The sequence below is a fragment of the Microcoleus sp. FACHB-68 genome (genome assembly GCF_014695715.1).
In the GTDB taxonomy this organism is placed as follows: domain Bacteria; phylum Cyanobacteriota; class Cyanobacteriia; order Cyanobacteriales; family Oscillatoriaceae; genus FACHB-68.
Genome location: NZ_JACJOT010000016.1, coordinates 1 through 57671, shown reverse-complemented (window position 1 = coordinate 57671; position 57671 = coordinate 1). Strand labels below are relative to the sequence as shown.

Here is a 57671-nt window from a genome sequence, read left to right as displayed (position 1 = left end):
CTTGAGTAATTTCCTGCTATGGCAGGTAGCTTACTCAGAACTTTACATTACAGAGACGCTGTGGCCAGATTTTGATCGGGCGGAGTTTCATCGGGCGCTGAGTGCTTACCAAAAGCGGGATCGCCGGTTTGGAAAAGTGTAAGTTTTGAATGCGTGAATTGTGCAGTTACAGGACAGTTCACGCATTCAAAAGTTTTATGGGCCTGAGAAAACCGCCGCTTCAATGTCACTGCGGCTCAGGGAGTATTTAAAGGATCGTTGAAGATCTTGCCCCTCCTCACCGAAATTGAAATAGCGCACAGTCAGCTGGTCAATATCAAGAGTGAGTTCAGCTTCCCAGCTCGCTTGCTGCAGGTGCCAGCAGTGGAGTTGGTTGTGGTCTTGCTGGCATCCTTGTGAGCGCAGCCAGTCCTCAATGTCTGGCAGGGGGTGGTTGTACAGCGGAGTCTCGGCGGGTGGAATGGCCATAAGGTTAAAGGGTTGAGTTAGAGAATTGCAGTAATTCCAGATGTATAGAGTGAGAAGTGAGGAAGCAGTTGTCACTTTTCACGCTTAGCTGTTAAGGAATTAAAAGGTGGGGACACCGGCACATCGTATGTGATTTCTTGAGCCGGCATTTTTTGTCTGAGATCGCTGTTAAAACTTACAGGTTGCAAGGCTGCATCGCCCCGCGTTAAGCCGACAGCAATCGCTAACAACAGACAGCCAATAAACGTAATCCCCAGAATGAACAGGGCAAACACTTCACCGGCAGAAAGCGGGCGATCAGTGGGGTCGAGATACGCCGAAGAGTATTGCCGATTCCCAGAGTGACTGGTTGGGTGGTTCAGGTTAGCCGGTGACTGAATAACAGAGATGTTGGAGTAGCGAATCTTTTGATCGTAAGCCATCCGCCGTTCTACGTTGCTGAGGGTGGCGTAGGCTTCGTTCAGTTTTTGGAATTTTTCCTTTGCCGTAGCCGGCGGCAAGTCCGTTGTATCCGGATGATAGCGCTTGCTTAATTCCCGATACGATCGCCGGATTTCTATGGCTGACGCCGAAGGATGCAACCCTAGCAGGGTGTAGTAGCTATTCGCTAGGGCGGTGCGATCGTACACCACTCGATACTCATCTTTTCGCTTTGCCCTGTTCTGAGTCACCGAAGCTCCACCATGCTTAGTGTTGAATGCTTTTCAACTATTTTAACGACCTTGGGCATTCTGCGCTGTTCCTAAAATTTTTAGTGGCAGTGAAGTAACGATTCAACCACCGGCACCCGTTGCAGTGGAATTGACCCAGTTAGGTGCCAATCCTAAATTTATTATTGGAATTCGTGAGAATTGCTTTTCTCTGATAAACGATCCCACCAATTGCTGAGAGCAATAACCACCCCAGAATATTCACCCGTAAATCAAATAAAGTGACATCAAACAGGTGAAATAAGGTGCAGGCAAAGAAAGCAAGCAGATACGTGAAAAAAATTAACCGATCAGGAGAGGAACTGGGGGCAGTTGTCTCTGTAGAATAAACAGCCGGCCAATCACGCAGCAGCAAGATGCCTTGAGCCAAAACCCACCCAACGACACCACATAATAGGAGCGTTGCGGGAATACCGGCTTCAGAACTGAGCATCAAAATCAAATTGTGGGGATGACCTAGCCATTCGTGCATCTGTGCTTGGTAAAGTGAGGTAAAATTCCGCAATCCCCAACCCGTCCAGGGACGCGCTAAGGTGAGATCCCAAGCAAATTGCCACTGAGTCGTGCGGATCAGTGCTTCTGGGCGGTGTGGATACATCTGGTCATTGATTCGCGCCCAGAAATAAGGAGGAACGGCAATTCTCAGCCAATAGCGGAGTGGATCAGGCCCAAAAGCCGCTCCAAGCAGACAGCCGGCCACCCCAACAACCACACCCACCAGCCACCGCCAGCCTAAATACACGGCGAAGGCCAAACAGGCCAAACCGGCAATTCCCCAAGCATTGCGAGAATTCGTTAAAATCAGCGCTGCTGCATTGCCGGCAACCGCCACAGTCAAAAATGCCCAGCGCCTGAAGCCGGCATCTCTTGTCAAACCGGCATTCCAGTAACGATTTGCGATTTTTAAACCGCCGTAGTCAGGCTTTGTGCGGGTTTCCTGTGGCTGCCATTTAAGCAGCAATGACCGATAAGTTTCTAGCCATAGCCCTAGGGCGAGAATAAAAGTCGCGACAAGATAGCTGGCTAAAACATTCGTATATTCAAAAACAGAAGACATCCGACCGGGGGGATTGCCGGTGGGTGCCAGCAGCCAATCTACAATAATCCATAAAAATTTTATTGGGCCGGCCCAGCCCCAAAACAGTTGTCCCAAGCCAATAATCACCACCGGCACCGAACCAATGACCAAAATCCACGCAATTCGCCGCAGTTGAGCCGGTGTTTGGATCAGAACGCTGAACGCCGGAAAAAAAACAAAAAATGGTAAAAAATTAAACAGACCAAGAAACGCGGTAGGCCGGTCATTAGCAAAGCCGGCAGTAATTACCAACCAGACAAATAAAACAATCAAGCCTTGATTGGCCGGACGCCGAATGATCGTGTGGAAGTGCTGTTTCCACGCCACCAACATCGCCCACGCGAGGCCCAAGACTGCCAGTAGTGGAGCCAAAGGGAGGAAAAAAAGCGCCACTTGGGCACAATTCCAAGGAGCCTGTAAACGGGGTTCAGGAGCCAATTTTCGATGTTCGATGTTCGATTTTGGATATATTATCAATCAAAAATCTAACCCCTAAAATCTAAAATTTATGCGAGTTCCCAGCATTCAGAGCGGGTGAGGCGAATTTGAGCCAAAGCAACGATGGTGGGAATAATTCGAGCATAGTTGGTGGAAATGGCCCGCCAACCTAAATCTGCCAAAAACCAAGTCCACAATACCGGCCCAACAAACGCAAATACGCTGCGGGCTGCGCCATAACGGGCTGCACTCACGGCCATGCCCCGACGGGCTGTTTGGAGTGCAACATATTGCTCAAACCCTTTAGCGGCTGCTGTCCCGCCTATGGCGAGCGTCTGCTTTGCCATCTGGTAGGTGGCGAAGTGAATGGCAAACTGACGGGCAATTTGTTGTAGCAACACCGGCTGGATGACAGAACTGACAGCCAAAGCGCTACCGCCTTTAAAGAGCAAGCCTAAAGGGTCTTTTTGGACTGAAAGCGGCAGGGGTTTGGATAGCTTGGTTTGGGCGAGGGAATGCTGTACGCGCCTGGTTAAGGCTTCTTGTTCCGAAGCCGGCAGTTTTTTCCAGGTTCGACCGAGTAAGTTGAGAAAAACTTCCGCTTCTAAATCGGTTGTGGAGAGCTGATTTGAATAAGAAATTTTTAGATAGCGGCAGACTTGAATTAAGACTTGCCGGTAGCTCACTTGTTCGCTACGCCCCCGCAAAATGGTTATTCCATCTGCTGCTAAATAGCGAAATCGCTGCTCAATCGCATCCAACCAGGCGTGCCGGTCTCGGCTTTTTACATCGATTGGCGCAGGGGTTTGAACATAATCGAGGGGGTTAAACCGGCGGCAAAATAGAATGTCCGTCAGTTGTTGCAATTCTTCTTCTGTTGCCAGTTCCAGTGCTGCTCTTAGCTCGTCCAATGTCGGCTTCCTCCCTTTATTTACCTGCGGATACGCTTGCCGAACGCTCTTGGCCTGCGCCAGGATCGCATACACAGATTCTCGCTCTTACTTATTCTACTATTGTGGCTTAGAGCGATTTTGAATTTTGCCGGCCAGGATTTTCGATTACTCTAAAACTTAATATTTAAACTGATTCGCTAATGACTGATAGCTCACTGACTTTTGATGTGGCGGTGATTGGTGCCGGCATGGCGGGTTTGACTTGTGCTCAATTGCTGCAACAGGCCGGTTATTCTACGATTGTTTTGGAAAAATCTCGTGGGTTGGGCGGACGAGTCGCCACACGCCGAGAGAAGGAAATTCGTGCGGATCACGGGGCGCGGTATTTAGAACCGAAGGGCCGGCACTTACGGCGTTTGGTTCATATTTTGTCGGCTCACAAGATTGTAGAGCCGTGGACGGATAAGACTTATATAGGTAACGACGCAAATAATAGCTTGACACCGGCAGCTTCTTCAAGTTGGTGTCCTTATTATGTCGCGCCGGCAGGAATGAATGCTGTGGGCAAATTTTTGGCCACGGGTTTAGAGATTTGGTTAAGCCGGCGCGTGTTGGCCATGACGCCCACGGATCAGGAGACATGGCAGTTGCTGCTAGAATCTCCCGCTGAATCGGGCAAGATGCCTGGGCCACAAGAGGTAAACGCGAGGGCGGTTGTTGTGGCTATTCCGGCACCCCAAGCTTTGACGATTCTTGAGCCGGTTCACACACAACTGCCGGCAGATTTTATGGCAAATCTGCGATCTGTGGAGTTTGAGCCATGCCTCAGCGTGATTGCCGGCTACTCACCCAATCGGCAGCGAGATTTAGCACAACGAGAGATTGCTTGGAAAACAGTGGTTTTCCCCCACGACGAGCAACTGGCTTGGATCGGATGGGATAGCAGTAAGCGAAGCAACGCTCAGATGCCGGTATTTGTCGCCAACAGCAATCCTACCTTTGCTCAAGATTATTTAGAGGCGGAAGATTTACAACCCGCCGGTCAGATGTTGCTAAATCGTGCCGGCGAGTATTTAAATTCTTGGCTGAATAGCCCCGATTGGTTGCAGGTTCACCGTTGGCGCTATGCCTTTGTCAGCCGGCCAATTCCTGAACCTTGCCTTGCTGCCACAGTGCCGGTGCCGGTGGTTTGTTGTGGCGACTGGTGTGGAGGCAACCAAATTGAAGGGGCATTAGAATCTGGCAAAGCCGCCGCAGAAGAGATTAACCGACAATTGCGACGTCTGCCGATGCCGGGAGAAGGGGTTTGGGATGTGATCGCACGAGAATAATTCTCAGTTTTAACCGCACCCCGCACCCTGACTTATTTACCCTTTTATAATTTCTTCTCCCTGCTAACTTAGGGCAAAACTAACTTTCGTGGATTTGCCCTGGCTGGTAATTCCTTACTCCTCTTTATGGCTTTGCTGGCCGCCCTTTTTGCCAATTTCCGACATATGCTTGCGGTTTTTGCTGACAGCCTCGCCACCCTTTCTGCCAATTTCAGCCATGTGCTGCCGATCTTTGCTCACAATCTCACCGCCCTTGCGACCGGCCTCTTTAGCCTCTTCAGGCGAAAATTTGTGAGCGGTTCCCTTTTCATGGGCGGCTTGACCGCCCTTGCTTGCGATCTCACGCTGTTTTGCTTCGTCCATTGACGCAAATCCGCGCTTACTTTTGTCTGCCATAACAAAAATTTTTAGGGTTTAGACTTCTTTGACTTGTGGCCTTATCCTAAAAATGTTTTAGGGACTGTTTCATCTTTCTATAGACTTATCTAGTTTATAGACTTTTTATACCCTAAGACGTATAAATATCATTCTTTTTAGTCTTTCGCAAATATCCTGTTCAACGTATTATTGAAACCCTTAACTCCGACTTTAAAAAAATAATAAATACTCTTAAATTGTGAAATTTAATATACAATCAAGGGGGAATGTTAGTAGATTAATACTTAATAAAATAAAAAAAGCGATTCTGCGTCTTGAAAGACAACATAACTTTATCGCAGCCTAAAAGCATGGCAAAATTTATAGCTGTACAGACTAAAAAATTAAAATTTTAAATTGGCGGTTTTTTTCCTAACCTTTAACAATCAAAAACAAAAGACTGTCTCACAAAAATAAACCCAGCATTTCTTGTATCAGAACACAAAATTTACCAGAGTTTGTTTGTGTACATTTAGCGGGTTTTTAAATAAAAAATTAATTTTTTTTAGCGAAAGGTCTAATTTGAGAAGTTTCAGAAATGAAGGGCAAAGACTCAAATAACAAATTGAAAACTAGCTGCCAAGTCTAGAAATTCTTTTTTTACTTTCGCCTTTCCCTCCCACTTCTTTTCAATCTCTCCATCCTCTAATCCTGGCTATATTCCCAGGAAAAGTTACAGGAAACTTGAGAATGAAGGATTAAACCTTAGCAATTACGCTGAGCTGCTTACTGATGATCCATGTCATCTGCAGCACCCATGCCCTCATTTTCACTCTTAGAGTCCTCAGGGCGACTGTCACGGAAGAAGCGTCTTTTTCCAAACCGGCCTGTTGTTGACCGTTTACGAAACCGGCGAGCGTAAGCTTGGTTCCGAAGGGCTTTTTCTTTTTTAGGATTGCGGCGTTTAGCCATGTTGGCCTCAAAAAAACAACTGATTGAGCGAGTAAAACTTGTTACTCACTCCTAAAGCAGCTCGAAAGCTGTGATGAAACGTCCAAATGCCTAGGCAAGTTGAAATGTTTACTTTAGCACAATATCAATTTGCTTTTGTTTTTGCTCATCGCTAACACCGCTCACGCTTCAGTCTTGACAAGTTGTTGCGCCAATTGCAGCGCCTCTTCGGGTGTAGAAATTTTGCCTTCTGCGCGTGCCACTCCAATTGCGGTGAGAAGTCTGCCAACGAGAGGTCCCGGCGGTAAATTCAAAGCTGTCATCAAGTCTCTGCCGGTTAGTGGGGGAATCGGATGTGCGACAGGATCGTTGGGGGTGAGAAAGCGCTCAATTAAAGGCGCGATGGCATCCACCGGCATCCCTGACGCTACGGCAAAAACAGCGAGTGCGGGAAACACCGTACCGACATTGCGAAATAAAAAATACTGCTCTGAAACGGATAGCGCTTTGGCTGCCGGCAGCAAATCTGGCAAAAAGTTTAACACCGCCAGGGCTGCTTGCATTTCAGGCCGGCTGTACTTCAGGCGCAATAATTGAGCTTCGGCTTTCTGGAAATCTGGATCGAGCAAACTCGTCAATTTAGCAACGGCTAATAAGGAGGTTTTTGAGGTATCTCGCAAGCTGCGGGACACTTCCGTGCCAAAATCTGGCCAAGTTTGCTGGAGTTTGGCGGCGGACTCATCAACGGCTGCGACTTGAGCTAAACTGCCGCCAGTGGCGCTGGGAAACCAAGTTTCAACTAAGCCATCTTCCCAGGCGGCTTGCAGTTGGGGTGTTCCCTCTGGAGTCGCCAGAAGATAACTTAATTCACTACGCACTCGTTCTGCTGCGATATAACCCAGGAGGGGTGCGAAGGCGCGAATTGCAGTTCTGGTTGCCGGCTCAATGGAAAAATTTAACTGTGAGGCTTGCCGGTATGCTCGCAACAGGCGCAGTGGATCATCTTTGAGGTTTGCCGGCGCAACCATCCGCATTAAACCGGCTTCAATATCGGCACAGCCTTGCAGGGGGTCGATGAAGACGCCGGTGTGAGGATTATAAGCGATCGCATTAACGGTATAATCTCGCCGCTGCAGGTCGCGTTCTAGACTGTCGCCTTCTTGTTGGGCGAAGTCTACTGTCGCATCTTTAAATACCACGCGGGCGATCTGCCGGTCGGCATCAAGCAGCACAAACCCAGCACTGTACTGTTCCGCGATTTGGCTAGCGGTTTTAACCGCTTGTGCCGGCATCACAAAATCTAAGTCTAAATACTCACGGTGTTTCAATAGCAGCGCGTCCCGAACTGCGCCTCCCACTAAATAAGCCGGTTGAGGCAGTAATTCTAGGCTAAATGGCCAATATTCAGGAGACAGGGGAAAGAATGCTGCGGACGGAAGATTTGCCATACTTAAATTTTGCCCCATAACCGGGCAGTGCGCGAACCAATCGGTTATCGGTGTAAAATGCCAGCATAGTCACAAAAATTAACCAGCTCAGGAAGCGACTAGCCTGTTAAGCCGGCTAAATGTTTTAATCGCTGATAACAATTTAAGCTGAGCTGCGCCGGCTGCCAGAATTTTTAGCTCAGATTTATTGCAATCTCAAATCTAATTTGTCTTAATTGTAATATCAGGAATTTCTTCAAGCTACCTGTTGAAATGTCAAGAGGTCTTTAATCATGTGTATTTGTGTTAACTGCCACTATGTAGACCGTTGCCTGACTTATAATGCCGTCGAAACCCAGCATGAAGAACGTCACCTTACTGAAACCCCAGATTTTGAACCGATTGAACCCACGATTAATGTTAATATTCGTCCGCGTGGGGATGAAATTGAAATGGAATGGGATGTTGTAGGGTGTGCGAGTTTTAAGCAAGAGATGGGCAAGTGGGCAAAATTGCGTCCGGGCGAGCTGATCCCTACTTAGGGAAGGCGAACTGCCGGCATCAGAAAAAGAATTCAGAAGTTAGGTTAATGAGAAAAAAAATCTTCTGAATTCTTTCTATCTGATTTAATTATTTGTCAACCAATCTTCAAAGAGGAAAGTGTTAAAGTGAGCCGCGAACGTATCGAACCTAGTCCAGGACAAGAATCAGTCTGGGATTATCCACGTCCCCCTCGCTTGGAGGACTCGTCTAAGCATATTAAAGTAATTTTTAATGGCATTACAATTGCTGACACGCACCGCGCTAAACGGGTATTAGAAACCAGTCACCCGCCGGTTTATTATATTCCCCCAGAAGATATTAAGATGGAGTATCTTTCTAAGACTCCCCAATCAAGTTTTTGTGAATGGAAAGGACGTGCCGGCTACTATACGGTGAGTGCCGGTGATCAGCAAGTACGAGATGCCGGTTGGTTTTATCCAAATCCAACACCGGCTTTTGCTTCTCTTAAAGATTATGTTGCTTTTTATCCGAGTCGGATGGAAGCTTGTTATGTGGATGGTGAAAAAGTGCAGCCACAGCCTGGAGATTTTTACGGCGGCTGGATTACAAGTGAGATTGTTGGGCCATTTAAAGGCGGTGCCGGCACTTGGGGATGGTAAGTTTAAAGGGTTAAATCTTGCTCTAATTTTCTTAAGTAATTCAATCCTAAGAAAATTGCAGCGATGCTTCCTGAGACGCAAATGTCGCCGGCTGCTATTTTATCCATGACTTCGGATGCCGGCACTAAAACAACTTCAATATCTTCTGTAATATCTAAGACTTGTTCACTTGATTTTTTTGCATTTTGAGCGAAAAATAAGTGAAGTTTATTTGTATCTTTAACGGGATTGTCGTATAAAGTGGCAATTTTAGTTAAGTTGCCGGCAGTGTATCCAGTTTCTTCTGTTAGTTCTCGCATTGCGCCCGATTCTGCACTCTCAAAATTTGGCTCAACAGCGCCTGCGGGTAATTCCAAAAAAATTTCACCGACTCCATGCCGGTATTGCCGCACAAAGACGATTTCTTGATTTTCTGTTAGGGCAAATACAAGGGCGATGTCGGGTCGAATATTGATGAAAAAATCGTTAATAATTTTACCGTTGGGGAGTTCTACTTCGTCTTGTCTGATTTGACACCAGGGATTATTAAAAACTAGGTTGGAGTTTAAGGTTTTCCACTTTTTTAAGTGTTTCATGATGTGATTTGTTGAATTTTTTTTTAAGGTTAATATTTGAGGAAAGTGGATTTTTTTATTTAACCGCAGATAAACGCAGATAAACGCAGATGTAAGCGGAGTGGGATGAGAGAAATTTATAGATATACGCAGATGAAGAAGGATGTTTTATCTGTTGTTGTTGGAAGCTTTCTACAATAGCATTCCTGCTATACAAGCTGTCATGAAACAAGCAATGGAGCCGGCAATCATTGCTCGAAATCCTAATCTAGCTACGTCTTGCTGACGTTCGGGAACCATGCCACCAATACCGCCTATTTGAATGGCAATTGAGCCAATATTAGAAAAGCCGCAAAGGGCATAAGTTGCGATAATTACGGCTCGTTCTGAGATTGCTTTTTTTTCGACTAATGCTTTTAAATCTAAATAAGCAATAAATTCATTAAGAATCGTTTTTTTACCTAGTAAGATACCCACTTGGGCGCAATCTGCCACAGGAATTCCCATTAGCCAAGCAACCGGCCACATTAAGTAAGAAAGGATTAATTCTAAAGAAAGTTGTGGCAAACCAACCCATCCGCCTAGCCAACCTAGCAGCGCGTTTAACATCGCGAGAAGCCCCAAGAAAGCAATGAGCATTGCCCCTACATTTAGCGCTAGTTTCCCACCTTCGCGTGCGCCTGAAGCGGCTGCATCTATGGCATTGGCATAAACGCGTTCTACCTTGACTTGTACAGTACCGGCTGTGAGGGATTTCTCGGTTTCTGGGTAAAAAAGTTTTGAGACGGCTAACGCTGCCGGTGCAGACATCACGGAAGCGGCAATTAAATGTTCTGCCGGCACTCCAAAGGAAATATAAGCCGCCATCACGCCACCGGCAATCGTTGCAAATCCGCCGGTCATGACGGCATATAATTCTGATTGCGTTAGAAACGGCACATAAGGCTGAATCAGCAAGGGTGCCTCGGTTTGACCGACAAAAATATTCGCTGCACAGGAAAGTGATTCTGCCCCAGAAGTACCCATCGTTCGCATCATTCCCCATGCCATCCATTGCACCACTCGCTGCAAAATTCCGTAGTGGTAAAGTAAGGTGATGCAGGAGGAGAAAAAGATAATCGTTGGTAGCACTTTGAAGGCTATAAAATGATCGGCAAAGTTATCTCCAAATACAAATTTCGCGCCGGCATCAGAAAAATTTAAAAACTGGCTCACCACATCGCCTAAAAACTTAAACACGGCAAACCCGGCAGATGTCTTGAGAATGAGCAGGGCAAAAATTAACTGCAAAGCAATTCCCCACAACACCGGACGCCACCGCACCGCCTGCCGGTTTATTGAAAAAGCATAGGAAAGCCCGACAAAAAATACCAATCCCAGCAATGAAATTGCTCGTTCCATCTTTTAATTTGAGATTTGAGTTTGAAATTTTACTTCCCCGCAATTTAAGTAGCCGATAGCCTCTAATCCGAGACAGCGAGTACAATAGTAATTTACAGCTCCCTCAGCGCGGCTAAGCGCTTGAATTCCGGTTATGTCTTTGCCCATTGTTGCTATTATCGGACGCCCAAACGTGGGCAAATCCACCTTTGTCAATCGCCTCGCCGGCGCACAAGATGCTATTGTGCATGATGAACCGGGCGTAACGCGAGATCGCACCTACCAGCAAGCCTTCTGGGGCGATCGCGAATTTATGGTCGTAGACACCGGCGGTTTAGTTTTTGACGATAACACTGAATTTTTACCCCTGATCCGCGAACAAGCGTTGGCTGCGTTGGCAGAGTCTAGCGTTGCGATCTTCGTTGTAGACGGACAAACAGGCCCGACAACTGCTGATCAAACAATTGCAGACTGGTTGCGCCAACAAACTGTACCTGTTTTACTTGCCGTCAACAAATGCGAGTCACCTGAACAAGGATTAACCCAAGCTGCCCAATTTTGGGAACTAGGGCTGGGAGAACCTTATCCCATTTCTGCGATTCACGGTAGCGGAACGGGTGACTTACTGGATGTGGTGCTGACTTATTTGCCGTCGGTGGAGGAAATCGCCGAAACCCCTGAGATTAAAGTTGCCATTGTTGGACGCCCCAATGTCGGCAAATCCAGCCTTTTGAATGCCTTTGTAGGGGAAAACCGCGCGATTGTTAGCCCGATTTCTGGCACCACCCGTGATGCGATTGATATGGTGGTGGAACGCAATGGCCAAACCTATCGCCTGATCGACACAGCCGGTATCCGCAAAAAGAAAAACGTCGAGTATGGGCCGGAGTTTTTTGGAATTAATCGTGCTTTTAAAGCGATTCGCCGCGCGGATGTCGTCTTACTCGTGATTGACGCTGTAGATGGCATTACTGAACAAGATCAAAAACTTGCCGGTCGCATTGAAGAAGAAGGTCGCGCCTGTATCCTTGTTGTCAACAAATGGGATGCAGTTGACAAAGACTCTCACACGATTTACGAATACGAAAGACAGATCAAAGACCGGATGTATTTTTTGGGTTGGGCAGAAACCATTTTTGTCAGCGCCCAAACCGGCCAGCGAGTTGAGAAGATTATAGACTTAGTGAATACCGCCGCTGAACAGCATAAACGCCGCATCAGCACTGCTGTCATTAATGAAGTCTTGCAAGAAGCCCTCAGCTGGCACTCTCCCCCAACCACTCGTCAAGGCCGGCAAGGAAAAATTTATTACGGCACTCAAGTCAAAAGTCAACCGCCTACAATTGCCTTGTTTGTCAACGATATCCAGCGGTTTAATGACAACTACCGCCAATACATCGAACGTCAATTCCGTAAACATCTGGATTTCACCGGCACTCCAATTCGTTTGCTCTGGCGTGGCAAAAAACCTCGTGAAGCAGAACGGGAAACCGCTAACCGGGCGACCCGCCATTAGAGTTTGATATTTTAGAGTTTAGATTGAATGGGAAATCTAAACTCTTCATGAGCTGTAGGGGCGAATTTTCGATACGCTAACAGTGCCGGTTCTAACGCCCCTATTCCATACAGATTATGCCAAATCCCTGAGAGAGTTTAATTAAAAATCAAACAGATTCTAACCAAAAAATTGTTAATTTAACAAATAGATAAAAATTAAGAATAATTTATTATCTTATAAGTAAATAAATTAATGTTTTTGAGTGAAACCACTAAAGAATATAAAATATAGGTTGCTCAAAAACCATTTTTTTTATACCAATATGAAATAACCTAACTGTAAAATTTATAACAAACGTTAAAAGTTAAAACCTTCAGATGGATTTACTGCGCTCACTCCCGCTTGGACTATATCTAGAACAACCGATTACTTGGCTACACCGGCTGGATTCGCGCGTTAAAATCGCATGGCTGATGAGCTTTTTAATTGCCCCGCTTCTGGCAAATTCGCTCTGGCGTCTCGCTCTGGTACTCATTCTAATTGTGCTGACACTCAGTGCAAAAATTCCCTTGCGGGTATGGCGGCAGCAATTAGGATGGCTGCTAACGTTATGTACCTTTATCTTCGTTTTGGGGGCTTTCGCGCCCGATGGAATGGCTGTTAGCTATCAACCCAGACTGCCGGCAAATGAGATAACGTTTGCCCAGCAGCCGGCAACTTTAGCGCCTGTGCCGGTGCGCCGCACCCCCTGGTATAAGCCTTTTGGTTGGGGAGAGAAGGCAGAGAAAGATGGAAGTGCCGGCACACAAACCGAACTCAAAAATCTGCCTCAACCCACCAACTACAATTACATTTTATTTAATCGAGGGCCAATAAAAATTAGCCGACGCTCACTGGAACTCGCCATCAGCCTCAGTACCTTATACTTCACAGTAATTTACAGTACAAACCTCTACCTGCTCACCACAGCACCCGAAGAAATTACAGCCGGCATTGAAAGCTTAATGCAACCCCTGCGACGTTTCAACTGGCCGGTAACAGAAATTGCCCTGACTTTAACCTTATCTTTGCGATTTATTCCCCTCGTTTTGGAAGAAGTACAAAACTTAGTTCGTTCCATCTGGACGCGGGCAATTAACTGGAAAAAACTTGGCTTCCGGGGTGCTACACAAGTTTGGTTAATGGTTGCCGAAAAATTGCTAGAAAATTTACTTTTACGTGCTGCTCAAATCGCTAGCGCGATGCAAGTGCGTGGTTTTACCACCCCAAATCAACATCGCGTTGAGTGGTATCAATTGCGCTTAAAAACCTGGGACGGAATCGCCTTAACCGGCTTAATTTTTTTCTGGGCAGCGCGGTTGATTTGGGGATGGGAAGTCTGATTAATTTTAAATATTAAATTGGAGATGACTCCAACATTCTCATGCAACCTATACAACCCTGGTATTGGCGAAAAATTCCCTTAAACAATCGTACCGGCTCAGAAGTCTTTGACACTCTTTTTCGCATCTCAAATGCCGGCAACTCATCCACAAACGCAATTGCCACGCTGCTAGAAAGTCCGTACATACCAAATGGATACTGTCAACCCCTAACGCGATATTCCATCTGTGCCGGCGCTCCTCGAATCGTAGAGGGCCAACTCCAAATGTGGACACCGGCAGTGGGTGAAATTCTTCCCTTCCTCCGCCGCCAGCTACAACGCGCCACAAACTCAGAACTCACAACTCAGGACTCAGAACTGCCCTTCACCGGCGGCTGGCTGGGCTGGCTAGGCTACGATTTGGCCAAAGAAATTGAGCGTCTACCCGATTTAAAACCCGATCCCCTGCCGTTTCCGGTTGCCTATTGGTACGAACCGGCATCCTTTGCCGTCCTCGATCATCACGAGCAAACCCTGTGGTTAGCCGCTAGCGATGCCGGTGAACTGGATCGAATGCAGGGGCAAGTAGAGAAAGGAACAAAGGCGGAGAAGGGGAGAGAGGGAGAGGGGGAGAAATCTCTTAATTCCCCAATGCCGGCTCCTAAATTTCAAATGTCTCAAGCAGAATATCAGGCAGCCGTTCTGCAAGCTCAAAAATATATTCGTGCCGGTGATATCTTTCAAGCCAATCTTTCCCTGAGATTTGAAACCCGCACCAATGCTGAAAGTTGGTCGATTTATCGCGCCTTGCAACAAATTAATCCTTCTCCCTTCGCTAGTTACTGGCAAACACCGTGGGGAGACATGATCAGCTGTTCTCCAGAACGGTTAGTGCAGCTGCAAAACCGGCAAGCCCAAACCCGCCCGATTGCCGGTACCCGCTCACGCGGCAGCACACCGGCACTTGATGAACAACTCGCCAAAGACTTACTCGCCAATATTAAAGAACAAGCCGAACACATCATGCTCGTTGACTTAGAGCGCAATGATTTAGGGCGAGTGTGTGAGTGGGGATCGGTTTTTGTAGATGAATTACTTACAATCGAGCGCTACAGTCATGTCATGCATCTCGTTAGCAACGTCATCGGCACAATGCAACCAAATTGTGACGCCGTAGATTTAATTCGCGCCATGTTTCCCGGCGGCACGATCACCGGCTGCCCCAAAGTTCGCTGCATGGAAATTATTGAAGAATTAGAGCCGGTGCGTCGCAATTTGTTCTACGGTTCTTGCGGCTATTTAGATTGGCAAGGCAACTTAGACTTAAATATCCTAATCCGCACCCTATTATTCACTCCAGAGTCAAGCTCAACACAGCATTCAAATATTGTTTGGGGTCAAGTCGGTGCCGGCATTGTTGCAGACAGCGATCCGGAAAAAGAGTGGGGTGAATCTTTGCAAAAAGCAAAAGCTCAGCTCGCCGCCCTCAAACAAACTCAAATATATCCCCCCTGATTACCGTAGCGCTCAAAGCCCTATTGTCAAAAGAAACAAACATTCGCGCAATGGGGGGCATTTTCTCTTAAAGTAATGGTTGACATCGTGGAGAGCAGCCACTTTGACCATTCACCTCGGTACTGATATTGTTTACATTCCCCGAATTCAAGGAGCGTTAGACCGCTTTGGTGAGCGCTTTGTGCGGCGAGTCTACACCCCGGCTGAACAGCGCGATTGTACCCAATTGGAAGGCAATTCACGCACCAGAAGCGGAGGCGGGAATCAAGCTTCAATCAAACGGTTTGCAGGGCGCTGGGCCGCCAAAGAAGCGGTTGTTAAAGCGTTGGGAACCGGCTGGCAGGGAATCCGCTACACCGATGTTGAAATTCAACGCCAACTTACGGGTGCACCGCAAGTCTGCCTATATGGCTCCGCTGCCGCTTTGGTTGCTGATTGGGGACAGTGCCAGTGGCAGCTTAGCATTAGCCACGATGGAGAGTATTGCACCGCAACCGCGTTGGCGTTTTGCGCTTGAAGTTAAAACTTGTTGAGGAAAGTCAGGCGTGGGTGATCGCATCAGCTTTCCAGTACAGACCCGAAATCCCTTGTTTCTTAAATATCTTACGTTGAGCCATGCCAGAGGCGAATCGGACAATCAATGGATACAGAAAATTACTTAAATCATCCCACGTTTGGCCTGCTTTACCAGATATGTGTGCTGGGCGAGGATCAGGAATTGTTCACCACACTCTACGCCCAACGCTTATTTTTTCTGGTGAGTGCCGGCACCACAGGCATGAAATTTGAGCCGGTTACTCGCGCTGACGCTCGCTTAATGGTAGAAAATCGCTTACGCTTGCTTCGCCGCACCGGCCAGATGAAGGAGTACGATCAACTGCAAGTGATTCATCACCGGACATTTCAATGACGATTGCTGAGCGGATTAGGAATATTCGCGCCGGCTTACCGGCTGATGTGCGATTGATTGCCGTCACCAAGCAGGTGCCGGTGGATGCAATGCGAGAAGCTTACGCAGCCGGAATTCGGGATTTTGGCGAAAGTCGCATCCAAGAAGCGGAAGCCAAACAAACACAGTTATCCGATTTGCCAGATATCACTTGGCACTTGATCGGGCATCTACAAAGCAACAAAGTTCAAAAAGCTTTGGAGCAATTTCAGTGGATTCATTCGGTAGACAGCTTAAAATTAGCTCAGCGCTTAGACCGGCTGGCTTGTGAGGGGTCTTTTACGCCCCAAGTTTGCTTACAGGTGAAAATTTTGAGCGATCCCGGCAAATTTGGCTGGACAATCCCCGATTTACTCGCGGATCTGCCTGATCTCGCTCAGTGCCGGCATCTGCAAATTCAAGGTTTGATGACAATTCCTCCCATCGACATCGATGAGGCTGAAACCTTGGCTGTGTTTGAGCGCACCCGTGAACTGGCCGCTCAGATTGCAGAACAAAACTGGCCAAATGTGCAAATGCAACAACTGTCAATGGGAATGTCTGATGATTACCCGCTAGCGGTTAAAGCCGGCGCGACGATGATCCGGCTGGGGACGATTCTATTTGGCAAACGGACAACATAATTCTCTGGTTAATAACAAAAACGCCGGTTGCGGTATAAAATAAGCTGTTAAATTGGACAGTGCAGAGGACATAGAACTTAACACTTAAGGAGTGAGCGGAAACCAGATTCCCCTAGGAAGCCCTTCAAATACCCGCCAAGCGATCTCAAAAAAGTCAGCAACCAGTAAATTCTTCTGGAGCCGGCTAAAAAATGTGATCGTAGCCATAAAATCCAATTCAAACGCTTAAAGTGAATAGGGTTTTTGTCCAAAAACTTTTAACGAGAAGCTTTGCTTAATCTTCCTATCGAGGGAATCTGTTTGTTAGAGTTAACCCTAGTTGTAATGGAGCGTCAACCGTGAACACCATTTTTTCAAAGCTACGTGACTTTGTCGGTCTCAACCAATCCGTTGATTACGAGTACGAATACGACGAGATGGAAGGAGACAGATATCAAACGGTCTATCAAGATGAAAATGCCTCGCCTCAAACGGCAGAAGACCGTCCAAATCGCGCTCGATTACGCGAGCAAGCTATGACAGGCGCACCTATCGGTACAGGAATAAATAATGTGATTGGATTGCCAGGAGCTGCAAACGGAATCTCTGAAGTGGTGGTAATGGAACCCCGCACCTTTGAAGAAATGCCTCAAGCGATTCAAGCGCTGCGGGGACGCAAGTCGGTTGTTTTAAATCTGACCTTGATGGACCCAGACCAAGCTCAGCGGGCTGTAGACTTTATTGCCGGCGGCACCTATGCCCTGGATGGCCATCAAGAACGCATTGGGGAAAGCATCTTCCTCTTTACACCGAGCTGTGTTCAAGTCAGCACCCAATCCGGTGTTGTTCATGACGTTCTGCAGCCGCACCTGCGGACTTCTCGCCCAGCCGGCACAGCACCCGCTCCCAACTGGACGCCAGAACAAGTACGCATGGTTCAATAAAGTTATTAGTCGTCGGTAAGGGCGGGTTGCTGAAACCCGCCTGTACAGCGGTCAGTGGCCAAAACAACTGACCCCTAAGAATAAAGGACAAATGAGTATCAAGCTTGGCATCATTGGCGGTGGGGTAATGGGAGAAGCTCTATTATCCCGTTTGGTCGCTCAACAAATTTATCGGTCTGACGAAGTTTTAGTGAGCGATCCCCAACCGCATCGGCGCAGTGTTTTATCGCAGCAATACGGTGTGCAGGTGACAGCAGACAATCGCGCCGTTGCTTTTGCCACAGATGTACTGCTGTTGGCGGTGAAACCTCAAGTATTTGACGCACTGACGGTAGAAATTGCCCAGACAGTTGCCTGCGTAACAGATAACCGTATCCCGGTGGTGGTGTCGATTTTAGCCGGCGTTACAGTCAGCAAGCTAGAATTAGCCTTTCCCGGTTGGCCGGTGATTCGAGCAATGCCAAACACCCCGGCAACCGTAGGAGCCGGCATTTCAGCTATTGCAGCCGGCAAACACGTCCAAGCCCAACATCTAGAGCAAGCGCAGCAAATCCTTCAGGCAGTGGGGGAAGTGGTAGAAGTTCCCGAATCGATGATGGATGCTGTAACCGGCCTTTCGGGTTCTGGCCCTGGTTATGTGGCAATTTTGATAGAAGCCTTGACAGATGGTGGTGTTTATGCAGGGCTGCCTCGTGCAGTCGCGCAGAAGTTGGCACTGCAAACAGTCTTGGGAACAGCCATGCTGTTGCAAGAATCGGGAATGCACCCTGCTGACTTGAAGGATCGGGTAACGAGTCCGGGTGGCACCACAATTGCCGGCATCGCGCAATTAGAAAATGCCGGCTTCCGTTCAGCTTTAATTGAAGCAGTGAAAGCAGCGGCGTGCCGGTCTAAAGAACTTGGCAATTCGTGAGTGATATTCTTTCTAAAATATCTTTTCTTTTGTGAAAGCTAGCCTTGTCTAAAGTTCTCACAATTTTTTGCGACGAACTTCTAAAATCTTTTTCTTTTTTAAAAAAGGAAACGATAAAATTTCCGATGCAGAAGAACTGAATTAATGCTTTATGGGTGAGGTGTTAATTGCTGCGATTGTACTTCAAAAGAATTTAACATTAATCACCGGCAACTGCTATCACGCATAGCCAATCAAGCATTAATTTATAACTTAAAACTTGATAACTGGCGGATTTTAAAACTGTTATCGAGCCGGCAAAATTGACGCGAACGCCCACATTACCCTAGAGTGGGTCAGAGAACGCGGTAAAATTCAAGATTGTAAAATAATTTTAAGCATTGCTGCCAAGCGCTACCAATATCTGCCTAATTAGCCTTATGAACTTTGCCAATCTTGCAGCCCAGCTAAACGCCGGCACAGTATTGCCAGAGGGGATCGTCATCGTCACCCTCTTGGTCGTGCTCGTGGGCGATCTGATCGTCGGGCGCACCTCCGCCCGTTGGACACCCTACGTGGCGATCGCCGGCCTTCTCGCTTCAACCGTCGCCCTTTATTATCAATGGGATAGCACCAACACCATTGGGTTTATGGGAGGCTTTAACAGCGATCCCCTGAGTCTCGTTTTTCGCGGCACAGTTGCCCTCTCGGCTGCCGTGACAATTCTAATGTCCATCACCTACGTTGAGCAATCGGGCACCTCCCTAGCGGAATTCTTGGCAATTTTACTCACCGCCACCATCGGGGGGATGTTCCTCTCCGGCGCTGATGAACTGGTGATGATCTTTATTTCCTTAGAAACTCTAAGTATCTCCTCCTACCTACTCACCGGCTACACCAAGCGAGATCCGCGTTCTAATGAAGCCGCCTTAAAATATCTGCTGATCGGCGCGTCCAGTTCGGCAGTCTTCCTCTACGGCGTTTCTCTGCTGTACGGAATGTCAGGCGGCGAAACCCAGCTAAGTGCAATTGCCGCCGGCATCGCCAACGCCAATGCCGGTCAATCTTTAGCAGTTATCATCGCTTTAGTCTTTGCAATTGCCGGCATCTCCTTCAAAATCTCAGCCGTTCCCTTCCACCAGTGGACACCTGACGTTTACGAAGGTTCTCCAACTCCTATTGTTGCCTTCCTTTCCGTCGGTTCCAAAGCCGCTGGATTTGCCCTCGCTATCCGCCTGTTAACCACTGCTTTCCCCGTCGTCACCGAACAGTGGCACTTTGTTTTTACCGCCTTAGCTGTGTTGAGTATGGTGTTGGGGAACGTCGTTGCCCTCGCCCAAACCAGCATGAAGCGAATGCTTGCTTACTCTTCCATCGCCCAAGCCGGCTTTGTGATGATTGGCTTAATCACCGGCACACAAGCCGGTTATGCCAGCATGGTGTTTTATCTCCTAATTTACCTGTTCATGAACTTGGGAGGTTTCGCCTGTGTTATTCTTTTCACGCTCCGTACCGGCACAGACCAAATTAGCGAATACTCAGGGTTGTATCAAAAAGATCCCCTGCTGACTTTAGCACTGAGTATTTGCTTACTTTCTTTGGGGGGGATTCCTCCGCTTGCCGGCTTCTTTGGCAAGATTTACCTGTTCTGGGCCGGCTGGCAATCCGGTGCTTACGGTTTAGTCTTGTTGGGGTTAGTGACCAGTGTTGTCTCTATTTACTACTACATCCGCGTCGTCAGGATGATGGTTGTCAAAGAACCCCAGGAAATGTCCGATGCTGTGAAGAATTACCCAACGATCCGTTGGGATTTGAGCGGAATGCGGCCTTTGCAAGTGGGTTTAGTCCTAACATTGATTGCGACTTCTCTGGCAGGTATTTTGTCTAACCCTCTGTTTACTTTGGCTAACAATTCTGTCAGCCGGACTCCGATGTTGCAAGCCACAATGGTGCAACCAAAGTCCGTAGCATCTGCGCCGGCTGTTAAGAGTGTGCCGGTGGCGAGAAGAAATTAGTTTCTTTTTCAGGAAGGGTTTACTAGACAGGTTAGTTGTTTATTCTGTCAATTATTGAGGAAGCGCCTGATGGGAAGTCAGGCGCTTTTTTTGTGTGGTGAAGGTTTGTGGGTTTTAAGATTTTTTAACCGCAGATTCCGCAGGTGAAACTTGAATGTGCTTTGCTCATCATTCTAGTTCCACCTGCGTCCACAGATAACGCAGATGATAGCGCAGCGTGCCGTTAGGCATAGATGATGGTTTGTGAGGTTGAGGATTTTTGGGGATAAATTTAAGATTTTTTTGACCACAGATGCACACAGATAAACACAGATGATAGCGCAGCGTGCCGTTAGGCATAGATGATGGTTGATGATGGGAATGGAGGATGTTGGCTGGACATCTATTCGTTGTTGTGTCAAGCTTGCTAAGCTTAAGTTTATCTATCAATTAAGTTTTCAATGGGATTACTCTTGGCTGAGTTTCAGCCTTTAGCTGCAATTGCTACGACTCCTGCCGGCGCTAAACGCTTGCTGTCTTTCTGTCAGAGTGCTGATGCGACTCTATGGGTGCCAGAATCTCTATTGGATGTTGTAAAGACGGCAGGTGAGCAAAATACTCGTCTTACAATAAAAGCTTACACCGGCTCTCTTAAAGACCACCTGGCTAATATCTGGGCTGATCATGGGGCGTTTGTCTTTAGTTTGGCTGCCGGTGCGGTTGTTCGCCTCATTGCACCCCTTTTGCAGCATAAATCCACTGATCCAGCAGTTGTGGTTGTTGATGAAACCGGCCAGTTTGTAATCAGTTTATGCAGTGGACATCAAGGCGGCGCGGATCAACTGGCAAGGTTAATTGCAAGGCAACTGGGTGCAACTCCTGTTTTAACCGGCGCTTCAGCAGGATTGGGTTTGCCGGCAGTTGATATGCTGGGTGTTCCTTTTGGCTGGCAACGCGGCGAGGGAGATTGGACGGGTGTGAGTGCAGCAGTTGCACGCGGAGAAACTGTAGAAATCTTTCAAGAAGCCGGTTTAACTCTCTGGCAATCTCACCTACCGGAAGGGCATCCCTTTTATTTTGAGAGAGGGGAAGAAAGAGAAAATATCCCCCCCATGCCCCATGCTCAAATTAGGATTACTTTTAAAGATCAACTTCTAATATCCCCTTCCCCTATTCCACAAATACACTGGCATCCCAAAGTTTTATGGGTGGGAATCGGCTGTGAACGGGGAACGTCGAGACAATTAATTGAAACTGCTATTCAGCAAGTATTTAAAACTCATCAACTCGCGTTAAAAGCGATTGCCGGCATCGCGACTATCGATATCAAAGCCGATGAAGTGGGAATTATCGAACTTTGTCAAGATTGGCACTTGCCGGTAAAAACTTTCCCAGCAGAAACCTTACGCGGCATCCCTGTCCCTACCCCTTCAACGATTGTAGAAGCAGAAGTGGGAACTCCCAGTGTTGCTGAAGCGGCGGCAATTGCAGCCGGCAATCAATTTTCTAATCCTTTAATGCCGGCAAACAATTCCCTACTAATTCCCAAACAAATTTACCGAGATCCAGAACAACCAGGGGCAGTTACGATTGCGGTTGCTCAATCTCAGCAAGAATATACGGGACGCACCGGCACTCTATTTCTGATTGGTACAGGACCGGGAAAACTCGATCAAATGACGCCGGCGGCTCAAACTGCGGTGACTCAAGCTGATGCCGTCATCGGATATTCCCTCTATATCGACCTTATCGCCCCTCTGCTGCGTGCCGGTCAAATCGTTGAATCCCTCCCCATTACCCAAGAACGCCAACGTGCCGAACGCGCAATTGAGCTGGCAAATTGGGGTTTAACGGTTGCCGTTGTCTCATCCGGTGACTGCGGTATCTACGGCATGGCGGGTTTAGTGCTAGAAGAACTCCGCGCCCTAGGTTGGGATGGTAAAGTGCCGGCAGTCCAAGTTTTCCCCGGCATCAGTGCCTTGCAATCTGCTGCTTCTCGCGTCGGCGCACCTTTAATGCACGACTTTTGCGCCATCAGCTTGAGCGATTTACTGACGCCTTGGGAAGTCATAGAAAAGCGCCTTACAGCCGCTGCAATGGCAGACTTTGTAACAGCGCTTTACAATCCGCGCTCACTGACTCGAACTGAGCAGATTGTGAGCGCCCAGCAAATTTTCTTAAAACATCGTCACCCTAGCACGCCGGTAGCCATTGTTCGCTCGGCCTATCGAGAGGATGAAGAAATTACGATCACTACCCTTGACAAATTTAATGAAATACCCATTAATATGCTGACAACTGTGCTAATTGGCAACAGCAGCACCCGCACCCATGCAGATTGGATGATTACGCCAAGAGGTTATCTGGGATTTGATGCTGAATCTGGCAAAGAATCTACCCCACGCGAGCCGATTTGAGGCGAATTCGGCACCGGCTGTACAAACTTGCCGACTGCGCCGGAAACAAACGACAGCACCACTGAACCCATCAGGGCGGAAAAGATATTTCCAACGATAAAACCAGGCGTTACTGCGCCGACTAGCTGAAGTGTGAGGGCGTTAACGACAAACAAAAACAAACCCAAGGTCAAAATTGTAACCGGAAGTGTTAAAACGACCAAAAGTGGTCTAACAATCGCATTGGCTAAGCCCAAGACAACTGCTGCAATGGCGGCAGCCTGAAAACTTTGAACTTCCATGCCCGGTACAATATAGGAGGTAAAAACCAGGGAGCTGGCTGCAACTAACCAAGTTATTAGAAAGTTTGGCATGATATCACCTTTGTTAAACTTCATCTATTCAGATCCTAGACAAAAAGAAGGGCGATCTTGTATACCGGATGAGATAAGCACAAAGACAGATTTGCCAGCCAAGAAGTCTAAGCGGCTATGTATTTATTCTTTTTGTTGAGATAGAGGGGGAGATGGGGAGAAGCATTGGTTGAGGTCAATCCGGTGTCAAAGAATAGCGAATTAGGTGTACGTTCGTTTAACAATTTATTTGAAGCAGAAGTTTCTTATGGTTAAAATGCCGCTATTTTAAAACAAAATAAAATAACTTCAAAATTTTAAATATTTCAAAGTTTTAACTTTAGGAAACTTCAAAAAACTCAAATTTGGCTAGGCAATGCTTGCTGTTCAGGTAGTATCAGAACTTTCTCTCTAAACACCTCTGCAAAAATTTAAGAACGAATTTTTGAATTAAAATAACCGCAGAATGAGAAAATAATTTAATCAACCCCCATCAAAACCAAACTCAATGCGCTGCCAACTGCTCTCTAACAAGTAAAGGCATTCGATTCGGCTTGATAAAATATGAATCGAGCAAAAGATTTATAAGCCGAATATTTCGCTTTGACTGGAATATTTGCTTAATGTGTTCAATTTCATCGGATATTTTTATGATTCTTCGGCTACTGACTGCATTTCTACTCGCCCTGATTTGTTTGTGCCGGCCCTCCCCAGCCCAAGCACTAGACTATCCCCCCCCTCTCTCGTTTAGTAACGCTCAACTTAGCCGGCGAGATTTTTCTGGGCAAACTCTGCAAGTGGCAGAATTTTCTAATGCCAATCTGGAGTTTACTAACTTTGCCGATGCCGACTTACGGGGTGCAATCTTTAGTGCTTCTGTCTTGACGAAAGCTAATTTTCACGGTGTAGATTTAACCAACGCAATGGTGGATCGCGTCAACCTTAACGGCGTCGATTTAAGCGATGCGGTTTTGGTAGAAACCATTTTGCTGCAATCAATCTTTAATAATACAAACATCGCCGGCGCTGACTTTACAGATGCCATGCTTGACGGCGCTCAAGTTAAAGAACTCTGCGCTAAAGCTTCCGGTGTTAACTCAAAAACCGGCGTGTCCACTCGTGACTCATTGGGGTGCCGGTAATGGTAATAGAGCGAGTCGGAATCATTGGCGGCGGACAATTGGCTTGGATGATGGCGGGTGCTGCCGAGAAATTGGGGGTGAAATTAATCATTCAAACGCCCAATCAGAGCGATCCAGCCGTTGCCATTGCTACGGATACCATCTTGGCACCGATTGATGATGCCGAAGCCACCGCGCAGCTAGCCAGCCGGTGCGACGTAATCACCTTTGAGAATGAATTTGTTAACTTAGACGCCTTAATGCCTCTAGCCGAAAGAGGCGTTTGTTTCCGCCCCAGCCTGCAAGTTTTAGCACCCCTACTAGATAAATACCATCAGCGCTCCTATATGCGGGATTTAGGACTGCCGGTGCCTAAATTCTTTGCCCTAGAAGAAAAATCAAGCGCCCAAGCAGCCGCTCCCCAAATTGAACCCTCGGATTTCCCGCTAGTGATGAAAGCCCGCCGGCATGGTTATGATGGCCAAGGCACTGCGATTATCAAAAGCCAATCCGAGCTAGAAGCGACTTGGGAGCAATGGAAATATGTGCCGGTGATGTTAGAGGAATTTGTCCCCTTTGAGCGAGAATTAGCGGTTATCGCCGCTCGTTCCGCTGCCGGTGAGATTGCGATTTACCCGATTGTGGAAACCCAGCAAGAAAACCAAGTGTGCCGGCGTGTGATTGTGCCGGCGAATCTTGAGCCAAAAACAATAGTAGAGATTGAAGAAATTGCCCGCACCCTTTTAGAAAGCTTGCAAGCAGTTGGCATCTTTGGCATTGAGCTATTTTTAACGGCCACTGGACAGGTGCTGATCAATGAAATTGCCCCTCGCACCCACAATTCTGGTCATTTCTCCCTTGATGCCGGCGAAACCTCCCAATTTGAACAGCATCTCAGAGCGGTTTGTAATCTACCCTTGGGAAACCCAAATCTTAGTTGTGCCGGTGCTGTGATGGTGAACCTGTTGGGTTATGAGCGTTCCCAAAACCCCTACCTTGCCAAACGGCAACAGCTGGCTGAGATTCCTCACGCTCATGTCCACTGGTACGGCAAGACAGAATCACGCCCTGGACGCAAATTGGGGCACGTTACTGTTTTGCAAAATTCCCCATCTGCCCAGCTGCGGCAAGAAAGTCTGAAGCTAGCCCAGATTTGCGACTCGATTTGGTACGGTTGATACCCCCTTGCGAACGCTGGCGAAGTGATTACAATAGAAGAGGTTCCACTGAGACGTTGGTGACTGCCAATAATGTTTTATGATCTATGTCTTGTTGAAAAAGGGAACCTAATAGTTTCTAGCAGCAGTAGACCGGCCAAGTAGCCGGAAACTTTAAGCTGGACAATCGGTGCCCACCTGGATTTTTCCAGGTCAAAAACTGAGGTAAGACGGCGTTTCGGTGAACCCACAAAAATTTTCTCCTGTGTCTAGAGGACAGAGGAGTTTTTGCTTTTCGGTGAACCTACAAAAAATTTCTCCTCTGTCCAAAGGACAGGGGAGTTTTTGCAATGAGCTGTAAGTAAATTAAACTGCGACGGCTGCGGCTGTAGCTGTGGCAGTGCTTGCGGCTGGCTCTGCCTTTGGCTCAGTCACTTCTTGCTTAATCGTCAGATAACGAATCACTTCATCACTCAAACGCATCGCTCGCTCCACAAGCGCCACTACGTTTCCTGGTGCCTGGTAGTTCATTTGAATATAAATGCCTTCCCGGTAATTCAGGATTTCGTAGGCTAAGCGACGCTTGCCCCGATGCTGAGTATCCACCGGCTCTGCTCCGTTATCGCGCAGAATCTTTTGGTACTTGGCAATTGCTTGTTCTGTTAGCTCTTCGCCCATATCTGGACGCAAGATGTACATGGTTTCGTAAATGTAGTTCATGAGTTCCTATCCTTTGGACATTTTCCCTAGGTCAAACCTTCAGGCTTAAGCGGGTAATATTGTTGTGCACACGACAGACTAAACCTACGGTGCCTCCTTTAAACTCAACAGGCAGTGCAGCCGCCTGCGGAGGCATTAAGACCCCCAGCCACAGCAAGTTGAGTGCGCTACAGCAGCCGCTTCTCTTGACTTGCAAAACCTATATCTTAGCATCCAAAACATCTAACTCACAATTGAATTTGTGTTGAATGTCTCTGGACACCGGCATCCCTATCTTTTTTAGAAGGCAGCAAGCACCTACTTAAAACAAATCCGGTTGATTAATTTCAAATATTGAGGGAGCTGCTAATCGCTCAAACCTTGGCGGCTTATGGATTACGCCAGACTTCATCCCATCCCTATTCTAAAATTAAACCCTAAAAATTGATACAACTCCCCAGCGTTACTGAAGAACTGAGGCATTACAATATTGTGGATTTTGATCGGATAGTCATTCATCTTTTCTTATCAACGGGTGCCTTTTAAGCTGTGAACAGTGAAAATCTACGTTTGAGCGATTCGCACGCAAGCTCAACAATAAATCCTAAAACAGAACGCAAAGTCATGGCACAGCGCTACGTCCGCGTCCAAACACCAAAGGGACAGATTCACTATGGTTTATTGCAACTTAGCCGAGGCGTTCAGGTACTTGATGCGCCTCCCTGGTTAAAAGGGCAACCCACTGACTTGCACTTAGAACCAGATAGTTATCAAATCCTCGCGCCCTGCGCTCCTTCCAAAATTGTTGCAGTTGGCAAAAATTATGTCGATCATGCCGCCGAAATGGGCACACCCGTGCCGGCTGAACCTCTCTTGTTCCTGAAACCGCCAACCGCTGTGATCGCAACAGAAACATCGATCACCTATCCAGTCCAGTCAAAGCGGGTGGATTACGAGGGAGAACTGGCCCTGATTATTGGCGAACCTTGTGCCGACTGCAACCCAGGGGAGGCCCAAAATAAAATTTGGGGTTACACGATCGCCAACGATGTCACTGCTAGGGATTTACAGCAGCAGGATGGACAGTGGACACGAGCCAAAGGATTTAATACCTTCTGCCCCCTTGGGCCGTGGATTGTCCGAGAATTAAGTCCGGGTGCACGTCTGCAAACCTTTGTAAATAACAGCCCTCAGCCGGTGCAGTCCTCCTCGATTGATCGGATGGTTTTTCCACCGGATGTTCTGGTATCCTATATCTCTCAAATCATGACTCTCCTGCCCGGAGATGTGGTACTCACCGGCACACCACAGGGCGTCGGGCCATTGCAAATTGGTGATCGGGTTCGCGTTGAAATAGAAGGAATTGGCGCACTGGAAAATACTGTAGTGGCACGGCCATCATTGAGCCGGCCATAAAGCCTTAAAGTGCTATCAGGGTGTCTTCGCTCCTCACATCTCCCTAACGCACTTGCATATGAACCGCCTCGGAAATCGTCGGGATTTCTGCATAACGCCCCATCGCCGACTGCACCACGGCATAGATAAAGGCTGCCAACACGCCCAGAAATATCATGTTATATAGCGTTTCCATGACAAATCCGGTTTGGAGACCCTTGCCTAAAATGGGCACAATTATCCCGCACAGCATCAAAACAATATCTAAAAGAATTGCCTGCATGGTGTTGAAACGAATAAAATGACTGATTTTTTCGTTTCTGACCACAAGAAGAAACAAGGCAAAGAAAATAATCAAGCCGGCGAAGGGAATCGTGTTATAAATCTGCAACAAGGGCAGCAACGGTAGCAAAATAAGCCCTAGAGGTGGAAATTGTGCAAATAAAAACTGCCCAAAGACGATTCCATCAATGAGGGGCAGCAGATAAGGCAAGCAGGCAAAAATCCGATCTGAAACAGTCATAGAACCGCGCCAAGACATGAGGTATCCTCCTGAGCCAGAGTGTGTATCATTAGTTGCGTCTGAACTCAGGATAACGCAGTTGCCGAGAACGCTGGAAGGTTGTGCCGGCTCACTGCCAAGAGATCGCACTTGAGTTTCACAGCCGAATATCACTCAATATTGGCAATTCGGAAACCCATCTGACATTCATATTGGGCTGGTTGGTGCTCTGCCAGTTGGCTAATTTGGTTGCCACAGCAAAGTTGACCTTTGCGCCAGCGAGGTTGACCGCTTTGATCGGCCATTAAACAGGTTTGGCAAACTTGCTGAGGGGAAAGTAACTGATTGTCCATCAAAATAACTAACATTCCACACCTCCGGTGATCCCCTACACCACTGAGTTCATTCTATTCAGGCTTTTTGGGAAATCGGGCAAATTAACACACAGCTTAATGTGCCCATCAACGCGTTAAAGTATCTGTTGCGTCATTTTTGACACCGGCCCTCAGGAATCTGTGGCTAAAACTGACCTTCGCGATTGGCAAGGGATTTTCCCTAAAGCATGGTATATAATCAATGTTTTTGGGAAACATAGGCTGGCTGAGAAAGCAACCACATTCTTCGCGAATGCAAGCGCCACTGACCTGAGATTAAAGCCATTGTCGAACATTTTTCCTGGGGAGAGAGCTTCCGTGACTCAGACTAATTTTGACTTCCTCGCCAAGAGCGATCCCGATGTTGCCGGCTTCATCGAGCAAGAACTCCATCGGCAGCAGGATCACTTGGAACTCATTGCAAGTGAAAACTTCACCTCACCGGCAGTTCTGTCCGCCCAAGGCTCAGTCTTAACAAACAAATATGCCGAAGGCTTGCCCGGTAAACGCTATTACGGCGGTTGCGAATTTGTTGACAAAATCGAGCAATTAGCCATCGACCGGGCTAAACAGCTATTCGGTGCCGCTCACGCTAACGTGCAGCCCCACTCAGGAGCACAAGCAAACTTTGCCGTCTTCCTGACTCTGCTAGAGCCTGGAGACACCATTATGGGGATGGATCTCTCACATGGGGGACATTTAACCCACGGTTCCCCAGTGAATGTGTCCGGCAAATGGTTCAAAGTCTGTGACTACGGAGTCAGCCCGGAAACAGAGCAGCTAGACTACGATCAGATCCGGGAATTGGCGCTGCAACACCGGCCTAAATTACTGATCTGCGGCTATTCAGCTTATCCCCGCGTTATCCAGTTTGACAAATTCCGGGCGATTGCCGATGAAATCGGTGCCTACCTGCTGGCCGATATCGCCCACATCGCAGGTTTAGTTGCAACCGGCCACCATCCTAACCCCATCTCCCACTGCCACGTCGTCACCACCACCACGCACAAAACCCTGCGTGGCCCTCGCGGCGGTTTAATCCTCACCGGCGATGCTGAACTCGGCAAGAAACTTGATAAATCCGTGTTCCCTGGCACCCAAGGCGGGCCGCTAGAACACGTCATTGCCGGTAAAGCAGTTGCTTTCGGTGAAGCCCTCAAACCAGAATTTAAAACCTATTCTGGCCAAGTGATTGAAAATGCCCGCGCCCTCGCCGCGCAATTGCAAAAACGAGGCATCAAAATTGTTTCAGGCGGCACCGATAACCACCTGATGCTCCTCGATTTGCGTTCTGTTGGCATGACCGGCAAGCAAGCTGACCAGTTAGTGAGCGCCGTCAATATTACAGCAAATAAAAATACTGTTCCCTTTGACCCAGAATCGCCGTTTGTCACCAGTGGTTTAAGGCTAGGTTCGCCGGCTATGACCACACGCGGCATGGGAAGTGTGGAATTCACAGAAATTGCTGACATTATTGCGGATCGCTTACTGAATCCGGAAGATGAAGCCATTGCCCAAGATTGCCGTCGGCGAGTGGCTTCTTTGTGCGAGCGTTTCCCCCTCTATCCCCACCTCAATACTCCTGTGCCGGCTTTAGTCTAAATTAGCCGGGATTAAGGTATTTGCAGATTTGAAAGATCCAACTCCTCTAGAAAAATTGAGCGGATGAATTTTTAGCAAATACTCAGGCCGGTTTGCGAAATACTTCATCAGCCTTAAAATGCTTCACCTCGGCTGCTTAGCAAGAGGTGGAGCATTTTTTATTTGGGTTGTGATTCCTAATTGCTGAGCTTATTTTTCGCATTTGAAGCATTACAAACACTTCCCTCTTTTTTTAGTAAGGTTGGAAGAATCTGTCGAAATCTTACAGATATTTCCTACTCAAGATGGAGCTGAAACGAGCTGTAGCAGAGTTAGCAGAAAACGTTTTTATTTTTATTTTGCATGGCATTTGCCAGGAATCCGATCAGATTGGATATGGCTACAGCTTTGAACTGAGTTCGGTTTGAAGGCATGAACGCTCAAGCGAAAGTCTAAACCTTGAAAAGATAAAATCAAATGCAGCGTGTTTGAGGGGATCGTTCGCAAGCGATTGTTAAGCCCCTCAAGGCTCCTGCCGGCCTCAATTCTAAAGTCAATTTTGCTGGAATATTCGCAGGGGCAGGGTAAAGGCGACCTAAATTTTAAGATTGGGATTCCTGGTCAACCAAAAGTAACTCTGAATGTCTGAAATGTAGTAGACTCTGCCTGATACGTTCTTCGGCTCGCACCCCAATAATTTTCAGATGCCTTACCATCTGTACCACCTGCTCGCCTTTCTGGTGTCCACCCTCGTTGTCCTCTGGAGCACACCAGTTGTCAAAACAATCGGTCTTAAAAGTGGCCGCGTAGACCAACCGGGCGGACGCAAAGTCCATCAGCGCCCAATGGTGCGCCTGGGAGGAGTATCGATTTTTGCCGGCACTGTTATAGCGCTCCTTGTAGTTTGGGGGTTAGGAGGTTTTGTAGACGCTGGTGGCCAGATTCTCAATCGCGATCAAGAGTATGAAATCTGGGGCGTGACCCTGGGCGGAATTGCTTTTTTCCTGATCGGTCTGGCAGATGACTTGTTTGGCCTTTCGCCTATCAGCCGGCTGTTGATGCAATCAGCGGTTGCCACAATGTCTTGGATGGCTGGCGTCAGTATTGATTTTCTGACAATTCCATTCACAGGACTTACCCAACTCGGTATCCTGAGTCTGCCCATTACCGTGATTTGGTTGGTCGGCATGGCCAATGCCATCAACTGGATTGACGGTTTGGATGGATTAGCTGCCGGTGTCTCTGGCATTGCCGCCGTTGTCATGCTGTTCGTCAGTTTGTTTATGAAACAACCGGCAGCCGCCTTGATCGCAGCAGCTTTAGCCGGTGGAGCACTGGGTTTCCTGCGCTACAACTTCAACCCAGCTCAGATTTTTATGGGAGATGGAGGAGCCTATTTTATGGGCTTCACCCTCGCCGGCGTTGGCGTCATTGGTTTAGTTAAAAGCACCGCAGTTACTGCTGTGCTGATGCCCTACCTGATCCTGGCCGTCCCGATTTTGGATATGTCTGCTGTAATTCTGTCTCGCTTACGCAGCGGAAAATCGCCGTTCACGGCTGATAAACGTCACCTGCATCACCGGCTGCTAGAAGCCGGTTTGTCCCACAGATTAACCGTTCTGTTTATTTACGCCCTGACTTTATGGGTCGGGAGTTTAGCCCTGGCTTTTTCAGGCATACCAAGTGGCATTGCTTACGCATCGGGTGCGACGGCATTACTAAGCTATGCTAGCTGGCGAGTTTGGAAGCACGCCCGCCAATCTTAAGCGAAGGTAGATTTTAGATTTGCGCTCTCCGACACCGTTTAAAATCTACAATCTACAATCTAAACTCGAAAACTCCATGAGTGCTGAAATTATCTGTGTCGGCACAGAACTTCTACTGGGCGACATTCTCAATAGCAATGCCCAATTTCTGGCAAAACAACTGGCCCAACTGGGAATCCCTCACTATTTTCAAACGGTGGTGGGAGATAATCCAGATCGGCTTAAACAAGTATTGGCCATTGCCTGTGAACGATCACAGGTGCTGATTTTTACCGGCGGTCTTGGCCCAACGCCGGATGACCTCACCCATGAAACATTAGCCGACTTTTTTGGCGTCCCCCTGGTTGAACGTGCAGAAATTCTAGAAGATATCGCTCACAAATACGCCCAGCGCGGGCGGCAAATGGCTCCCAGCAACCGCAAACAAGCGTTAATTCCACGCGGGGCTGAAATTTTACCCAATCCTGCCGGTACTGCCCCAGGCATCATCTGGCAACCCCGTGCCGGCTTGAGCGTTCTGACTTTCCCTGGTGTGCCAGGGGAAATGTATGGGATGTGGCGAGAAACGGCTGTGCCTTATTTAAAAAGTCAGGGCTGGGGTCAAGCAATTATCTACAGCCGGACGTTAAAGTTTTGGGGCATTGCTGAGTCTACCTTGGCGGAAAAAGTCTCTGCTTTTCTGAATTTACCAAACCCGACGGTTGCGCCTTATGCGAGTCGGGGTGAGGTGAAGTTGCGAATTTCAGCCCGTGCCGGCTCAGAAATGGAGGCAATTGAGCTAATTACACCCGTTGAGAAGCAACTGCAACAAATTGCGGGACTTGACTATTACGGGGCGGATGATGAGACTCTCCCTGTCGTGGTAGGCCGGCTGTTGCAGAATGCCGGTGAAACCTTAGTTGTGGCAGAGTCCTGTACCGGCGGCGGACTTGGACAAATGCTGACTGAGGTGGCCGGCAGTTCTAATTATTTCCTGGGCGGTGTCATTTCCTACGACAATCAAGTGAAGATTTCCCTCTTAGGTGTGAATTCTGAAGATTTAGAGCAGTTAGGTGCCGTTAGCGATCCAGTGGCAAAGCAAATGGCCAGCGGCGTCCGATCTAGACTGGGTGCGGGTTGGGGGCTAAGTATCACCGGCATTGCTGGGCCTGGAGGTGGAAGTGAGACTAAACCTGTAGGCTTAGTTTATATCGGTCTGGCTGGGCCTGCCGGTGAAGTGGAAAGTTTTGAATACCGATTTGGTGCCCTACGGGATCGGGCTTTAATTCGCCACATCAGCGCCTGCGCGGCCCTCGACCACCTGCGGCGAAAATTGTTAAGCCGGCAGCCTATCGAAAATTTCGTTCCTTGACCTATTGGGATCATTCGTTATGATCGAGTAAAGAACTAAAATGCTGCTTGCCTCACTTAAAATCTTTCGTGGGTAAGCAGTCGCTCAGGCTGAAATTAAGGAGCTTTGTGTTCAATGGATTTCATTGATAACATACTGGAAAAACTTAAGGAATGGGCGCGGAAGCTAATCGAAGCACTTTTAGGGCCAGACGCTCAGCCCGAACCAGAACCGATTCCAGTGCCAGTCAGCGAACCAAAAGGTCGGCGGTAGTTTGTTGAGTAACGAACAGGGACAGTTGCGCCTGTTAAGTATCCTTGTGCTGCATGGGCCAAATCTCAACCTCCTGGGTCAACGAGAACCGGGAGTTTATGGCTCTGTAACTTTAGATGAAATTAACCGCCTACTAGAAAATCAGGCAGGAGCGCTAGGAGCGAAAGTCTCTACGCTGCAGTCGAATCATGAAGGCGTGCTTGTAGATGCGATTCATTCGGCATCTGGGCATCATCAAGGGATTTTAATTAATGCAGGTGCTTATACCCATACGAGTGTGGCGATTCGAGATGCAATCGCAGGGGTGGCGATTCCTACGGTAGAAGTGCACCTGAGTAACATTTACCGCCGAGAAGCCTTTCGTCACCACTCCTTTATTGCGCCGGTGGCTATTGGACAGATCAGTGGATTTGGCGCAGACAGTTATCGCCTCGGTTTACACGCTCTGCTGGGCCATCTGAGAAAGGATGAAGCATGAAGGGACAAGGCAAAGGGCTAAAGGCAAAGGCGAAAAACAAAATTCTTATTTTTAATGCAGCCGCCCGGTTAATGCTTGTGTTCGGCATTGGGCACTCAGGACGAGGCGCTAGGCAATGCAATACTCAATCCTAAGTCGATTTGAAGCAGCCTTATTGGGGGCTGCGGTTGGAGAAGCTTTGGGGGCTGAGTATCAAGTTAGCTCACAAATGTCATTGGCACATCTGTGGACGGGTGTGAGCCACCAGGGATTGAGCCGGCAGGGCAGTAATTATCAAAATTGCGCTGTGCCTCTAGGCTGGGGGTGCATCGCAGTTGCCGGCGCTCAAAGTTTGATTCAAGCCGGTGCGTTGGATGTAAATGAATGGCGTGCCAGATGGGAAAAATTCCGTCCTGAGCTTTTCACCGGCACTGAGGCAGTTGTGGCAACGCTACCAGTGGCGCTGTTTTTTCATGAAAATGAGGCCAAACGGCAAGCGCAACTACAACAGGCGGTTGCAAGTGTGCCGAATGCCTTACAGTCGTGCGATGGAGTTTTGGCGGTTGGATTTGCCCTGACTCAAGCGCTGAAAGAGAAACTCGACGCTGCAACTTTGATTCCCCTGATGATCGCTTATCTAGAAGAAAGCCGTGCAGATGAGGTGGATCGAGCTTTTTTGGCACAGCTGCGGCAGGTTCAGACTTTGTTAGAGCAAAGAGCCGGTTTAGAAATGGCTAAGCTCATGTTGGTGAGGCATCAGGAAGCTACACCCAACACCACGCCTATTACTTTAGCGCTGTATTGTTTTTTAAGCACGTTAGAAGATTTGCGTCTGTCTGTGATTCGCGCTGCTCGCATCGGGAAAGCCCCACAAATCACTTGCGCGATCACCGGCGCTTTGTCAGGAGCTTATAACAGCACTGCCGGCTTACCAATTGCATGGCGCACACAATCAAGCCAACCGGAAACGGATTCTATGAGTCGGTTGTGGGGTGTTGGGGTTACAGAGATTCTACAGCTCGCAGCTCGCTTGGTGGCTGCGTGGTCTGGTGTTTATGAGGTTTCAGATGTTTCACTTGAATCAAGCCGGTTGAGGGCGGTTGCAGCGCCCCAAGTCATGAGGCTTCGTTAATCGGGGAGAATTGAAAATAAAGAGTTGACAAATTTTACAAAATGAAATCGAAAAAACAACTTTTTCAGCGAGCCAGAGCCAGCCCGCCTTCAACTGGAAAACCCTTGATGTGAAGTGAGCACCCAGCCAAGACAAAATAACTGCTGCCTCCTTTTTCGGACACGCCCCTATTTACCGGGTAAGAGCAGATCGAGAGTCCGTTCATCCTGCCGCATTAAAATCATCCTTAAGGGGGATTTTTTTGAACAGCAAGACGCATTAAATGTAAAAGGGCATACTATAACCGTTCGCAAGTGTTGCCACCGTGGGTTTAAGATCGTGGCGCACGCCCGGTTTTATAATTATGCCTGCGATACAGTTCCTGGCCAGCCCGCTCGTCAAGTTGAAAATAGTGATAATGAGTTGGCAAAACAACTAGGTTTAAAGCTGTGCCTAGCAGAGAATAAACGCTCACCTTCAGCGAATTTTGTGCCTCTACGGGCCGGCAACAACAGACACACATGAGTTGTATGAGCGTGGTAATCACTGACCCACATTCTTCCTTAGCTAAAGTAGGAGTGTGGAACAAACAAGCCCTCACCAGCCAGGGGGCATCGTGCGGAGAGTTCAGATGAACACGCTTTCTTCATTGACGCGGCAGATTGAACAACTTCGCATTCGCTATGGTGCTCAGTGGCGGCGAGGGCTATTAGCAAAAGTGCTGACAAAGAGCTTGGCTGAGGCTAAAGCTGCCGGCAGCACATCACCCAAGTCAACCCACAAATCCTTATCTCGCTTTTTGCCCTCTGTGTCGTCTAATCAACCTGATGTATACCAAAAGCGCTCAATAGTTTCACAACGCCAGAACTACAGAGCGCACACGCCCATTTCGCTTGTGCTGGCAGTGGTATGCCTCACCGGCTCCATCGGTCATCGCTTCTACAATAAGCCAAAACTGGATGTTGGCACGACGGCTCCCTACACAATCGTTGCGCCAACAGCGGCGAAGGTGGAGGACACCAAAACCACGGAAGAAAACCGAAAAGCCGCCCGAATAGGCTCTGTTCCCGTATTAAAAATCGATCAGGCAGTTAACCAGCAGATATACAACGACCTGAGACGAGCCATCGAACAAGGTAACGAACTCCGCCGCATGGCCGGCGTGGTGCCCTTCACAGAGACTTCCAGCTTGTCAACTGAGACGCAGTTATACTTGCGTCAAGCAAGGGAAGCGGACTGGCGCTCGGTTTTAGCCGCGCTCAAAGACCAAAAAGAGCAAAAGGATAGCAAAAAGCCCGATAGTAACCCCTTGCCGGCGAATGCGAGGAAACCCTTAGAGGAATCCTTGGAAGCGCTGCGCCGGCTTGCCCGCAAAGATCCTTATAGCGGGGTCATTAAACAGATCCGTCCTCCGTTAAATGTGGCAGGCCAGCAAGCCATTGCTGAACTTCAAGCGTATCGGCAAACGGCTTCAGCGGAAAATTTTTCTAGCCTGTTAGAGACCATCACTCAAGCCCGCCGACGTTATATGATGGCTGTCGCAGCGCTTTCTGAACCATCAGTGACTGGACTGGCCAATCGATACGATGCGGAGCTGTTCGCTTTGTCTGAGGCCGATTGGCAGAAAATGCAAGTGGGCATTTATCACGCGGCAGAACGTCTTTTGGCTCAAGGAATTTCTCCGGGACTGCCGGATGGCATTTTAAAGCACGCCGTAAGCCTCCAAGTTAGAACAGCAGTGCCAGCGGAGGCAGAATCGCTCTCGACAGATATATTACTGGCCGTTTTACGGCCCAACTTGATCAGGGATGCAGAACGCACTAGACTTCGGGCAGAGCAAGTTGCTTCTGAGGTAGAACCCGTCATTGTTACCATTGATCGGGGTGAAGTGATTGTCCGCGCCGGCCAACAGATTAACCAGCCGGATTTTGTCCTGCTCGATTACTTCGGCAAAAGCCAGCGAGAGCCGAACTGGGTGGGGTTGATCAGCTTAGGTGGGTTAGTAGCCGGTGCCGTCGGCGTTTTATGGGTGGTAGAGCGGCGCTTTCATCCAGGGTTGCGCCGGCGCGATCACATCTTGGTACTGCTGCTAACCTTAAGTACGCCGCTGTTGGTGGCTTTGCAGGTGCCTCACACAAGCTTGCCCGCGATTGGTTTATTACTGGGCAGTTTCTATGGTTCAGCCGTCGGAACAACCGTCGTCGCTTTGCTGGGTTGGGTGCTGCCGGTTGGCTTGGAAATTGACGGAATTCATTTAATCGCCAGTGCCGCTGGGGGCTTGATCGGTGGCTTGATCGCAGGCAGATTACGCTCACGCGAAGAACTGGCCCTTTTAGGCGGTGCCGTCGGATTAACTCAAGGAACTGTGTATCTGCTTTTGACGCTGATGGCCAGTGCGAGTGCCGGTTCGATCTGGTATGCCGTCCTCAGCGCGGCAGCGCTGCAAAGTCTCGCCGGCTTGGCTTGGAGTATCGTGGCACTCGGCCTTAGCCCTTACCTGGAACACGTCTTTGACCTCGTTACCCCCATCCGCTTAGCTGAATTAGCGAGTCCCAACCGGCCTCTATTGAAACGCTTAGCCTCGGAAGCTCCAGGTACATTCCAGCACACTCTATTTGTTGCCACCCTGGCCGAAGCAGCCGCCAAAGCTCTGGGCTGTAACGTGGAGCTAGTGAGAACCGGCACACTATACCACGACATCGGTAAAATGCACGATCCATTAGGGTTTATTGAAAATCAGATGGGTGGCCCTAACAAGCACGATATCATCGATGACCCTTGGAAAAGTGCGGAGATTATTAAAAAGCACGTCCTTGAAGGGTTAGTAATGGCTCGTAAGTGCCGGCTGCCTACGGCGATTAAAGCGTTTATCCCAGAACACCAGGGAACCATGCTCATCGCTTATTTTTACCACCAAGCCCAGCAGCTAGCAGCCCAAGACCCCAGTTTAACCGTGAACGAAGAGGATTTTCGCTACGATGGCCCAATTCCCCAATCGCGTGAAACAGGAATTGTCATGCTGGCAGATTCCTGTGAGGCAGCGCTGCGATCTCTTAAGGACGCCACCCCAGAAGAAGCTTTGAATATGGTTAATAAGATCCTTCGCGCCCGCTGGCAGGATAACCAGCTGACAGATTCCGGTTTAACCCGCGAAGAGATGCCAAAAATTGCTGAAATTTTTGTGCAAGTTTGGCTACAGTTTAATCACAAACGCATTGCTTATCCGAAAGCAGTTTTAGCGGCTAAATAAAAACGTTGTGATTATTGGGTAATAAGCAGCTTATCAAGTTTTTATAGGAAAGCATCAACCAAATTCATGGTTTAGCCTGTGCTAATGTCGTGTTAAACCTGACTTCAGCCGAGGTTCAATACAATATTTCTTTAATTGACCTTTAGAAACGGGTTGACTTTAATGACAGCGAAGAATGAGGCGAAACTGCTCTTTAACCCTTAACTCCACTACCGGCATCTGTGGGAACAATGTAGCGCTGCACGAACAAAAATAGAAACAGCACCGGCAAGATGGAAATCACAGAACCGGCAGCAATTAACCGCCAATCTAAGGAAAAGGTGGTGCCGGCAAGGGTTGCCACTCCCAAAGGCAACGTATAGTATTCAGGCTTATCTAAGACAATTAAAGGCCATAAAAAGTCACTCCAAGAACCGATAAACACAAAAATGGCCAGTGTCACCAGTGCCGGCTTGATGGCAGGTAACATGATATGCCACCAAATCCCCAACTCAGAACAGCCATCCATTCGGGCAGCTTCTTCTAATTCTTTAGGTACACCCATAAAAGCTTGCCGTAATAGAAAAATGCCAAAGGCGGAAGCAAGGGAAGGAAAAATGATGCCCAGGTAAGTGTTAATCAGGCGGAGTTTTACGGTCAAGATATACAGGGGAATCATCACGATTTGGAAGGGAATCATGATGGTGGAAACGATAGCGGTAAAAATCAAGTCGCGCCCTCGAAAATCCAACCGTGCTAAAGGATAGGCAGCGAGAGAACAAAACAGCAGATTTAATCCCACCGTCAAACCGGCAACCAATGTGCTGTTAAACAAATACTGGCCAAAAGGTTCGGACAACCAAACTTTGACAAAGTTCTGTAATGTTGGCTGAGCCGGCAGCAATTGCGGAGGAAATTGGAAAATGTTCTCTGCCGGCGACTTCAGGGACGTACTGATCAACCAAAACAGGGGCACAAGCATAATAAAGGCCAGCGCACTCAGTAGCCCATACATCCAAAGGTATTTCCACCCCGACCATTTTAAGCGTTGAGGTTTAAATTTAAAATTTTGATTTTTTTGATTAAGCATGGCTTTTTAGCAATTGGAGAACAAGATTCTTAATTTTAAAACAAAGTTTAAATGTCTCCATACAAATTTTATTTAAATAGCTAATCGCTAAACTTTAATCAGCAGAAAGTTTGGTTTAAATTCTTATAAAAAAACCTAAATGGACTTGAAAAAATATATGTAATGTCATATTATAGTAATTGTATTTGTCTGACTAAATACCACTCAAAGGTAGGTAGTTGGAGTGCGACGGACAATAGTCCGTCGCGCAAGGTTCAGAGAAATTGCAGAAAAAACTAGGGATTTTATTGTATCATTTTTATCCCGGTTTCTGTACAAACGCCATGCAATTGTTTATCCCAAGAATCAACAGGCAACTGGGGTAAGTAAGCAAATTGAAACACAATGCCGAGGGTTGGTTTGGATGCCCACTCCGGTGAAGTGAAGAGCCGGTCGTAAAAGCCACCGCCATAGCCTAAGCGATATCCTTGCTGATCACAGGCAACGGCTGGGACAAGAATTAAATCTACTTCTGCCGGCTGCAAAGTTGGGGAATTGGGAGCGGGTTCAATCAGACCATAAGAGCCGATTTGCAGGGCTTCTCCAGGTTTCCAAAGGTGCCAAGACAGAGATTTGCCGGCACATCGAGGAAATCCCCATCTGTGATTATCACTAAATAAAAGACTGAGGTCGGGTTCTTGGCGGAAGCTGAAGTAAGCCAGGATTGTTTCTGATTTAGCGAACAAAGATGAGGATTGCAGGTGGCTACAAAGCTGCGTACTTTTTTGCTGCCAAATATCTGCCGGCAGCGATTGCCGTTGTTGCAAAAGCGCACGTCGCCATGTTGCTTTATCTAGCCGGGAGTCAGTGCTGCTCATGGCACGGTTATTAAAACATTTTTGGGTTGGGATTTTAAGGTAGGGCTAATTCCATTGGCAAACTAAAGATATTAAGCTTGACCAAGACAACAACCACAATGGTATACAGCGTAGAAGTCGCCAAACTCGTTAGCAAATCTTTCTTAAAATTTTTTTCTTTATTTTCCAAAAAAGTATCTGCTGCCCCCACTTGCATTAAAATAAATTCCAAAACGTTGGAGAACCAGTAGCCGACGATTGTGAACGGTAATAATAAATCTGGAAAAGGTAGACTGAAGAGGTAGCCGAATAAATAAGCAATAGGCAGGTTAAAGAAAATATCGTTCCACCAAGATAAGGGCGATCAGAGATATCCGAATCCCATTAACGATACCCCTCTGACCTTTTTCCACATTAATTGATGAGTTTTATTTTCTCTTGGCTGCTTAGGATAGCTTAGCACTAGCGGTTGGGAAACGAAAGACTAAAAAAGCCCGCTTTCTTTGAGAAAACGGGCTTCCCACACTTAAGCAGCGTGCTGGCGATACCAATCAATGGTATTTCTTAGCCCTTCTTTAAATTCAACTTGGGCAGTAAAACCAAAAGCTTGCTTTGCTCGTTCGGTATCTAAACAGCGACGTGGCTGACCATTCGGTTGATCGGTTTCCCAAACAATTTCTCCCTTAAATTCCATCAATTCGCAGATTAGTTCTACCAGATCGCGGATGGTAATTTCATAGCCGGTTCCCAAATTTACTGGATCTGGATCGTTGTATTTTTGGGTTGCCATGACAATGCCCCGCGCTGCATCTGTTGAGTACAGAAACTCGCGGCTGGGAGTGCCGTCTCCCCACGCCGGCAGTTGTTTGTCTCCTCGCTGTTGGGCTTCGTAAACTTTACGAATTAAGGCGGGAATGACGTGAGAACTGCTAGGATCAAAGTTATCTTCTGGCCCGTATAAATTCACCGGCAGCAGATAAATTCCATTGAAGTTGTACTGTTGCCGATAAGCTTGGAGTTGCACTAATAAAGCTTTCTTTGCAACTCCATAAGGAGCGTTGGTTTCTTCCGGATAGCCATTCCAAAGATCATCTTCTTTAAAAGGCACGGGTGTGAATTTAGGATAAGCACAAATCGTGCCAACGCAGACAAATTTTTCGACACCGGCTTGATAGGCGGAATGAATGAGCTGAGTGCCCATCATCAAATTGTCGTAAAATAATTGGGCCGGTTTTTCCCGATTTAAACCAATGCCACCGACGTGCGCTGCTAGGTGAACGATAATATCCTGCTGTTGGACAACTCGTTGGCAGGCATCCATTGAACACAAATCATACTCACGTGAGCGAGGCACTGTAATTTTTTGGGCGTCAGCGCCAGCTTTGACGAGCTGATCTATCACTTGCCGGCCCAAGAAACCAGCGCCCCCCGTTACCAGAATTCGTTTGTCTTTTAGCTCTAGTGTTGTCATTTTTGCGTCCTCCCGCCTGCGTCTTGGAATTTTAGATTTGAGGTTGATCTGGTGAATCTCTAATCTCAGCTTCTCAATCTAAAATTAATCAAATCTGCCCCCCGCTTCTTGACGAATAAAAGCGTGATCCTTAAAAACTTGGGTCAAATCTTCATTGGGTGAAATTAAACCCAGCACTTCTAAGTCTGCTTTGACCATCAAACCTACTAACTCTTCAAAAGTGACGGTCGGTTCCCAACCTAATTTTTGCCGCGCTTTTGTGGAGTCTCCTATCAGCAATTCAACTTCCGCTGGCCGCAGGTATCGCTCATCAAACTCTACATAATCGTGCCAGTCTAAGTTGACGTATTTAAACGCAACCTCAAGAAACTCTTTGACTGAGTAAGTTTCGCCGGTTGCGATCACATAATCATCGGGTTCTTCTTGTTGTAGCATTAGCCACATGGCTTTAACATAGTCCTTTGCATAACCCCAATCCCGCTTAGCATCTAGGTTGCCCAGATAGGTTTTTTTCTGCTTGCCGGCAACAATTCTGGCAATTGCTCGTGTAATTTTGCGCGTCACAAATGTCTCGCCCCGACGCGGACTTTCGTGGTTGAAAAGGATGCCATTACACGCAAACAGACCGTAAGACTCCCGGTAATTTACCGTTTGCCAGTGGCCGTAAAGTTTGGCACAAGCGTAAGGACTTCTGGGATAAAACGGGGTTGTTTCCTTCTGAGGAATTTCTTGGACTTTGCCATACATTTCGGAGGAACCGGCTTGATAGAAGCGCACTTCAATGCCGGTGCGTTGCTGATAGTCTCGAATTGCCTCTAGCAGGCGCAGTGTTCCCATTGCCACTGTATCAACCGTGTATTCTGGCGAGTCAAAACTCACCCGTACATGGGATTGAGCACCCAAATTGTAAATTTCTACAGGTTGGACTTCTTCTAAGATTCGCCGCAAAGTTGTGCCATCGGTCAAATCACCATAGTGCAAAAATAACTTTGCGCTTTCGTTGTGAGGATCGACATAAATGTGGTCAATCCGATCAGTGTTAAACGTGGAAGTCCGCCGGATAATGCCGTGAACTTCATAGCCATTTTCCAGCAACAACTCGCTTAAATAGGAGCCGTCTTGACCTGTAATGCCGGTGATCAGCGCTCGCTTCCGTTGCGTCATCCTCAGTATTCCTTATGGTTGGTTACAAAGAAGAATCTGAACGTAAAATTCAGTTCTTTGATAGATAGGCCGGCTGCCCATAACCGGCGAGACTGAGTGTAGAGTTCCCATTTGTGATTGGCTGATATCATTTGCCACACACAGCCAGTCGGCCACCGGATATCTACCATCTGGGGCGTCAGATAGCTCACCGATGATAGGAGTGCCTTGGTTTGAGCAAGGCTGATGGATGGCACTTTCCCCTGCTTTGGTGTCTTCTGACCCTGAGCTGGGGATGAGTGCCGGCTTAAATCCCAACTGCTCTTGCCGCACCCTCTCCCGATCTGAAAATCTCCCTAATGGAAACAAATGGGGAGTGTCAATCCCTACGTTAACTTCAAATCGGAAATCAAGCACCCACAAACTTTAAAATGTTTGTAAAGAATTCAAAATTTTTGGGATGTTTGCCACTCCTTGAACCGTCTTGTCTGAGAGATTGATTGTGTCAGACTCAATAGCGCATTGCGTCTTTCACAGACTTTATGCACCAGGCGAACCCTACTTTTCGCTTTAGTAGGCTCCATTATTTTTGGGGAAAATGACGACGCCAAGGGTTTTGAAAATCAGCCACAAATCCATCCAAAAATTCCGGAAGTTGACATAATAGACATCCATTTGAACTCGGCGGGGATAGGGAATGTCATTCCGCCCAGATACTTGCCACAAGCCTGTAATTCCAGGCCGGATGGTTAGCACCTTATCTATATGCCGTCCATATTTCGGCAGTTCCTCTTCCACTAAAGGTCTAGGACCCACAACGCTCATGTCCCCTTTCAAAACATTCCAAAATTGAGGAAATTCATCCAAGCTAGTCAGCCTTAAAAATCGACCGATCCAGGTAATTCTAGGGTCTTGTTTAAGCTTGAAATTATTCTCGAATTCTTGACGAAGATGGGGGGACTCTGTCATGAGTTCTAGCAACATTTCGTCAGCGTTTTGAACCATTGTTCTGAATTTAAGACAGCCAAAGGATTGGCGGTTTTTTCCCACACGCTCTTGTCTGTAAAAAACTGGCCCTGGTGAGGCCAGAGCAATTAGCATAGCTAAGAGCAGATAAACTGGGGAAAACAGGATCAGAACACATAGAGAAAACAGAATATCGAACAACCGCTTAGAAAACTCTCCGTCTAGACCACTCAATGCGAGGGGCGGAAAGCCCCGTTTAACCATCGCCCGAATGACCTTGCCGGAGATGAGTTGGCTTTCGGCAGTCATCTTACTCCTTCAATTCACACCACACACAGTCCTGATCATAAAGCCTCTAGACGCTCAAGGGCGGCGAAGTGGCTTTCAAAGCTATGGACAGTAAGATACAGATTTTTAGCCTAGATTTCTAGCCTCAAATTCTTGATAACAGTGATCTAAATAGGCCAAGTAGCGCTCTTTAAAGATTTTGGGGGCAAATTTTTCTGCGTTTGCTCTCACCTTGTCGGGATTAAAAGCCGGTTGAGATGCCTCAAAAGTCTCCACCGCCTCCTTTAAAGCTGCTGTGCTTTGCTGGGCAAAAAACACGCCTGTCCCTAAATCCGGGTGTTGCTGAATATCTCGCACTGTTTCCAGTGCGCCACCGGCACCGTAGGCAATCACCGGCGTCCCACAGGCTTGAGCTTCCACCAAAGCCATCCCAAAATCTTCGCAGGCTGCATACACAAAGGCTTTCGCCTCCGCCATATACTTCTGTACAACTTCAGACGGCTGCCAACCCAGCACTCGCACATTGGATTTCGCCATTTTGCGAATCAGTGGCAACTCTGGCCCACTGCCAATCACCACTAAGGGAAGCCCTAACTGGTTGAAGGCTTGGACAATTAAAGATACTTTTTTATAACTTACTAACCGGGAAACGGTTAGGTAAAAATCTTGTTTGTGTGGTTGAACGGAAAATCTATCGATATTCACCGGCGGATAGATCACTTCGGCTTCGCGCCGGTAGCAGCGCCAGATGCGTTGTGCGGTATGTCGGGAGTTGGCAATGAAATAGTCAACTCGGTTTGCTGAGACAGCATCCCACTGCCTGAGCCGGTGTAGCAACTGTCGCGTTAAAATCCCTGGAAGCCCTTTGCCGGCAATACTGCTATTAAGATAATCAAACGTCATCTCCCAGGCATAACGCATCGGCGTGTGGCAGTAGCAGATATGTAATTGCTGCGGACTTGCTAGCACTCCTTTCGCCACTGCGTGGGAAGAAGACAAAATTACGTCATACTCTCGCAAATCCAGCTGTTCAATCGCCACCGGCAGCAGTGGCAGATATTTTTGCACCCCCTTCCGCGCTAGAGGAAAATGTTGCAGAAACGTCGTTCCAATCGGACGCTTGAAGAGATAGCTTTCTGGATTAGTCGATTCAAAATCGATGAGTGCGTAGAGATCGGCATTGATGTGCTGCAAAATTTCCTGCACAACCAATTCTGACCCGCCGGTTGCCTCTGGCGTTAACCATTCATGAACGAGAGCGTACTTCATATTTTGAATTTTCGATTTTGAATTCACTCTCAAATTTAAAACCGTTACAGTTTACCTTGCGCCGGCAGCCGGTTTGCCTCAGTCAATCAGCTTTGTCCATTTTTCCCACCTCATTGCCGGTAGTCCACCGACAACTTCTTTGCCAATTCCATCTCCGGGATAAATTCTTGTCTCGATTTTTTAAAAGCAACTCACAAAACCTCCGGCCCGCTGTTCAGGTGTTATAGTAAGAAAGACTGAACAAGTATTCAGATATTTAACCGATTAAGAACTGAACCGGAGAAAGTTATGGCCACTGTAACCCAAATGAAATGTGCCTGTGAATCTTGCCTGTGCGTAGTTGCCCTTGAAAATGCGATACATAAAGATGGCAAGCCCTACTGTAGCGATGCTTGCGCTAACGGTCATGCTGACGGAGAAAGCTGCGGTCACACCGGCTGTGGCTGCCACTAGAGGCTAAATGCCAGGATTAGTCCTGTCAAGGTAATCTCAACGGTCTGTGCGTCATTGACGATTGGTTGATCGAGAAAAAGTTGACGGGCAAGTGCGCGTTGAACTGTAATTGAGCGACTAACCCACACAGATCAAACACCTTGACAGGGCAACGGCTAGGAACTAATGAGTTTTTATACTCTGCTTCTCACAGCAAAACCCTTCTGCCAAGCCATAATCCCCACAAATAATAAAAATTGCACCAGGACGATGCTGGGTCCAGAGGCGAAGTTGAAAAGACCCGAACCCAGTAAGCCAACGGCACTGCTGAAAACGCCCAGAATCGCACAAAGGGTGAGAAATTGCGAAAATTTGTGGCTGAGTAACTTAGCGGTGGAAGCAGGAATCACGAGAAAGGCGTTAACGAGGAGTATTCCCACAGCTTTTATTGCTACAGCAACCGTTAGAGAAAGCAGCACCACAAATATATATCGGTGCAAGTCTACAGAGACGCCTTGAACTTTTGCCAAAGCAGGATTTAAGGTTAATAAAATTTGCTGTCGCAAAGTTGACAGCACAAACACCGCGCTAGCGAGAAGCAGCAGCAGAATTAAGATTAAATCCGTTTCATTAATAGCCAAAATATCGCCAAACAGAACTGCCAGCAAGTTGCCCCGATAACCGGGGATAAAGCTGGTGAGGATGACGCCAATAGCCAAGCCTCCCGATTCTGCAATACTGAAAACGCTGTCGCTGGCTAGATCGGTTTGGTCAATTAAGTACAGGACGCTGAGGCCAAAAATAATGGTAAAGGGCAGCAGCGTCCAAGTTGGATTGACGTTGATTAAGACGCCCAAAACAATCCCCACCAGAGATGCGCTACCAACAGCATCGCTGAAATAAGACAACCGTCTCAGGGTGACAAAGCTGCCGAGTAAGCCTCCCAAAATGCCCATGAGAATGCCACCGGCGATCGCACGCTGCATGAAAGGAAACTGCAACAAGCTGAAAAAATCAGCGCTGCCGGTGACGGCGAAGTAGGAAGTGTTATACATAAAGTCAGTAGGACTGGCAGGATGGAGAATTGAACCTTAGCCGCTAGCCCCTCATGGTGAGCCAAGTTTATCAGAACTCATTTAAGAGCCGTCAAACTTGTTGTCAAATTCTTATACTTGGTGTTGTGTCGTTTTTGAATGGCTTTAGGCTTTAAATTCTCACGATTGATAGCTTATCATCATGATATTTATTTCCTAAGCTGCCCTGGGCATCGATTGAGGTGCGAGTACGGCTTGATAGTACCGGCGCAGTTGCGCTGTGGCAGCAGCCCATCCCCAACGTTCGGCTTCCCGGCGGGCGTTTTGCCGCAGGGTTTCCCGTTCTTCGTGATGCGCTAAAAGGCTGAGAGTTGCTGCAATTGCCCCATCTTCATCTTCTGGGTTGAAGAGATAGCCGTTGACGCCATCGGTGACGATATCGGGAATTCCGCCAGAACGCGCTGCGATGGCAGGGCAGCCGGCAGCCATCGCTTCTAGCAGCACTAATCCTAGGGTTTCAGTGCGCGAGGGAAAGATAAAAGCGTCGGCAGAGGCGTATGCAGCGGCTAATTCTAATCCTTGAAGGTAGCCGACAAAATGGGTGGCTGTGCCGGCAAAGTGCTGTTCCAAGGCTTGCCGGTTTGGGCCATCGCCCACTAAAGCAAGACGAGCATTGGGAATTGCTTCTAGCACCGGCTTAATGCGTTCAATTTCTTTTTCAGCACCCAACCGCCCTACATAGAGCAATAAAGGGCTTTCTGGATAGCCTTGGCTGAGGCGCACGCGCATTTCCTGGCTGGCTAGATGGGGCTGAAACATCTCCGTATCAACCCCTCGCTGCCACAGATCCACCCGTTCAATGCCGTGTTCTGTTAGTTCTTGCACCATTGCCGTTGAGGTACACAAATTAAGCTGAGCTTGATTGTGGCCGGTTTTTAGCAATTCCCACAGCAAGGGTTCTAGCATTCCTAACCCGTAATGCTGGAGATATTTCGGCAGATGAGTGTGGTAAGACGCTACCAACGGAATGCCTAAAGTTTTGGCGTAGTAAAGCCCGCCCAATCCCAAAACTGCTGGGTTGACAGCATGAATGATATCTGGCTGAAACTGTTCTAGCTGCTGCCCAATTGCCGGTCGCGGGAAGGCCATTTTCAGCTCTGGGTACAGCGGTAGGGGGACACCAGAAACGCCGTAAATTTTAGCTCCCTTGTACTCACGCAAGCCCCCATCGGGGCAGAAAATCAAGACTTGATCGCCGGCACGCTGCAAATGTTCAACTGTGTGGCGCAGGCGCGTCACGATGCCGTCAACTTTAGGCAAAAAAGTTTCGGTAAAAAGGGCAATTCGCATAGTTGTCAGTTGTCAGTTATCTGCTGTCAGCACCCAGCCGTCAGTTGTTCGTTGTCAATACCGGCTGACTGCTGGCAGCTAACTTATCGACGCCAAGAAACTTTGGGCAGAATTTGATCTTTATCAACGCGGTTTTTGTACTTAATCGCAAAGTTCAGCAACGAATCTAACAGCGAATCAGAGAGATAGTGAGGCTGCAAACCTAGATCAAGAAGATTGGTATTTTTAGCATTGAAATAATGCTCTTCTTTTTCAACTCTGGGATTATCAAAGTTTTGGATTTCTACATCTAATCCCACTGCATTGCCGGCCTTTTTCACCATCATGGCTAAGTCGCCGATGCTAAACAGTTCCGTGAACTGGTTGAACACTCGAAATTCACCCGGTTGCGCTGGATTAGCGATTGCCAGTTCCATGCACCGCACTGTGTCACGAATATCCAAGAAGCCCCGCGTTTGTCCACCCTTGCCATAAACGGTTAGGGGATGGCCAATTGCTGCCTGGATGCAAAAACGGTTCAAGGCTGTGCCAAACACGCCATCATAATCCAGCCGGTTGATTAAAAGCTCATCCATGCCGGTTTCTTCTGTCAAGACGCCGTAAACAACGCCTTGATTTAAATCGGTAGCCCGCAAACCCCAGATCCGGCAAGCAAACTGGATGTTCGTGCTGTCATGGACTTTACTGGCATGGTAGAAGCTACCCGGTTGCTTGGGATAGGGTAAGGTATCCTTGCGCCCGTTGTGTTCGATGGTGATGTAACCTTCTTCAATATCGATATTCGGCGTGCCATACTCACCCATTGTCCCCAGTTTCACCAAGTGGCAATCGGGGAAATGTTCTTTCATGGCGTACAGCAGATTCAGCGTTCCCACGACGTTGTTGACTTGGGTCAGAACTGCGTGTTCGCGGTCAATCATCGAGAATGGGGCGGAACGCTGTTCGCCAAAGTGGACGATTGTGGTCGGTTCAAACCGGCACAACGATTGTTTGAGGAAATCGTAATTATTGATGTCCCCAACAAATAAGTCGATGGATTTGCCGGTGAGATCGCGCCAGCGCTGAATACGTTGCTGGATCGGCGCAATCGGAGTCAGGGTTTCCACGCAAAGTTCTAGATCCCAGTGCCGCCGCACTAAGCTATCTAAAATGCCGACTTCGTAACCTTGGTTAGAAAGATAAAGTGCGGTTGCCCAACCGCAATAGCCATCACCGCCAATAACCAGGACTCTCATAAGTTGATGAATCTTGCTTGCCAATACTCGGTAAATGTATCAGGTTTGTGTACCCTGTGACATATTTCGCTTGGGGTCTGTTGGGATTTGTCGTTTGTCCTTTGCTATCAATCTTTTGTCTTTAATTGTTGACAAATTCCTTTAACTATGCAGCTAGTTTCATCCAGCAAAGGACAAAGGACGGTTAAGCATTCACAGCGATCTCATCAGCAAAACTGCCACAGCGGACAAATTCAAATGGGCCGGCAAGTGCGCCCCAGAGATGTTCATCAGTTTCTGGATCGCGTCCCCGATCATGGCTGACGAATTTGTGTTCATCAATTTCAAAGAAACTGTCAAGATAAGTCGTTTTTCCTTTACGCACCACAATGCAACCTTTACCCGGTTCTACTTCGCCTTTGAACCCCTTCCCTGTCCAGTGCGTGATAAACGTGCAGCCCGGTAAGAGTTTCAGCCGGCCAACCGTAAGGTCTTTTAAGCGTTCGCTTTGGCGAGAAGCCCCATAAAACTGTTCTTCTCCCTCAACCGCATAATTCTCAATTTTGATGTGATCCTCTGCCGGCACCAACTTTAAAACCCGCACTCGGTACGGCTCATTGAGCATATAATCATACGCCTGCTCTAAATAAAGACTCATGCCACCAAGGAGTGCTACCGGCAGAGGTCGCATACAAACGCGAATGTGAGCAAAAAAAGGAGGATTTTCAAAAGCTTGTTGCTGGTTGCTAAAGTCACAAGCCATCCAGCGGGCCAACGTGGCAATATCCGTCGAGTGGGTCATAACGATTTTGGATTTTAGAGTTTGGAAGTTGAGCTGTAAATAGTTGACAAAAAGACAGTTTTAGTGGTCTGACGGCTACATGAATTTTGCATTCATTGTCCCCATCAGTGATATAAAGCGCTGAGAAAAAAATAATGAACCCAACTATTTTAAGGGTCTGCGTTCGCTTCTGATCCCATAAATAAAAAGGCCGGCCTTTTAAAAACCGGCCCGCCGAGATTCATCAATGCCCTTGTTTGAGGCGGAACAACAAAAACTGCGTCACTTGGGCTTCATCGAAATTGTTATCACTGACCAACAGTAAACTCTCTGTCCCATCTGGCAATCGAGGGCCAAGCGTCATGCCCTCCAAATTGTCTAAAGTAATTCCCAGCGTGCTCAAGTCTAGCAATAACTTTTTCCTCACCGGCTCAATTTTTCGCAATTCACCTTTGAGACTGGCAATGCCAGAGGTATCTGTCGCCGCCCCGGTGGCCAATTGATAAATCTTGGCCCCATACCCCAAGAAACCCAAAGAACGTTCCAAACCCAGAAAATGACCCCCCCGGCCCAACGTTAATAACTCAGTTAAACCATTGGCAACCGACCACCTTGGCCCTGTGTCCATCAAATAAAGATGTTCAGAAATTAACAGCGGTGGCAGATCACTAATCAAATAATGCATCAGCCGGTTTTTGACCTCTTGATCAGCGCTTGGTGGATCGCGATCCTGTTCCAGAGGCGACTCGGTGGCTGTAAACAGGCGAAGCGGTTCCCCAACGCCGCCTGAGTCTACCGTTAAAGATTCAAACCCTAAATTATTTTGTACCCCTTGCCGATTATCAGGATTACTCCTATCGGGGATATAACGTGGCGGGATGGGTAAATTTTGCTGCCACTGGCCGGTATTAAGGTCAAATTTTTCTACAAACGGAGGAATATCCAGATTTGCAATTCCTTCGCTGGCGACAAATATGGTATTTGGAGGGGCAAAGGCAATTCCTTCAGGGTTGATCAAATTCCGCTCAAACGGTTGGCCATCCTCACCAATCAGTTGGGTAACGCCTTCAACTTCAACATTTTGAATGCTAATTTCACCGGCACTGTCAGAATTAAGAGCGAGGCGGAGGGTGTAAAATCGAGCCGGCGAGAAGGCACTCGGATCGTCAGAGATTGCATAGAAGCGGTCTCGCTTGCGATCATAGGCAATTCCAGATAAACCCCCTATCGGCGTATCCTCAAACGTTTGCGGGGGTAGTTGGTACTCGCCTAAAAATTCTAGGGATAAATCCAGAAAAATCCGTTTCTCAGCCGCTAGTATCCGTCTCTCCTGTGCCGGCGACAACGTTTTTTCCTGCGCCGGCAGCGAATTCCCTTGTTCAGCCGTCACTTGGGGTAAAGTACAGCCGGTGAGTAAATTGGATAGAACGAGTGCCGGTACTAACAGCCAGGAAACGAACCAACGAACGTTCAATCCCGTCTTTCCTAAAGAAAGTTTCGCCAGAACGCCTGATAAGGCTCGATAGCAAGCGCTAATGTTTACAAATTCTCTGCTCACTTCAAAATCCAGAAGTCAGTGGTCAGTAGTCAATGGTCAGCAGCCTGCGGTCGTAAGAACGGACAACTGACAAACGACAATTTAGATAAGAACAGCTCGCTTTCAATGTAGCAGCCAGCTGGCCTTTAAATATAAAGGCAACACCTATCCTTTACACCCTACCACCTAGCACCAGGCAAGATTGTGGATATGCAAACGTCGCTTGAGCAAAAAACCTTATTTTGGCCAAGTCGCATTCAACTTGTGAGGCTGGCTTGTTCCGCCGCCGGCATCCTTTTGCTGTTGTCGGTGGCAGCCGATTTTAGGCCGGTTTTTGCTCAGCAGTCCCAGCAATCTAAGCCAGATGAGCCTTATACTAGCCCCCTGGAGATTACCAAACCCGATCCCCTACTGCCTCAATGGCCCTTAAAAAAGCCGTTAACTCCTCTAGAAGTTCAAGCTTTAACCACTGCACTCGATGAACTCAACCAGTTGGCAACTGCCCAACTACAGGCGGGAAATTTAGCAGAAGCCTTTAAAATTTGGTATCGAGAACTGCGGTTGCGCCGCTTTCTTGGCCCTCTAGCAGAAGTAGAAGCCTTAACCAGAGTCGCGAAAATTGCCCTAAGTCAAAATCAGACAACACAAGTCCAGTTGATCACCCAACGGTTGCAAGTCATTTATCTAGAAGCACAAGCGCAACCCCCTATTACTCCCCAATTGCTGCAAGCTTTAGGAGATGTGTTTGTATTGGTGCAAGCAAAACAATCCGCTGTAGATGTTTACCAGAAAATTCTAGCCAACGCACAGGCGAGACAAGATGTGCCGGCGCAAGAAATCGCCCTGAAAACAATCGCCGAACTTTACTTTGGCGGATTAAACTTCTCAGAAGCAGCCGTTGCTTACGAGCAACTATTAGCGCTGAGTGAAGCAAAAGTAACCCGCACTGAGCAAACTCGATTAGAAGAAGATACCTATCTCCAACAACTCGCCTTTATTTATGATCATGTTCAACAACATCAAAAAGCATTAGATGTTCGCACAAAAATTTTAAATCGCTACCGCATTGCCAAAGATCCAACGCAAGTAGCGACACTTAAAATTGCAATGGGAGAAGATTATGAAGCATTAGGCCGGCTTGGTAAAGCCGCTCAATACTATCAAGAAGCCTACACTTTAGCATGGCAATTGCAGCAATATGCTAGAGCCGGCGAAGCATTGCAAAACTTAGCCACACTTTATCGCTCACAGAACGAACTCGAAGCAGCCCTGCAAGTTTATCAAATTTTAGTCGTAGTCGATCAAAAAGGTTACAACTTTTTTGGAATGATGGATACTTATGATCGAATCGGCAAAATATATTTAGATCGTCAAGCTTACACCCAAGCCCTAGCCGCCTTTCAAAAAGGATTAGAACTGGCAAACCAACTAAAATATCAAGAAGATTACTTTTATCGACAAATTGAGCTAGTCAATCAAAAACGCTCTCCCTAACCATTAAAAAATATTCATAAAAACTCCTTAAAATCATATTCAATTGTTTTTATTACTCAAAACGAAACAATTTTAAAAATCATCACTTCATCCATAAAACTCAGACACTCACCGACAACACATCTGTGTTTATCTGTGTGCATCTGTGGTTGAAAAATCTTCCCAAACTCCCAACAATTCCCCCAAAAACCAGAAAAAATCAAGCCACCAACCAACAAAACATCTGCGTTTATCTGCGTTTATCTGTGGTTGAAAAATCTTCCCAAACCCCCAAAAATTCACCCAAAAACCAGAAAAGCTCAGCCACCAACCAACAACACATCTGCGTTTATCTGCGTTTATCTGCGGTTAAAAAAATCATCCCCAAACCCCAACTAACAAGCGAAGACAAGAAAAACCCCGCAAAATGAGAATAAATATCATTCTTCATTTAGAATAAAAATCATACTCAAAAATTTCCGCAGATTGTAGAAAAACCGTGAAAAGCCCCAACTTGCAGCGCTTGCTGCCGGCATTATTGCTGCTGACTATCGCCACCGGCTGCAACCAAACCCCCTCCACACCCGTATCTAGCGCACAGAATACAGCATCTAACTCAAAACAACTCAAAGTCGTAGCAACCTTTCTCCCGATCTATTGGTTCACCAAAGCAGTAGCCGGCGACAAAGCAGAAGTAGAAATTTTAATCCCCCCAGGCACAGAAGTGCATGAGTACCAAGCCACGCCGGCAAACGTGCGATCACTAGCACAAGCAGATGTGCTCGTTAAAAATGGCTTGGACTTAGAAGAATTTCTAGAAGCAACCGTAAAAAACTCCCAAAACCCCAAGCTGAAACAAGTAGAGGCAAGCAAAGGCATTCAAACCTTACAGGAAATTTCCCCTGTCGTGAAGCCAATTGAAGGTGCCGGCAATGAAGATCACGATCATGACCATAATGAAGACAAGACAAAAGATGCTCACGAACACAGAAGCGGCAACCCCCACGTCTGGATCGATCCAGTCTTAGCCAAACAACAGGTACAAAATATTCGCGATGGCTTAATTGCAGCCGATCCAGACAATAAAGCCTCCTATGAAACCAATGCTGCTGCTTACATCCAGCAACTCGAACAACTCGACAGCCGGTTTAAACAGCAGATGCAAAAGTATCCCAACTGCACCTTTGTCACATTCCACGACGCCTATCCCTACCTCGCCAAGCGATACCAACTGCAACAAGTCGCCGTTGTCAATATCCCAGAACAAAGCATTTCCCCGGCTGATGTGGGAAAAACCATTGCAGCCGTAAAACAATACAACGTCAAAGCACTATTTGGGGAACCGGGGGTAGATAATAAATTGCTGCAAAGTCTTTCCCAAGACCTCAGCTTAACCCTGCGTCCTCTAGACTCATTAGAATCTGGCCCGCTCGATCCGCAGCATTACTTTACAGCGATGCAAACCAATCTGCAAACCATTGAATCTGCTTGTCAATAGATGTGAGCAACCTCGACCCACCCAGCGGTGGCCCATTACCCTCTCCAAATCCCCAGATCCCGATCCTGAAGGTACAAAATCTGACGGTATATCAAGGCAACTATACGGCGATTCAGGATGTCTCATTTGAGTTGCAACCCGGAACAGATACAGCGATCGTTGGCCCTAATGGTGCCGGCAAAAGTACGCTGGTGCAAGCAGTTTTGGGTTTAATTCCGCACACAGCCGGCCAGATCCAAATATTAGGCCGGCCTATGGATCGGCTGGGAAACCTGTGCCACCAACTCGGCTATGTGCCGCAAAACTTTCTTTTTGATCGCTCATTTCCGATTACTGTCTGGGAATTGGTGGGGTTGGGATGGGTGGCTGGGTTAAACCATCAAAATCCAAAATTCAAGTGGTTTTGGCAAACCAACCCAGAAAAAGTCGCAGCAGTAACCGCTGCCTTGCATCGAGTAGATGCTTACCGGCTGCGTCATCAAGCTATTGGCACCTTAAGTGGTGGCCAGATGAAACGGGTGTTGCTGGCTTATTGCTTGGTTATGCCACGCCGGCTGCTAGTGCTTGATGAAGCATTTGCCGGCGTAGACGCGCAGGGAGAAGCCGAGTTTTACGCCTTGCTTAACCAACTCAAACGCGAACAAAATTGGACAGTTTTGCAAATCTCTCACGATCTGGATATGATTTGCCGGCATTGTGATCGCGTTATTTGCCTCAACCAAAGAGTCGTGTGTACCGGCCAACCCGACATTGCTTTAGCCCCTCAAAACTTGCTAGCCACTTATGGGCCGGCCTTTAGCCGGTATCACCACAACCACTAAATACACTAGGGGTAACAGCGTTACGATTTCAATCTGTAGGAAACCAAGTCTAACGACAAGCGACTTCATCAGAGTCTTGGCAGTTAGGCACCGATGCCCCATGCCCGATGCCCGATGCCCTATGCCCTATTAAAAAATAACAGTAGGCGCAAGGGGAACAATACCCGGAACTTCACCGCCCAGCATTGCTCCCTTACAGTCCACCATTGTGGCACCATGCTCAAGTAAAACCTTGAGAAGTTCTATTTCAGTCCGGCGAGGCACCATTGTTTTCCAAGCCTTGAGTGCTTCGAGGATGCTGGCAGGAGTGATAGCACCATCTTTCAGGTGCGCTGCCACATACTCGTTATCCCCGCGCCAACTTTTTGGAACAATTCCCAAAGGGATGAGTACGGTACTTTCAACATCATTAAGCAGTGACTCCAGCCGGCGAAAACGCTTTGCCTCATAACTGTTGGGATTGCTATCAAGCCAGCTTTTCACCACAGAATTGTTGAGAACTTCATTCTCCAACCGCCTGCCGGCAGCGAATAAAGCCTGACTGGAATCCTTGACACAAGAAGCTGCCGGTGTGACGAGAGATGCGCCATTTCCCCCGCCGGCGCGGTATTTGGCGGTCATCAGGGCCAGTTCTTGTAAGATGACAATGAGGGGATTGAACGTATGATTGCCTAGCCGGTAGGGAACCGTGAGTTCTGGAAGTCGCACGAGTACATCAGAAATCGGCAGCGTATACATCCATCCGTGTCTTAGACTGCCCATATATAAATGCCAGCGCATTGCACCGGCAATCACACCTTCGCGGTTATGTGCATAAACTTGCCGATATACCAGATCAAAGCGCAACTCGCCGGTAAACTCATCCCTAACAACTTTGGCAAAACCAAATGCAAAGTGTCCCGGAACGATTCCCAACGGCACCTTATCACCCCTTTTACCTCCCCGCCATCCGTAGGTGTGAACCACAAGCGCCACATCACCGGCATACCAAAGTTCTTTCGTGCGCTTTGCGATCAGTGCCGATGTTCGTTGGTTTGCGGGAACCATCCCCCCGTTATTATCTAAAAGCGCTCTTTCAACCCACTGCAATGGAATGTTTTTCCATTTCGAGTCTGTAACATAATCGCGGCTTTCGTCTCTGCCAATTAACATTCGCGTTGGCAAAAGTTTGAAGACGTCTGCTGGTTCCAAAGCCTTTACCGTGAAGGAACCAGAGGCATCCTGCGAGCCATAAATATACCAGCCAGAAGCATTCAGGGGTGACTTTTCAATATTTTTGATAGAAGTCTGCTCAATACTGGTTCCCGGTAAAACTGTGCCGGCATCAGGGAGGGCAATCACTTCTTCAAGGCCATCAAAACTACGGCTGCTGGGGTTATAATGCCGAACGCGGTAGCGCTTTTCTCCTGCCGGTGCAATAAATCGGATTAGCGCCTTCTCAATGCCGGCAATTTGATAGGGTTCGTCTCCAATTGCCAGAACCCATAAATTCCCCTCTCTGTCTGCGCTGACAACATCCAATTCTACTTGCACATCATCAATCGTACTGCCGCCGGCTAAGGACTCCAGAGGACTAACTTTTGACCATCCATCCAGCCGAATTGGGTGGATAAAATGATTTTCCTTCATACTCTTACGAGTAATTTCATCAAAATGGATGTCAATGACAGCGCGATGCAGCCACTTGCGGTGACAAGAGGTAGAATGCCAAGTCACCCAGACTTTTTTGCCTTTAAGCTGGGCGTGTGAATCTGGAGTATTCTGAACTTCCATATAAACTCCGCCATCACTTCGCCTTTCTGCCAGAGAAGGCAAAATCAACCGTCCACTCCACTTCGCAATTGGGCAGTAAAAGTTTTTACGCTCTAAGCTAATATTCATAAATTGTGTATCACCAATACTTTCAGGCATATCAACCTGTTTCACTCCCGCAACCGCAGTTCAGCGTATTTTTGTAGGGCTTGGGTGTGGTTTTTAACAAACGCTGGCTGCCTATTAGCTAAAATAACATCTGCAAAGTCAGTTTTTTAGATGAGAGTTGGCACCCTACCCCCCACAGATAAACCATCTGCGTTAATCTGCGTTAATCTGCGGTTAAAAACTCGGCGTTGCTGAAAATGTAATGAACTAAGCTGGCAAGGGAACTGTTCGGTACTTTAAGTAGTGAAGCAGTAAACGCAGTGAACACTTCAGCATCTCCACAGACTTGGAATAACA

56 protein-coding genes, 1 other RNA gene and 1 pseudogene (1 of these 58 running past the window's edge) are annotated in these 57671 nt (G+C 47.7%); 29 read left to right on the top strand and 29 right to left on the bottom strand.

The genetic code is table 11. The features are described 5' to 3' along the window. Positions 1–142, top strand: the end of a protein-coding gene (locus H6F73_RS21675) for an isoprenyl transferase (RefSeq protein ID WP_190760843.1). It extends 608 nt beyond the left edge of the window; the window shows 142 of its 750 coding nt (coding positions 609–750); its start codon lies off the left edge, out of view; its stop codon occupies positions 140–142. A 53-nt stretch (positions 143–195) separates the two neighbouring features. On the opposite strand, the gene H6F73_RS21670 is transcribed toward H6F73_RS21675, so the two are convergent. The 4 genes from H6F73_RS21670 to H6F73_RS21655 all read right to left on the bottom strand — a co-directional run bounded on the left by H6F73_RS21670 (position 196) and on the right by H6F73_RS21655 (position 3605). Then, on the bottom strand, positions 196–468 hold the full coding sequence (locus H6F73_RS21670; RefSeq protein WP_190760842.1) for a DUF3143 domain-containing protein: 273 nt from the start codon (positions 466–468) through the stop codon (positions 196–198). A gap of 71 nt (positions 469–539) precedes the next feature. Beyond that, positions 540–1139 carry a DnaJ domain-containing protein gene (locus H6F73_RS21665; protein ID WP_190760841.1) on the bottom strand — a complete coding sequence of 200 codons (600 nt, stop codon included), beginning with the start codon at positions 1137–1139 and terminating at the stop codon, positions 540–542. Between the two features lie 139 nt (positions 1140–1278). Continuing rightward, a complete protein-coding gene (locus H6F73_RS21660; RefSeq protein ID WP_242072596.1) occupies positions 1279–2694 on the bottom strand; it encodes an O-antigen ligase family protein in 1416 nt (471 codons plus the stop codon). Between the two features lie 68 nt (positions 2695–2762). Continuing rightward, positions 2763–3605, bottom strand: coding sequence for a YaaW family protein (locus tag H6F73_RS21655; protein ID WP_190760840.1), 843 nt, complete (start codon positions 3603–3605; stop codon positions 2763–2765). 182 nt (positions 3606–3787) lie between these two features. Here H6F73_RS21655 and H6F73_RS21650 point away from each other — a divergent pair, with 182 nt between their 5' ends. Next, positions 3788–4918, top strand: a complete 1131-nt coding sequence (locus H6F73_RS21650; RefSeq protein WP_190760839.1) for an FAD-dependent oxidoreductase — start codon at positions 3788–3790, stop codon at positions 4916–4918. A gap of 114 nt (positions 4919–5032) precedes the next feature. Here H6F73_RS21650 and H6F73_RS21645 read toward each other — a convergent pair whose 3' ends face one another. From H6F73_RS21645 to H6F73_RS21635, 3 genes are all read right to left on the bottom strand, one after another. Next, complete coding sequence (locus tag H6F73_RS21645) at positions 5033–5314, bottom strand: general stress protein (protein ID WP_190760838.1); 282 nt, start codon at positions 5312–5314, stop codon at positions 5033–5035. A 747-nt stretch (positions 5315–6061) separates the two neighbouring features. Continuing rightward, entirely contained in the window at positions 6062–6247 is a 186-nt protein-coding gene (locus tag H6F73_RS21640) for a hypothetical protein (RefSeq protein ID WP_147682892.1), read from the bottom strand. 161 nt (positions 6248–6408) lie between these two features. Next, entirely contained in the window at positions 6409–7674 is a 1266-nt protein-coding gene (locus H6F73_RS21635) for a CCA tRNA nucleotidyltransferase (protein WP_190760837.1), read from the bottom strand. Positions 7675–7946: 272 nt separating this feature from the next. Here H6F73_RS21635 and H6F73_RS21630 point away from each other — a divergent pair, with 272 nt between their 5' ends. Both H6F73_RS21630 and H6F73_RS21625 read left to right on the top strand, forming a co-directional pair. Beyond that, the gene (locus tag H6F73_RS21630; protein ID WP_190760836.1) at positions 7947–8195 is read left to right on the top strand and encodes a Ycf34 family protein; all 249 of its coding nucleotides are present in this window, start codon (positions 7947–7949) and stop codon (positions 8193–8195) included. A gap of 126 nt (positions 8196–8321) precedes the next feature. Continuing rightward, on the top strand, positions 8322–8816 hold the full coding sequence (locus H6F73_RS21625; RefSeq protein WP_190760835.1) for a DUF427 domain-containing protein: 495 nt from the start codon (positions 8322–8324) through the stop codon (positions 8814–8816). 2 nt (positions 8817–8818) lie between these two features. Here the strand turns inward: H6F73_RS21625 and H6F73_RS21620 are convergent, their stop codons facing one another. Both H6F73_RS21620 and H6F73_RS21615 read right to left on the bottom strand, forming a co-directional pair. Next, positions 8819–9391, bottom strand: a complete 573-nt coding sequence (locus tag H6F73_RS21620; protein ID WP_190760834.1) for an NUDIX hydrolase — start codon at positions 9389–9391, stop codon at positions 8819–8821. Positions 9392–9562: 171 nt separating this feature from the next. Next, positions 9563–10771: a NupC/NupG family nucleoside CNT transporter gene (locus H6F73_RS21615; protein WP_190760833.1), complete on the bottom strand. Its 1209-nt coding sequence runs from the start codon at positions 10769–10771 to the stop codon at positions 9563–9565. Between the two features lie 133 nt (positions 10772–10904). Between H6F73_RS21615 and der the strand changes: the two genes are divergently transcribed. The 6 genes from der to H6F73_RS21585 all read left to right on the top strand — a co-directional run bounded on the left by der (position 10905) and on the right by H6F73_RS21585 (position 16698). Beyond that, the gene (der, locus tag H6F73_RS21610) at positions 10905–12266 is read left to right on the top strand and encodes a ribosome biogenesis GTPase Der (protein WP_190760832.1); all 1362 of its coding nucleotides are present in this window, start codon (positions 10905–10907) and stop codon (positions 12264–12266) included. Between the two features lie 359 nt (positions 12267–12625). Beyond that, complete coding sequence (locus H6F73_RS21605; RefSeq protein WP_190760831.1) at positions 12626–13630, top strand: energy-coupling factor transporter transmembrane protein EcfT; 1005 nt, start codon at positions 12626–12628, stop codon at positions 13628–13630. 41 nt (positions 13631–13671) lie between these two features. Further along, a complete protein-coding gene (locus tag H6F73_RS21600) occupies positions 13672–15126 on the top strand; it encodes an anthranilate synthase component I (RefSeq protein WP_190760830.1) in 1455 nt (484 codons plus the stop codon). Positions 15127–15229: 103 nt separating this feature from the next. Further along, positions 15230–15643 (top strand): holo-ACP synthase, encoded by a 414-nt coding sequence (acpS, locus tag H6F73_RS21595; protein ID WP_190760829.1) that lies wholly within the window; start codon positions 15230–15232, stop codon positions 15641–15643. A gap of 123 nt (positions 15644–15766) precedes the next feature. Beyond that, a complete protein-coding gene (gene pipX / locus H6F73_RS21590) occupies positions 15767–16036 on the top strand; it encodes a transcriptional coactivator PipX (protein WP_190760828.1) in 270 nt (89 codons plus the stop codon). After that, a complete protein-coding gene (locus tag H6F73_RS21585; protein ID WP_190760979.1) occupies positions 16027–16698 on the top strand; it encodes a YggS family pyridoxal phosphate-dependent enzyme in 672 nt (223 codons plus the stop codon). The genes pipX and H6F73_RS21585 overlap by 10 nt, the downstream gene beginning before the upstream one ends. A gap of 84 nt (positions 16699–16782) precedes the next feature. Here H6F73_RS21585 and H6F73_RS27095 read toward each other — a convergent pair whose 3' ends face one another. Further along, positions 16783–16905 (bottom strand): hypothetical protein, encoded by a 123-nt coding sequence (locus H6F73_RS27095; protein WP_277882637.1) that lies wholly within the window; start codon positions 16903–16905, stop codon positions 16783–16785. Positions 16906–17036: 131 nt separating this feature from the next. Between H6F73_RS27095 and H6F73_RS21580 the strand changes: the two genes are divergently transcribed. From H6F73_RS21580 to cobJ, 4 genes are all read left to right on the top strand, one after another. Further along, positions 17037–17621, top strand: coding sequence for a cell division protein SepF (locus tag H6F73_RS21580; protein ID WP_190760827.1), 585 nt, complete (start codon positions 17037–17039; stop codon positions 17619–17621). Positions 17622–17712: 91 nt separating this feature from the next. Further along, a complete protein-coding gene (gene proC / locus H6F73_RS21575) occupies positions 17713–18534 on the top strand; it encodes a pyrroline-5-carboxylate reductase (RefSeq protein WP_190760826.1) in 822 nt (273 codons plus the stop codon). 419 nt (positions 18535–18953) lie between these two features. Further along, positions 18954–20528: an NAD(P)H-quinone oxidoreductase subunit N gene (locus H6F73_RS21570; protein ID WP_190760825.1), complete on the top strand. Its 1575-nt coding sequence runs from the start codon at positions 18954–18956 to the stop codon at positions 20526–20528. A 440-nt stretch (positions 20529–20968) separates the two neighbouring features. Next, a complete protein-coding gene (gene cobJ / locus H6F73_RS21565; RefSeq protein WP_190760824.1) occupies positions 20969–22924 on the top strand; it encodes a precorrin-3B C(17)-methyltransferase in 1956 nt (651 codons plus the stop codon). On the opposite strand, the gene H6F73_RS21560 is transcribed toward cobJ, so the two are convergent. Then, complete coding sequence (locus H6F73_RS21560) at positions 22867–23277, bottom strand: phage holin family protein (protein ID WP_190760823.1); 411 nt, start codon at positions 23275–23277, stop codon at positions 22867–22869. The genes cobJ and H6F73_RS21560 overlap by 58 nt on opposite strands. A gap of 629 nt (positions 23278–23906) precedes the next feature. Between H6F73_RS21560 and H6F73_RS21555 the strand changes: the two genes are divergently transcribed. The 3 genes from H6F73_RS21555 (at position 23907) to ssrS (ending at position 25783) form a co-directional block, all read left to right on the top strand. Continuing rightward, complete coding sequence (locus H6F73_RS21555; protein WP_190760822.1) at positions 23907–24398, top strand: pentapeptide repeat-containing protein; 492 nt, start codon at positions 23907–23909, stop codon at positions 24396–24398. Further along, positions 24398–25555, top strand: a complete 1158-nt coding sequence (locus H6F73_RS21550; protein WP_199330718.1) for a 5-(carboxyamino)imidazole ribonucleotide synthase — start codon at positions 24398–24400, stop codon at positions 25553–25555. Before H6F73_RS21555 ends, H6F73_RS21550 begins: the two co-directional genes overlap by 1 nt. A gap of 42 nt (positions 25556–25597) precedes the next feature. Beyond that, positions 25598–25783, top strand: a non-coding RNA gene (ssrS, locus tag H6F73_RS21545) — 6S RNA. 117 nt (positions 25784–25900) lie between these two features. Here the strand turns inward: ssrS and rpsF are convergent. Then, entirely contained in the window at positions 25901–26254 is a 354-nt protein-coding gene (gene rpsF, locus H6F73_RS21540; RefSeq protein WP_190760821.1) for a 30S ribosomal protein S6, read from the bottom strand. 603 nt (positions 26255–26857) lie between these two features. Here rpsF and H6F73_RS21535 point away from each other — a divergent pair. Then, positions 26858–27649, top strand: coding sequence for a fumarylacetoacetate hydrolase family protein (locus H6F73_RS21535; protein ID WP_190760977.1), 792 nt, complete (start codon positions 26858–26860; stop codon positions 27647–27649). Between the two features lie 43 nt (positions 27650–27692). Here H6F73_RS21535 and H6F73_RS21530 read toward each other — a convergent pair whose 3' ends face one another. Together H6F73_RS21530 and H6F73_RS21525 are read right to left on the bottom strand one after the other, a co-directional pair. Continuing rightward, the gene (locus tag H6F73_RS21530) at positions 27693–28169 is read right to left on the bottom strand and encodes a Tic20 family protein (protein WP_190760976.1); all 477 of its coding nucleotides are present in this window, start codon (positions 28167–28169) and stop codon (positions 27693–27695) included. A gap of 131 nt (positions 28170–28300) precedes the next feature. After that, positions 28301–28498 (bottom strand): hypothetical protein, encoded by a 198-nt coding sequence (locus H6F73_RS21525; RefSeq protein ID WP_190669593.1) that lies wholly within the window; start codon positions 28496–28498, stop codon positions 28301–28303. 324 nt (positions 28499–28822) lie between these two features. Here H6F73_RS21525 and glyA point away from each other — a divergent pair, with 324 nt between their 5' ends. From glyA to H6F73_RS21490, 7 genes are all read left to right on the top strand, one after another. Beyond that, positions 28823–30106, top strand: a complete 1284-nt coding sequence (glyA, locus tag H6F73_RS21520) for a serine hydroxymethyltransferase (RefSeq protein WP_190760820.1) — start codon at positions 28823–28825, stop codon at positions 30104–30106. A gap of 683 nt (positions 30107–30789) precedes the next feature. Further along, positions 30790–31851 carry an MraY family glycosyltransferase gene (locus H6F73_RS21515; RefSeq protein ID WP_190760819.1) on the top strand — a complete coding sequence of 354 codons (1062 nt, stop codon included), beginning with the start codon at positions 30790–30792 and terminating at the stop codon, positions 31849–31851. A gap of 76 nt (positions 31852–31927) precedes the next feature. Further along, positions 31928–33202 carry a competence/damage-inducible protein A gene (locus H6F73_RS21510; protein WP_190760818.1) on the top strand — a complete coding sequence of 425 codons (1275 nt, stop codon included), beginning with the start codon at positions 31928–31930 and terminating at the stop codon, positions 33200–33202. Between the two features lie 114 nt (positions 33203–33316). Then, positions 33317–33454 carry a hypothetical protein gene (locus H6F73_RS21505; RefSeq protein WP_190669585.1) on the top strand — a complete coding sequence of 46 codons (138 nt, stop codon included), beginning with the start codon at positions 33317–33319 and terminating at the stop codon, positions 33452–33454. Between the two features lie 31 nt (positions 33455–33485). Beyond that, positions 33486–33932 carry a type II 3-dehydroquinate dehydratase gene (aroQ, locus tag H6F73_RS21500; RefSeq protein WP_199330730.1) on the top strand — a complete coding sequence of 149 codons (447 nt, stop codon included), beginning with the start codon at positions 33486–33488 and terminating at the stop codon, positions 33930–33932. A 115-nt stretch (positions 33933–34047) separates the two neighbouring features. After that, positions 34048–35043 (top strand): ADP-ribosylglycohydrolase family protein, encoded by a 996-nt coding sequence (locus tag H6F73_RS21495; protein ID WP_190760817.1) that lies wholly within the window; start codon positions 34048–34050, stop codon positions 35041–35043. A gap of 610 nt (positions 35044–35653) precedes the next feature. Then, positions 35654–38272, top strand: a complete 2619-nt coding sequence (locus H6F73_RS21490) for an HDIG domain-containing metalloprotein (RefSeq protein WP_190760974.1) — start codon at positions 35654–35656, stop codon at positions 38270–38272. Positions 38273–38465: 193 nt separating this feature from the next. Here the strand turns inward: H6F73_RS21490 and H6F73_RS21485 are convergent, their stop codons facing one another. The 8 genes from H6F73_RS21485 to H6F73_RS21450 form a co-directional block, all read right to left on the bottom strand. Continuing rightward, a complete protein-coding gene (locus H6F73_RS21485; RefSeq protein ID WP_242072605.1) occupies positions 38466–39266 on the bottom strand; it encodes a carbohydrate ABC transporter permease in 801 nt (266 codons plus the stop codon). 359 nt (positions 39267–39625) lie between these two features. Then, positions 39626–40198, bottom strand: coding sequence for a 5-formyltetrahydrofolate cyclo-ligase (locus tag H6F73_RS21480; protein WP_190760815.1), 573 nt, complete (start codon positions 40196–40198; stop codon positions 39626–39628). Between the two features lie 34 nt (positions 40199–40232). Further along, entirely contained in the window at positions 40233–40394 is a 162-nt protein-coding gene (locus H6F73_RS26705; RefSeq protein ID WP_242072595.1) for a hypothetical protein, read from the bottom strand. A 309-nt stretch (positions 40395–40703) separates the two neighbouring features. Further along, the gene (locus tag H6F73_RS21470; protein ID WP_190760814.1) at positions 40704–41648 is read right to left on the bottom strand and encodes a GDP-L-fucose synthase; all 945 of its coding nucleotides are present in this window, start codon (positions 41646–41648) and stop codon (positions 40704–40706) included. Between the two features lie 84 nt (positions 41649–41732). After that, the gene (gmd, locus tag H6F73_RS21465; RefSeq protein WP_190760813.1) at positions 41733–42812 is read right to left on the bottom strand and encodes a GDP-mannose 4,6-dehydratase; all 1080 of its coding nucleotides are present in this window, start codon (positions 42810–42812) and stop codon (positions 41733–41735) included. 12 nt (positions 42813–42824) lie between these two features. After that, positions 42825–43208 carry a hypothetical protein gene (locus H6F73_RS21460; protein WP_190760812.1) on the bottom strand — a complete coding sequence of 128 codons (384 nt, stop codon included), beginning with the start codon at positions 43206–43208 and terminating at the stop codon, positions 42825–42827. Between the two features lie 153 nt (positions 43209–43361). Beyond that, positions 43362–44066: a sugar transferase gene (locus H6F73_RS21455; protein WP_190760811.1), complete on the bottom strand. Its 705-nt coding sequence runs from the start codon at positions 44064–44066 to the stop codon at positions 43362–43364. A gap of 105 nt (positions 44067–44171) precedes the next feature. After that, the gene (locus tag H6F73_RS21450; RefSeq protein ID WP_190760810.1) at positions 44172–45314 is read right to left on the bottom strand and encodes a glycosyltransferase; all 1143 of its coding nucleotides are present in this window, start codon (positions 45312–45314) and stop codon (positions 44172–44174) included. 288 nt (positions 45315–45602) lie between these two features. Here H6F73_RS21450 and H6F73_RS21445 point away from each other — a divergent pair, with 288 nt between their 5' ends. Then, positions 45603–45767, top strand: coding sequence for a metallothionein (locus H6F73_RS21445; RefSeq protein ID WP_190760809.1), 165 nt, complete (start codon positions 45603–45605; stop codon positions 45765–45767). A 173-nt stretch (positions 45768–45940) separates the two neighbouring features. Here H6F73_RS21445 and H6F73_RS21440 read toward each other — a convergent pair whose 3' ends face one another. The 5 genes from H6F73_RS21440 to H6F73_RS21420 all read right to left on the bottom strand — a co-directional run bounded on the left by H6F73_RS21440 (position 45941) and on the right by H6F73_RS21420 (position 51683). After that, on the bottom strand, positions 45941–46801 hold the full coding sequence (locus H6F73_RS21440; RefSeq protein WP_190760808.1) for a metal ABC transporter permease: 861 nt from the start codon (positions 46799–46801) through the stop codon (positions 45941–45943). A gap of 195 nt (positions 46802–46996) precedes the next feature. Beyond that, positions 46997–48130, bottom strand: coding sequence for a glycosyltransferase (locus H6F73_RS21435; protein WP_190760807.1), 1134 nt, complete (start codon positions 48128–48130; stop codon positions 46997–46999). Between the two features lie 83 nt (positions 48131–48213). Next, the gene (locus tag H6F73_RS21430) at positions 48214–49365 is read right to left on the bottom strand and encodes an NAD-dependent epimerase/dehydratase family protein (RefSeq protein WP_190760806.1); all 1152 of its coding nucleotides are present in this window, start codon (positions 49363–49365) and stop codon (positions 48214–48216) included. A gap of 184 nt (positions 49366–49549) precedes the next feature. Continuing rightward, on the bottom strand, positions 49550–50146 hold the full coding sequence (locus H6F73_RS21425) for a chromophore lyase CpcT/CpeT (RefSeq protein WP_190760805.1): 597 nt from the start codon (positions 50144–50146) through the stop codon (positions 49550–49552). A gap of 223 nt (positions 50147–50369) precedes the next feature. Beyond that, the gene (locus H6F73_RS21420) at positions 50370–51683 is read right to left on the bottom strand and encodes an esterase-like activity of phytase family protein (RefSeq protein ID WP_347239594.1); all 1314 of its coding nucleotides are present in this window, start codon (positions 51681–51683) and stop codon (positions 50370–50372) included. A 189-nt stretch (positions 51684–51872) separates the two neighbouring features. Between H6F73_RS21420 and H6F73_RS21415 the strand changes: the two genes are divergently transcribed. The 3 genes from H6F73_RS21415 to H6F73_RS21405 all read left to right on the top strand — a co-directional run bounded on the left by H6F73_RS21415 (position 51873) and on the right by H6F73_RS21405 (position 55454). Further along, a complete protein-coding gene (locus tag H6F73_RS21415; protein ID WP_190760804.1) occupies positions 51873–53156 on the top strand; it encodes a tetratricopeptide repeat protein in 1284 nt (427 codons plus the stop codon). Positions 53157–53634: 478 nt separating this feature from the next. Next, positions 53635–54633, top strand: coding sequence for a metal ABC transporter substrate-binding protein (locus H6F73_RS21410; RefSeq protein WP_347239593.1), 999 nt, complete (start codon positions 53635–53637; stop codon positions 54631–54633). A 2-nt stretch (positions 54634–54635) separates the two neighbouring features. After that, positions 54636–55454 (top strand): ATP-binding cassette domain-containing protein, encoded by an 819-nt coding sequence (locus H6F73_RS21405; protein ID WP_190760803.1) that lies wholly within the window; start codon positions 54636–54638, stop codon positions 55452–55454. A gap of 129 nt (positions 55455–55583) precedes the next feature. Here H6F73_RS21405 and H6F73_RS21400 read toward each other — a convergent pair whose 3' ends face one another. Together H6F73_RS21400 and H6F73_RS21395 are read right to left on the bottom strand one after the other, a co-directional pair. Then, positions 55584–57365, bottom strand: a complete 1782-nt coding sequence (locus H6F73_RS21400; protein WP_242072594.1) for a hypothetical protein — start codon at positions 57363–57365, stop codon at positions 55584–55586. Between the two features lie 216 nt (positions 57366–57581). Then, a pseudogene (locus H6F73_RS21395) lies at positions 57582–57671 on the bottom strand (IS1 family transposase); the annotation flags it as partial.

Coding starts and splice junctions, on each gene's coding strand:
- H6F73_RS21555 (WP_190760822.1), top strand. CDS start 23,907: ATGATTCTTCGGCTACTGACTGCATTTCTACTCGCCCTGATTTGTTTG.
- H6F73_RS21435 (WP_190760807.1), bottom strand. CDS start 48,130: ATGCGAATTGCCCTTTTTACCGAAACTTTTTTGCCTAAAGTTGACGGC.
- H6F73_RS21650 (WP_190760839.1), top strand. CDS start 3,788: ATGACTGATAGCTCACTGACTTTTGATGTGGCGGTGATTGGTGCCGGC.
- H6F73_RS21630 (WP_190760836.1), top strand. CDS start 7,947: ATGTGTATTTGTGTTAACTGCCACTATGTAGACCGTTGCCTGACTTAT.
- cobJ (WP_190760824.1), top strand. CDS start 20,969: ATGGGATTACTCTTGGCTGAGTTTCAGCCTTTAGCTGCAATTGCTACG.
- H6F73_RS21605 (WP_190760831.1), top strand. CDS start 12,626: ATGGATTTACTGCGCTCACTCCCGCTTGGACTATATCTAGAACAACCG.
- H6F73_RS21400 (WP_242072594.1), bottom strand. CDS start 57,365: ATGCCTGAAAGTATTGGTGATACACAATTTATGAATATTAGCTTAGAG.
- H6F73_RS21415 (WP_190760804.1), top strand. CDS start 51,873: ATGCAAACGTCGCTTGAGCAAAAAACCTTATTTTGGCCAAGTCGCATT.
- rpsF (WP_190760821.1), bottom strand. CDS start 26,254: ATGAACTACATTTACGAAACCATGTACATCTTGCGTCCAGATATGGGC.
- proC (WP_190760826.1), top strand. CDS start 17,713: ATGAGTATCAAGCTTGGCATCATTGGCGGTGGGGTAATGGGAGAAGCT.
- H6F73_RS21525 (WP_190669593.1), bottom strand. CDS start 28,498: ATGTTAGTTATTTTGATGGACAATCAGTTACTTTCCCCTCAGCAAGTT.
- H6F73_RS21535 (WP_190760977.1), top strand. CDS start 26,858: ATGGCACAGCGCTACGTCCGCGTCCAAACACCAAAGGGACAGATTCAC.
- der (WP_190760832.1), top strand. CDS start 10,905: ATGTCTTTGCCCATTGTTGCTATTATCGGACGCCCAAACGTGGGCAAA.
- H6F73_RS21530 (WP_190760976.1), bottom strand. CDS start 28,169: ATGTCTTGGCGCGGTTCTATGACTGTTTCAGATCGGATTTTTGCCTGC.
- H6F73_RS21615 (WP_190760833.1), bottom strand. CDS start 10,771: ATGGAACGAGCAATTTCATTGCTGGGATTGGTATTTTTTGTCGGGCTT.
- H6F73_RS21670 (WP_190760842.1), bottom strand. CDS start 468: ATGGCCATTCCACCCGCCGAGACTCCGCTGTACAACCACCCCCTGCCA.
- H6F73_RS21620 (WP_190760834.1), bottom strand. CDS start 9,391: ATGAAACACTTAAAAAAGTGGAAAACCTTAAACTCCAACCTAGTTTTT.
- H6F73_RS21635 (WP_190760837.1), bottom strand. CDS start 7,674: ATGGCAAATCTTCCGTCCGCAGCATTCTTTCCCCTGTCTCCTGAATAT.
- H6F73_RS21550 (WP_199330718.1), top strand. CDS start 24,398: ATGGTAATAGAGCGAGTCGGAATCATTGGCGGCGGACAATTGGCTTGG.
- H6F73_RS21485 (WP_242072605.1), bottom strand. CDS start 39,266: ATGTATGGGCTACTGAGTGCGCTGGCCTTTATTATGCTTGTGCCCCTG.
- H6F73_RS21450 (WP_190760810.1), bottom strand. CDS start 45,314: ATGAAGTACGCTCTCGTTCATGAATGGTTAACGCCAGAGGCAACCGGC.
- H6F73_RS21640 (WP_147682892.1), bottom strand. CDS start 6,247: ATGGCTAAACGCCGCAATCCTAAAAAAGAAAAAGCCCTTCGGAACCAA.
- H6F73_RS21490 (WP_190760974.1), top strand. CDS start 35,654: ATGAACACGCTTTCTTCATTGACGCGGCAGATTGAACAACTTCGCATT.
- H6F73_RS21505 (WP_190669585.1), top strand. CDS start 33,317: ATGGATTTCATTGATAACATACTGGAAAAACTTAAGGAATGGGCGCGG.
- H6F73_RS21510 (WP_190760818.1), top strand. CDS start 31,928: ATGAGTGCTGAAATTATCTGTGTCGGCACAGAACTTCTACTGGGCGAC.
- H6F73_RS21445 (WP_190760809.1), top strand. CDS start 45,603: ATGGCCACTGTAACCCAAATGAAATGTGCCTGTGAATCTTGCCTGTGC.
- H6F73_RS21560 (WP_190760823.1), bottom strand. CDS start 23,277: ATGCCAAACTTTCTAATAACTTGGTTAGTTGCAGCCAGCTCCCTGGTT.
- H6F73_RS21480 (WP_190760815.1), bottom strand. CDS start 40,198: ATGAGCAGCACTGACTCCCGGCTAGATAAAGCAACATGGCGACGTGCG.
- pipX (WP_190760828.1), top strand. CDS start 15,767: ATGGATACAGAAAATTACTTAAATCATCCCACGTTTGGCCTGCTTTAC.
- H6F73_RS21430 (WP_190760806.1), bottom strand. CDS start 49,365: ATGAGAGTCCTGGTTATTGGCGGTGATGGCTATTGCGGTTGGGCAACC.
- H6F73_RS27095 (WP_277882637.1), bottom strand. CDS start 16,905: ATGGCTACGATCACATTTTTTAGCCGGCTCCAGAAGAATTTACTGGTT.
- H6F73_RS21495 (WP_190760817.1), top strand. CDS start 34,048: ATGCAATACTCAATCCTAAGTCGATTTGAAGCAGCCTTATTGGGGGCT.
- H6F73_RS21425 (WP_190760805.1), bottom strand. CDS start 50,146: ATGACCCACTCGACGGATATTGCCACGTTGGCCCGCTGGATGGCTTGT.
- H6F73_RS21455 (WP_190760811.1), bottom strand. CDS start 44,066: ATGACTGCCGAAAGCCAACTCATCTCCGGCAAGGTCATTCGGGCGATG.
- H6F73_RS21515 (WP_190760819.1), top strand. CDS start 30,790: ATGCCTTACCATCTGTACCACCTGCTCGCCTTTCTGGTGTCCACCCTC.
- H6F73_RS21570 (WP_190760825.1), top strand. CDS start 18,954: ATGAACTTTGCCAATCTTGCAGCCCAGCTAAACGCCGGCACAGTATTG.
- H6F73_RS21470 (WP_190760814.1), bottom strand. CDS start 41,648: ATGACAACACTAGAGCTAAAAGACAAACGAATTCTGGTAACGGGGGGC.
- H6F73_RS21440 (WP_190760808.1), bottom strand. CDS start 46,801: ATGTATAACACTTCCTACTTCGCCGTCACCGGCAGCGCTGATTTTTTC.
- gmd (WP_190760813.1), bottom strand. CDS start 42,812: ATGACGCAACGGAAGCGAGCGCTGATCACCGGCATTACAGGTCAAGAC.
- H6F73_RS21645 (WP_190760838.1), bottom strand. CDS start 5,314: ATGGCAGACAAAAGTAAGCGCGGATTTGCGTCAATGGACGAAGCAAAA.
- H6F73_RS26705 (WP_242072595.1), bottom strand. CDS start 40,394: ATGCAAGTGGGGGCAGCAGATACTTTTTTGGAAAATAAAGAAAAAAAT.
- H6F73_RS21600 (WP_190760830.1), top strand. CDS start 13,672: ATGCAACCTATACAACCCTGGTATTGGCGAAAAATTCCCTTAAACAAT.